The following is a 57,671-nucleotide window of genomic DNA, read 5'->3' as shown; positions in this document are numbered from 1 at the left end:
GCTTACAAGGCGCTAAAAAATAAAAGTGCCAATATGGACGTACTAGTCGTACTCGGAACATCTTCTGCTTATTTTTATAGTGTATACCAAGCGTTCCGACATATCGGAGAGCATCATGCCGCACAGCTTTATTTTGAAACAAGTGCTGTTTTGCTGACGCTTATTATTTTAGGAAAGCTATTTGAGGCAAAAGCTAAAGGTCGCTCATCGGAGGCTATTAAAAAGCTTATGGGCTTGCAGGCAAAAACTGCATTGGTTTTTAGAGATGGAAAAGAATTAGCGATTCCAATAGATGAAGTATTAGTAGGAGATGTGCTTCTAGTAAAACCCGGAGAAAAAATCCCTGTGGACGGAGAAATGCTAGAAGGAAATAGTGCAGTCGATGAATCTATGCTGACTGGTGAAAGTATTCCTGTGGATAAGAAAAAAGGAGATTCCTTATTCGGATCTACCATAAATACGAACGGTTTTATTAGAATGAAAGCCACAAAGGTCGGCCGAGATACAGCACTTGCACAAATTATTAAGGTTGTAGAGGATGCACAAGGCTCGAAGGCGCCGATACAGCGTCAAGCTGATAGAATCTCTGGCATATTTGTCCCAATTGTAGTAGGAATTGCGGTCATTACATTTTTAGTCTGGTTCTTTATTGTCAGCCCTGGAGAATTTACTCCAGCGCTCGAAGCATTAATTTCCGTGCTAGTGATTGCGTGTCCGTGCGCGCTAGGTCTTGCAACGCCAACCTCCATTATGGCTGGCTCGGGTAGAGCAGCAGAGTTCGGAATTTTGTTTAAGGGTGGAGAGCATCTGGAGCAAACGCAGCAAATCCAAACGGTTGTCCTAGATAAGACAGGTACCGTGACTAATGGAAAGCCTATGTTAACAGATATCGTCCCTGCAAGTGGTTGGAGTAATGAGAAATTTCTTGCATATGTGAAAGCTGCTGAGAAGCAATCAGAGCATCCACTAGCACAAGCAATTGTAGCTGGAGCTCCAGATAGCGCATTACAGGCAGAGGAATTCGAAGCAATACCGGGCTATGGAGTGAAGGCGACAATCCAAGGCAAGTCTGTATTAGTGGGTACTAGAAAGCTTATGCTTCAGCATGAAATAGACATACAAGAAGTCATTAGTGATATGGAAGCTCTAGAGAATCAAGGGAAAACAGTTATGCTTGCAAGCGTTGACGGAAAATATGCAGGCATGCTTGCAGTTGCAGATACAATGAAGGAATCGTCCCAACATGCGATTGAACGCCTACTTAATATGGGTATAGAGGTTGTAATGATTACTGGTGATAATAAACGCACAGCTGCAGCTATTGCGAAAGAAGCCGGTATTAAACATTATATAGCCGAGGTATTGCCAGAGGGGAAAGCGGAAGAAATTAAAAAATTGCAAGCTTTAGGCAAAAAGGTTGCAATGGTTGGTGATGGTATTAATGATGCTCCAGCTCTAGCAGTAGCAGACATCGGAATGGCTATTGGAACAGGAACAGATGTTGCAATGGAGGCTGCAGATATTACATTGATTCGAGGCGATTTAAACAGTATTGCAGATGCAATTATGATGAGTCGTAAAACAATGGCTAATATTAAACAGAATCTCTTTTGGGCATTTGCATATAATACGCTTGGAATTCCAATTGCCGCAATAGGATTGTTAGCTCCTTGGGTTGCCGGAGCCGCGATGGCATTTAGCTCTGTGTCCGTTGTTTTAAATGCGTTAAGGCTACAAAGAGTGAAGCTTTAAGGAGGAGATATAATGAAAAAATGGACGTTACTATTACTAATTGGTCTATCCTTATCTATCAGTGCATGCAATGACGAAACACAGGAGTCGGAGGAGAGCACAGATCATCAGGCTCACATGAACCATGAGACGGATGGAGGAGAGGCACCGGAGGGAATGAAGGCTGCTGCTGACCCAGCATTTCCTATAGACAGTGAGGTAATAGTCAATGCGGACCATATGCCGGGCATGGATGGTGCTGAAGGAAGAGTCACTGGAGCCTTTGATACCACAACCTATTCAGTAACTTATACTTCCTCGGATGGCGAGAAGGTAGAAAACCACAAATGGGTTGTTCAAGAAGAGCTGAAAAATGCTGAGCAAGCATATGAGGTTGGAGATACAGTGGAGCTGCTAGCTTCTCATATGGAAGGGATGAAAGGGTCAATAGCCACGATTGACACAGTGGAAAAGGAAACTGTGTACATGATTGACTTGACTACCACAGATGGGCAAAAAATGAAGAATCATAAGTGGGTATTGGAAAGTGAGTTATCAGCCAAATAACAAGATGTTTGAGTCCTCTCTAACAGGGAAAATGGCTAATGGATAGCATTTACGCAAGGAGGAGAGGAACATGAACAACCAATACGAAGCTTGTATTAAAGCATGCCAGGAATGCTTAGAGGCGTGTAATAATTGTTTTGATGCTTGCTTAAGTGAAGAACATGTGAAGATGATGGCGGAATGTATTCGGCTAGACCGGGAATGTGCAGACATTTGCGGCTTTGCTGTGCAAGCCATGACAAGAAACAGTCCATTTGCTAAGGATATTTGTAAGCTATGTGCAGAGATTTGTCAGCGCTGCGGTGACGAATGTGCGAAGCACGACCATGACCATTGTCAAAGATGTGCGGAGGCTTGTTACAAATGTGCCGAGGCTTGCCGTAACATGGCGGCTTAATAACAAAACATATGGAAGACTACTCGTATACTCGGGTAGTCGTTTTTATTTTATCGGTTTGGGGAGAATAGCGAGATGGGTAGGGTATGAGGTTAGATGGAATAAAAAAAGATGGGCTTATTAAAGCCCATCTCATTTCACTTACTAGGAATCTAGTTTTCTATGCTGTTCAAATGTACCGTTATCTAATAAGTCAAAGGCTTCTTGTAATGGTATTTTTAACATTGGTGCTAATGTTTTCATGTAATCGGTTGTAATATGGTTATCGTCTCGATAAACGATAATGTTACCAATTACCGAATAACATTTTTCTTCATCACAGAAGTAGTCCGATAAATCTGCAAAGTACACGTTGTCTGGAATACCAGGTGTATTATCCCACGGTGCAACTTCAGATAATGCATCATCACGTGCTACGGAGCATTCGGATACGTCTACTACACGCTCTAAGCACTCTGGAGTTTTCTCATCCATCCTCGGGTTGTCACGAATTCCGAAAATATGTGTGTATCCATCAAGTGCCTTCCACTGATTAACAAACCCTTGTGGAATCACTTCCTCATCATTCGTCGTACTCGGAGCAAAAACTAAATCTGGTGGATCCTGCTTTAATATCTCAATTAAATTTTCATTCCAAGCCAAACATGCATCTGATGGAAGAAAATTTGAATTTGGATCTGGCGTTGTAAAGCGACAACCATCATGACTGTAAAGGTCAATTTGGAAGTTCATTTCTTCAGCTAAAATCTCCAATGCTGGCATCCAATGCCCTGAATGTGAGCCACCGACAACAGCAACCGTATAATCTGGATTTTCGGTAGCCCCGAAGTGACAAATACGTACTTCCTCTAAATTACGTGATAAGCATTTTCTCATACTATAAAACTCAGGGATGTCTTCTTTTAATGTTAAAAGGGACGGGATTAATTCTACCTCCTCTTCTAACTCTATATCTTCATACAAAACGCGAGCACCCGGATAATCTTTTGACGAGACAGTAGTGCTTGCCTCTTCTTTTTCAGAACTTACATATTGAGAAAAACCAAATGCCATCGCAACAACGAGTAGCAATAACGTTGTCAAAGTTTCATATAACTTAAATTTATTAAGCTTTATATCTAAACTGCGAATTGGGATCTCTATTAAATGTGTAGAAATATAAGATAAGACGAATGTAGCTAATAGGATGAGCGCGCCATGTGTAAGCGGAACATCTTGTGTCTCGAAAGCTGTTTGATAGAAAATTAGTAAAGGCCAATGCCATAGATAGAATCCATAAGTTAGGCCACCTAAAAAGACGAATATCTTACGACCTAAAAATTTATCGATACCAAGACTTGTACTATTTTCGGAGGCTACTATAATTAATAACACGCCAGAAATAGGCACTAATGCTAAGTAGCTTGGAAAAACAGTGGACACCGGTAGAACTATACCTGTTAAACAAATGATGAAAATCCCTATCCATCCTGCTACAGTGCTAATATATCTGTTTATTCGTAAGTATGGTAGCAATAGTGCAAAGATACCGCCAATGCTAAATTCCCATAAACGTGCAAACGTATCAAAGTACGCCCATGGTTGGTTGGTACCAGTTTTATAAATCGAATAACTGATTGATATTACGAATAACACGGATAATACTGTTAAAAGCGTCTTACGAAGTGGTGTCTTCAGAATGACACGAGCTAACATAAATGAAAAGACAACGATAAGTGGACAGATAATATAGAACTGTCCTTGTACCGATAGCGACCAAAAATGTTGCAAGGGACTTGTCGCATTATCACGAGCCAAATAATCAACTGAATCGATTGCTAAACGCCAGTTCTCAAAATAAAATGTGGAAGCAAATATATGGGAAACAAGTGATTCCCATTGGACTTTTGGAATAATAAAGACCGCAGAAATACCTACCACTAGCGTAACGAATAATGCTTGTGGAAATAGTCGTTTTGCTAATCCCACAATAAAATGAACAAAACCTATACTTCCTGTCCTTTCAACTTTCGACAGTAAGGAAGTAGTAATTAAAAATCCAGAAAGTACAAAAAATACATCTATGCCACCAGAAACTCTCCCTAACCAAATATGGTAAATCGCTACAAGTAATGTAGCTACTGTACGCACTCCTTCTATTTCTGGTCTATAGCGTTTTGTGGGAATTTTTAAATCCTTCATATCTTAAACCTTCTTTATCAATTTTTTCCAACATTTTATTATATCAGAATAAAGTTGATTATTCTCCTATAATTATAAAAATTACTAATTAATGACTATCTTATTTCGGTTCGATTCTCTTTATCATAAAAATGTAATATCAATTTTCAAAAGAGAGTTTTTAATTGCTAAAATATAGGGAGACAATATTGGGAAGTAAAAAGAAGTGCGCCTTATGAATAAGGAAATCGGCAGCGACAGAATAATTTCTACCACTGATAGGGACTTTGACCTAGTACATACACTATCACTTCCTGATAAAGGGAAATCTTTTTAGTTGCACGTGTGAAAAGTACTACTCGGTAGTAATTTTGCTGAAGATGAAGATGCACCTAAAGGATTAAAGAAAGCAAGGACAAAAGGTTGTTTGATTATTTTGATAAAATGGTAGAATGTTAGGTATATAACTAGGGCGAATGTGAGGGAAAAGAATGAGTATACTGAGGTACACTGGAAATGGGATGACAAACACCCTAACCAGTCTAGAATCAAGTAAATTACGTAAGAACGCTGGGGAAGCATATAAAAAGCATGCGCAATATTATCAGACGAAGCTACCTTATTTAAGTGATTTAGAGGATCTTTTACTAGGGAATAAAGAAAAGGAAACAGAGAGCACAGATAGAAGCGAAGCCATTAAGGAATTTCAGCAAACAGAAAACAGAGCGCCATATTTATCTATTCAAGCAATTAATGGACATTCAAGCGAGGAGACTATCTCTCTCTTAAAAAAGAAGAGAAGTGCAGTATTATCTCGCACGCCAGTCACTGTTAAAGATCTTCAAGTGGTTGCTACGGCTTCTTCTAGAATTCAGCATGAGCAGTCGCAAATTGTGCTAAATGAACTCGCATCCGCTCAGATTGAGCAAGAATGGAGAGCACGCGAAGTTGGTGAACGTCAATTATCCCAGCTACCCCCATTGGAAAAAGGAATCATACAACAAAAGATGCTTTGGGAAAAAGCAATTGAAAGGTATAGCTATCAGGTAAATCTTAAAAAATTCGGATTTGCTTCCATGGAACCTAGCTTTTTCCGTATAGCGTAGGGAAATACTATGGGAAAAAATAAAAAAACAAATGCTATCCGCTTGTTAGAATCACAAAAAGTACTCTACGAGTTAATAGAGTATAAAGCAGCGGACGGGAAAATAGATGGACTATCTGTGGCAGAGAAAATTGGCTATCCAGCCAAGCGGGTGTTTAAAACCCTTGTAACTACCGCAGGGACAGGTAAGTATGTTGTCTGCATTATTCCAGTGGAACAAGAATTGAACTTGAAGAAGGTCGCAAAAGAGGTTGGAGAAAAAAAGATAGATTTATTGCCTGTGAAGGACCTGCTTGCAATCACTGGGTATATACGAGGAGGCTGCTCTCCAATAGGCATGAAGAAGCTTTTTCCCACCATTTTAGATGAGGAAGCGATTAACTTGCCTTATATTATAGTAAGTGGGGGAAAAATTGGCCTGCAGGTGAAGATGACGGTAGAGCATTTGCTACTAATGACAAAAGGAAAGATTGCGTCCATCTGTTAATATTCCGAAATGGTCTAATTAGATTTTTATCTCATCTTGAAAAGTGTAATCGGAAGTATTCTTGGTTTCCTATTTTTTTAGACACTTATTTTACTGGTGGATTCATATGGAATTTCTTAGCCCTTTTAAACTGGAGTTTATTCAACTAAAATAAAACTAGCGTCCATTCCACTTTTAGTGCGAATGGTATTTTTATTGAATCTATTTCTCCCATAGTAGAAAGAAGGATAGACATGAAAGAACTTGTATGGCGTTGGTTATTTTTTGTTGGCGGGATTACATTGATGGCGTTCGGAATATCGCTAACTATTAAGGGACAAGCAATCGGGATTGGTCCTTGGGATGTGCTGCACGTTGGATTATACAATCACCTGGGTCTCACTATTGGTACATGGGCAATTCTAACAGGAGTCATCATTGTATTGGTGACGATGATCGGAACAAAACGATTACCGCAGTTGGGTACGATAATTAATATTATTTGTATTGGCTCACTTATTGACTTATTTAATTGGCTTCTTCCTGAACCTACTTCTTTTGTTTCCCAACTAATCTGGTTCCTTTTAGGAGTAGTCATTATGAGTATTGGTATCGGTATTTATGTTTCGCCGAATATTGGAGCAGGACCTAGAGATTCATTAATGCTGCTTATCGTGAAGAAAACAGGGTGGAGTATCAAATGGGTACGAACTTTTTTAGAACTAACAGTAGCATTGGTAGGGTGGTTACTAGGCGGTCCTATTGGGCTAGGTACTATTCTGATTGCTCTTTTGCTAGGTCAGATTGTTCATTATACACTCCCTTGGTCACAACGGTTGTTAAAAAAAGTTTGCGAATATAATATTCCTTTTGAAAAAGGTGCAGACAATCACGGATGATGATTGCTGCACTTTTTTTCTGGAGTTTTTCTCATAAGCGATTTGGGACCTGCATATATTATCCAGTGAATCATAGAAAGAAAGGATGACCATTTGAACGGAACAATTACACACTACATGGGGAAATCTTATACGGGGCAAGGAGTTAAAAGCTTTTACAAAGAAATCATCCAAGAAGCAAAAAAAGTATATTTCTTAAAAGGACCGCTATCCTCTCGATTGACTGAGATTTTAAAGGAAGTTTCCTATCAAGCAATTAGAAGAGGAAACGATGTGGAATGGTTTTATGATCCTTTGGATGAAGATACGCTGGAAGCAGTGTATGTAGGGGAAACAAAGACATTATACTTACAAACGGATACGATTGATCCAAGCTATTACGGAGCAGGACACGAGTGGGTGCCCTACTATGAGGCCTATAATACGGATAAACTCCGAGATATAGGGCCAGTACTTAAGGAAAAGCAACTCACCAATAATACGTGGCTTACAAAGGGGATGCAGGCTCTATCCAGGGCAAAGCTTATTCATGATGACTGGGAAAATATCAATCTACCAGCGATGAACTGGGATGGAATAGATGGTTTATTAAAGGAACTTCAAAAAAATTGTATTGGAAATATTCAGCTTCAAAAAAATGGCAAAACGACTCACCGACTAATGGGTTCCTTAACGCCATTTGGAGCAAAAGATACATTTCCTTCCATCTCGAAAAACCTGAAAAGTAGGCTTTTCATTAAAGGGATTCCTGGTAGTGGGAAATCATCATTCCTGAAGAAATTTGCAGACGAAGCAAAAAATCATGGTCTTGATGTGCGAATGATTTGGTGTGGCTTAGACGCAAACAGTGTAGACGGAGTAGTGGTGCCAGAACTGCAGCTGAGTATCATTGACGCGACTCCTCCTCATGTGTATGAACCAGAGCGTGAAGGGGATGTAATCGTAAATTTCTTCTCTTGTATTGATGAAAGCAAAATAGATGAGCAAGGACTATCGGAAATAAAGGCAGCATACTCGAGCGAGATGGAGCTTGCACAGGATTATATTTGCACCTATGCCTCTGAGCAAAAGCTGATCAAAGCCCTCTATGATTCAGCAATTGATGAAGAAAAATGGAGAGAGGTATATGATAAAATGATACAAACAATTGGGTGAGCAGAATATTTCTGCTCGCTTTTTTTATTGTCCAGCTCCAGCGCCATGCCCCTCGAGGTCAAATGTGACCCGGCTGTGGTGGCTGAGGGGCTGCCTCCTCGCCGTTCCCCATTTGCTTGTCGGGGCAGAGATAGGCGCTTGCGCTTTTCTTACGTATTTTTCAAGAAGCATGGTAAAATAAAGAAGACTATTTTTGTTTGAAAGGAAGATGACTTTGTCTAAAGTACTAAATAGCTTTTTAACAGAAAATCTAGAAGAACTAAAAAATCAAGGTTTATATAACGAAATTGATCCAGTTGAGGGAGCCAATGGTCCAATTATCCAAGTTGGTGGTAAGCAGCTGATCAATCTTTCCTCTAACAACTACCTAGGCTTAGCAACAAACGAAGAGCTTAAGGAAATTGCTAAAAAGGCAGTGGACAAGTACGGTGTAGGTGCTGGTGCCGTTCGCACAATTAACGGAACCTTAGATCTACATATTCAATTAGAGGAAAAGCTAGCAGAATTTAAGGGGACAGAGGCCGCAATCTCTTTCCAATCCGGCTTCAATTGTAATATGGCTGCTATTTCTGCTGTCATGGATAAAAATGATGCCATTTTATCTGACCAATTAAACCATGCTTCCATTATTGATGGCTGTCGTTTATCGAAAGCAAAAATAATTGCCTATAAGCATTCAGATATGGAAGACCTTCGTGCAAAAGCAAAGGAAGCAACACAATCTGGTTTATATAATAAAGTAATGGTCATCACAGACGGGGTATTCTCGATGGATGGAGATATTGCAAAGCTTCCAGAAATCGTAGAGATTGCAAAGGAATTTGACCTAATTACGTATGTAGATGATGCTCATGGATCTGGCGTAACTGGTAAAGGGAAGGGTACTGTAAAACATTTTGGCTTGGAGAAGGAAATTGACTTCCAAATCGGAACCTTATCAAAAGCAATTGGGGTAGTAGGTGGCTATGTTGCTGGGAAAAAGGATTTAATTGACTGGTTAAAGGTTCGTTCTCGTCCATTCTTATTCTCTACAGCTTTACCTCCAGGAGATGTGGCGGCAATCACGGCTGCAGTTCAAATGATTATGGATTCTACGGAGCTTCACGACAAGCTGTGGGAAAATGGTGATTATCTGAAAAAAGGCTTATCGAAGCTTGGCTTTAATATAGGTGCGTCCGAAACGCCAATCACGCCATGTATTATTGGAGAAGAAAAATTAACACAGCAATTCTCGAAGCGCCTATTTGAAGAAGGGGTATACGCGAAATCTATCGTATTCCCGACTGTACCAAAGGGCACTGGTCGTGTTCGTAACATGCCAACAGCCGCTCATACAAAGGAAATGCTAGATAATGCCTTAGCAATCTACGAAAAAGTAGGAAAAGAACTTGGGGTAATTAAATAGATGATAGATGGTAATCGAGTGTTATACTCGGTTACCTTTTTTATGGAGAATAATAGTTTCATAGTTAATGGAGGAAAAAGTAAGGGAGGACTGCATGGTGCAATCCTCCCTCATGGTGACTTCCTTAAATCGCAAAAGAATAATATAAGGAATACTTCTGAACCCCTCTTGCGTGAAAGACGCTTTTTTTCGCCTCTTCTTCATATAAAGCGTGATTCCCTTGCTCTTTTGCAATTAATGCCTCAATAGCATGCTGCATCCAAGCACTTTTTAATTGCGAATCCTTAATACTTCTAGCTTCCTCGTAATTTCCTTTTAAAACTTCCACATATGCTATGTAATAAGACCGTAAAGGCTCTTTTTGAATCTGCTTCGCATGGGCTTCAGCTCCAGCCACATTTCTTTCGAAAATTGCTAGCATCGTTTTATAAACCTGCTGCATATAAGGGGACTTATACCTCGCCAAAATTGTTTCAATGGCTTTCCTGATTTCTTCCTTATCCCCATTTTTTAAAGCTAGTGGTAATGCAAAAACAGGATTCTTTCTATTTCTAATTAAATGCTTTTCAATCCTAGTAAGGTTATTAGAGCCATACACGACATAAAGTTGTGGAGCTGTCTGTAGTATGAAGTAGAAAATCATTACTGTAATAAAAATTAACCAGAACGGTAGCTCGTAAAAATGCATGACCATAGTTAATAATACGCCAAGTATAAAAGTGATACCTATTTGTACATATTTCATAAAAAACCTCCTTCTAGTAATTATAACAGATAAAGAGAGGTATATAAGTTGTATTTTACCAATGAACATACTATAATTAGCAACATGAAAAGCTAGTAATACCAATGTTTTATTAAAATAAAGTGTACTTTCTAAAAATACAACTGTTTTTGAAAGGGAGATATCTTTGAAAAAGATCATAGTCACCGGTGCTCTTGGACAAATTGGTTCGGAGCTTACCACGAAGCTAAGAAAAGAATATGGTACAGACAATGTGTTGGCAACCGACATTAGACATATATCCTCTGCCGTTACGGAGGAAGGACCTTTTGAGCTGCTAGATGTGACAGATGGTGAAAAAATGCATCAGCTTGCTAAAGATTTTCAAGCAGATACAATGATTCACATGGCAGCGTTATTGTCTGCTACCGCTGAAGCAAAGCCGTTGCTTGCTTGGAATTTGAACATGGGTGGCTTAGTGAATGCACTAGAAGCATCTCGTGAATTAGGCATGCAATTTTTCACGCCAAGCTCTATCGGTGCGTTCGGTCCGTCCACACCAAAAAAGAATACACCACAAGACACCTTACAGCGTCCGACTACTATGTATGGAGTAAACAAAGTATCCGGAGAGCTTTTATGTGACTACTATTATCATAAGTTTGGAGTGGATACGAGGGGAGTGCGTTTTCCAGGGCTAATATCCAATGAAACACTGCCTGGAGGAGGAACCACCGACTATGCAGTGGATATTTATTATAAGGCACTAGAAAAGGGTGCCTACACCTCCTACATCGCTGCCGGTACTTATATGGACATGATGTATATGCCTGATGCATTGCAGGCAATCGTGGATCTAATGGAAGCAGATCCGACGAAGCTCATTCACCGAAACGCGTTCAACGTAACCGCAATGAGCTTCGAGCCAGAGGAAATTGCTGCGTCTATACGCAAAGTAATTCCTGACTTCACAATGGACTACGATGTGGACCCAGTTCGTCAAGCAATTGCTGATAGCTGGCCAGACAATATCGATGCAACCGCTGCAAAAGAAGAGTGGGGCTTCCATTTTCAATACGACCTAGATGCCATGACGAAGGACATGATTGAAAAACTAAAATTAAAACAAGTAAAAGCTTAACAGCAAAAAGACCATGCCAAGCTAGGCATGGTCTTTTTTTGATACTAGTAATGGTAAGAATAACTTAAGGTGAGAGATATTACTGCTGACCGCAAGTAAACTGTTAAATTCCGCAAGTATCCTCCTGTTAAGCGCAAGTAACTTTGTAGAGACTCAAGTAATACGAAAATAGATACAAGTAAACCAGTAATAACCGTAAGTATTTCCATGTTATTTCCATAAAGAGCTAATATCTTAGGGGTACTTAGTGACAGCGTTAACTTACGATCTGGTTTCTATTTCTAATCCTGACTGTATTAATTCAACAGACAGAGGCTTGCACTAAACCATTTGCTTTCTTGATGGGTTATAACCTTTGAAATGCATTGACCAATTTTAAAATTAGAAGGAAGTATGATTGGTTCGGAGCAGCGTCGGCGACTCCAGCGGGAGCAGGGTGATAGGTAAGACAGCACAACCACGCGCGCAAGCGATGGGTGCTGGCTTACCACGCCCCCGCGGAAAGCGTCCGACGCAGCGGAGAACCATAGGTTCGACCACTATTTCCTGTTTGCTCCATAGAAAGCCTTCGACGATTCTAACCCAATATCCCCAAAAAACAAGAAAACACCTATGATTTTAACAAACCATAAGTGTTTTCTAATCAATACCATTAAAATAGCAAATGTGCTACCCCAGCAATAATTGGGAACGAAATCAGTGTGCGAAGTAGGAAGATTGCAACTAGGTCTTTAAAATTCACTGGAATTTTGGATCCTAATAGTAAGCCGCCGACTTCGGACATATAGATTAATTGCGTTACAGACATGGTTGCGATAAAGAAGCGAGTCATTTCAGAATCGATGGAGCTTCCTAGAATTGAAGGGAGGAACATGTCTGCAAAACCAACAACCATTGTTTGAGCTGCTTCTGCTGCTTCTGGAATACCAAAGAGCATGAGCAATGGTTCAAACGGTTTTCCTAGAATTGTAAAAATAGGAGTGTATTCTGCTAGCATTAAGGCAATTGTTCCAAAGGCTAATACTACTGGAGCTACCCCTATGTACATATCTATTACGTTTTTGAAGCCGTCTTTAAAGAATCGAGATATCGAACGATTCTTGTCTGCTGTTTTTAATGCATTTTCTAATCCGTGAGTAAGTGCATTGTAGTTAGCAGGATATTTTTCTGCTTCTAAATCTAATGGTTTTCCATTTACATAGGTTTCTTCTTTCCCTTTTAACGGATATATGCGAGGCATAATTAGGGCTAAAACGATACCACAAAGAAGTACAGTTAAATAGTATGGTACAAAGTATGCTCCTAAATTCAACTCTTCTAAAACGACAATACAGAATGTGATAGAAACAACGGAGAAGGTCGAACCGATAATAGCTGCTTCCTTTTTCGTATAGTAACCATCCTCATATTGTCTAGCCGTTAAAAGGACACCAATTGTTCCGTCTCCCACCCAAGAAGTTAATGCGTCAACAGCAGAGCGACCTGGAAGCTTGAATATGGGGCGCATCACTTTTTCCATCATTGTTCCGAAAAATTCTAATAAACCGTAATTCAATAACAATGGTAAAAGCAATCCTGCAAAAAGGAAAATCGTGAATAGGAAAGACACTAAGCCACCATCTGGATCTAAGAGTGTCCCACCGGTATTTTCGCTCCAGATTGCCTCTGGTCCGATTTGAAAAATGATTAGCACAGCGAAGATGGCACCAACCACACGGGTGATTGTCCAAAATATAGAGACTTTAAACAGATTATTGATAAACGTTTCTTTTTTCCTCACAAATAAATGCATCAGGGAACCAATAGCTGCTACTAATAGCGTGACTAATACAATCCAATGAATAATAGGAACCAAGGTACCTGCTAATAGATTTGCAAACAAAGCTACTGGAATCTTCAGTTCCCCATTGATTGGGAGTGGAATCATGAATAATAAGACTCCGACAATCGAAGGAAGGAGGAACAATAGCCATGTTGATAAATTAAATTTTTTCAAGCGTAAACCCGCCTTTTTATATTTGTATAGTTATACAATATCAAATGATATTTATACACATCATAAAACACTTAGGATAGTACGTCTATAGCATGCGGGAAAGTCCTATTATTCGAAATCTTTATTAAAATCGTACGTATAGAAACGCTCAAAGTGCAGCCAGTTTTCTGCTTCTGGTTCACCATCGGCTAGCCTTTTTTCCATTTCCTCTAGCATCCAAGCGGTTTGGGAGATATGCGCTCTCATTGCCCCAAGCTTCTCCTCGGAGGACTCTTCAATATTGTGTACGATGTCTGGTTCGCCCAATACTTCCCCTGCATTGTTAGAAAATGCTACAGCATAAATTTTTGGACGTCCCTCTACTTTCATTCGGCGTACTGCACGTATGACTGCTCTTCCTGTTGCGTCATGGTCTGGATGTACAGCAAAATTAGGATAGAATGTAATAATCAAGGAAGGGTTCGTATCTTGAATAAGTGATTCCATCATTTGAACCATTTTTTCATCGTCCTCAAATTCAATTGTCTTATCACGGAGACCCATCATTCGTAAATCTTTTACACCCATTGCCTCAGCAGATGCGATTAGCTCCTTTTTACGGATATGTGGAAGTGTCTCTCGTGTAGCAAAAGGAGGGTTTCCTAAGTTTCTACCCATTTCTCCTAATGTAAGACATGCATAAGTAACTGGAATTCCTTGTTTGACATAGGTTGCGATTGTTCCAGAAACGCCAAAAGCCTCATCATCTGGGTGGGGGAAAATCACTAATACGCTTCGTTCCATTGGTAAGCTCATTGTTTTACCTCCTTAATATGTAAATGGCGTTCTACTAATTTGTAATGCTACTGCAAGTTTGCCACTCTGATCATGTCCAGCCATTAATAATCTTCCGTGTTCATCTAACTCGAAGTGTGTAATTCCTTGCGCATACACCCAACCATGTGGAAGCTTTAAGCCGACTCGATGTGGTGATTCTCCTGCAACCTTTCCTAGCTCATATCGAAGAACAACATTTCGGATAAATGCCCCCGCATTAAAAACGTTCTCATTAAAATGAGTAGCGTAGGCTCCGTTTGTTGTTTCTAAATGGATATATACATCCTCGTTTGCGTAGGAGTTTATTAACTCCTGTAACTGCTCTATATCAACTGGCTTCATACTTTTTGCCTCCTAGTTTAGCTGTCTGTAAATAGTATAATGAAAAAAACTTTGCCTTGCGAATGATTGAAATTATAAGATAAAGTGAAACTTTGATTGGTGGGGGTTTTCTTTCATCCCCCACCAATCATTAGTTGAACCAATCGGGCTTTTAGGGACAGTTGATCTCCCACTTCTTTTGCCATCTTGAAGTGGGAGTCTTACTGTCCCTTAATGCGGGACAAAAAAATCGCAAAGCCGCTGGGACCCTGCGATGAAGGATTAAACAATTGTAGAGGAAACTGGTGGAGCTCCGTATTTTCCTTTTGCTCCATGAAGAACTGGTCCAACATATTGGTTAAGTTTCCAGCCGTGGGCGATTGCTGCTGAAACAAATTTCTTAGCTTCAAACACAGCCTCTGCCACAGGAAGTCCGTTTGCTAAGTTAGCTGTGATAGCAGCGGCGAAGGTACATCCAGCTCCGTGATTATATGTGGTATCTGTCTTTTCTGTTTCTAAAAGTGTATGTGTTTTTCCATCATAGAAAAGGTCAACAGCTTTGTCATGATGTAACTGTTTTCCACCTTTGATCACAACATTTTTAGCGCCAAGAGAATAAATCTTTTCAGCGGCATTTTTCATATCTTCAATAGTTTTTAAAGTACCAATTCCAGAAAGCTGTCCTGCTTCAAATAGATTTGGTGTAACTACTAGGGCACGAGGCAACAGATGCGTAATCATTGCATCAACTGTTCCAGGGTTAAGCACTTCGTCCTCTCCCTTACACACCATCACAGGGTCAATGACGATATTCGTAATCCCTGACTCTTCTATAATATTACCTGCAGTTTCAATAATTTCTTCTGTGCTAAGCATACCTGTCTTGATAGCATCTACGTTTGTAGATAAGGCAGTCTTTGCTTGACGTTTTATTTCCTCTACTGGCAATGAAAATACTCCGTGGCTCCAGTTATTATCTGGATCCATCGTAGCAATAACAGTTAAGACATTCATCCCGTATGTTCCGTGCTCTTGGAATGTTTTAAGGTCTGCTTGGATTCCAGCGCCACCCGATGTATCTGATCCTGCTATCGTTAATGTCTTTTTAATAGTCATAGAAAATATCTCCTTTATTTGTAAAGAGCTAATATTCTTCATTGTATCAGATAGGGTGGAAAATTCAATTCAAGCATGTTGGAAGAAAAGAACACTTGTCGAAACGGGTGAACATGTTGGAAAATGGGGAATAGAGAAAGGGAAAGAATGTTTTTTAGAAACTTTTGCCCTTTTTTGACGTAAGTGAATAATAGAAAGAGAGGAATGGATATGCGAAAAGACGACAAGATCCGAGAGCTGGAAAAACTATTGAAGGAATTAAAGGCACAGGAAGAGGAAACTGCCGTAACATATACAGAAGATACACGAAGAAGGAAGAGTTTTAGCTTTTGGAAATTCCCAACCTTCCTATGGAGATTTGGTTCAAAAACAACGATAATCCTTACTCTGATTGCAATTATTCTAATAGCAGCACTTCCCTTTGCAGCCTTTTGGGCTATTCAGGGCAGTACGTTTACAGAGTCAAAAGGAGCTTTTTTAGAGAGAGTACAGAGCTTGAATGAGCTTGCAACTGCTGAGGCGTTTACTAAGGTTGTCATAGAAAGACAGGATAATGCTTTATTCGGGCAAGAGATTGGAATAGATTTACCCGGTACAAAACGCCAGCTATTATTTGTAGTACCAGGGTCTGTGAAAGCAGGGGTCGATCTTTCCGAAGTAACGGAAGATGACATTAAGGTAAATGAAGAGAAGAAAACGGCGAAGCTTACCTTGCCGGCTGCAGAGTTTCTAAGTGAACCAGAAATACTGTTTGACCATGTGGAGATATACTCTTATGAAGGTCTATTCCGTGACGAAGCTAATATCGCCGAAGGGATTGAGCTTATACAAACAGCGCAAGATATGATGATTGAAGAGACGGCAGGTCAAGGGCTTTTATTAACAGCACAAGAAAATGCAGAGAAGGCTGTTAAAGAGTTGTTTCAATTAGTAGATTATGAGGTGGAAGTCGAATTCAAGGAGTGATTGGGTGAATAACTGGAAGGATATTCTTCAGGAGGAGCTGGACAAGCCATACTTTCAAAGGCTTCAAGCTTTTTTAGATCAGGAGTACGAAGAACACACCATATATCCGGAACGGAAAGATATAGGGAACGCCTTTCGTCTCACGCCATACGAAGAGGTAAAGGTAGTGATACTAGGACAAGACCCATATCATGGACCTGGTCAAGCACATGGTCTAAGCTTTTCTGTCCAACCAGGAGTCAAAATCCCACCTAGCCTAAGAAATATATTTAAAGAGCTAGCGGCGGATATAGGATGTCCGATACCAACGAGCGGTTTTTTAGAGAAGTGGGCAAAGCAAGGAGTTTTATTGTTAAACACGGTACTAACTGTTCGTGCAGGAAAAGCTCACTCTCATAAGGGAAAAGGTTGGGAAACTTTTACTGATACGGTTATCCAAAAATTATCTGAACGTGAAAAGCCGATAATTTTTGTGTTGTGGGGAAAGCCTGCGCAAACAAAAAGTAGATTAATAGACACAAATAAGCATGTGATCATCCAGGCTGCACATCCAAGTCCTTTAAGCGCCAGTAAAGGATTCTTGGGAAGCAAACCCTATTCTCAGATAATTGCTCAGCTAGTTGAATGGGGTGAGAAGCCAATCGATTTCTGTTTGTAACTATGCTAAAATTATTAAATAGAAAGTAGGTTTATAAGTGGCTGTAAATTGCTTTAAGTGCCGAAACTTCTATGTAACCTGGGATGCAAATCATCCAAGAGGATGCAAGGCTTATGGCTTTAAAACAAAGGAACTCCCTTCTAAAGTAGTGAAAAGAACTTCGGGAATAGATTGTTTGAGATTTGAAGCAAAGCCAGGAGAGGGAGGACAGCAATGATCTCAAATCAACAAATATTAGGGCAGATAGAAAAGCAGCTACATGCTGCAAGGCAGAATACCAATGATCAATTGGTTAGAGAAAGTCTAGCAGCAATAAAAGCTCTCTGTGAATTGGCGTTAGATTCCTCACCAAGGGTGGAAGTGTCGCAAGTAATTTCCTCGCCTAAGATGGCTGAGCCTTCGGTGGGTACAAGAGTGCAGGAAGAGGATGCCAACGGGGATTCTATATTTGATTTTTAAATGAGAGAGGGTAGTTAACGTGAAATTTTTTCTAATTGCTGGTGCCGTTAACGGTTTTTTGTCCGTTGCATTAGGCGCATTTGGTGCCCATTTGCTAGAAGGACGAATCGAGGATAAATACTTAGCGACTTGGGAGACAGCTGTGCAATATCAGATGTTTCATGCAGTAGCACTAGTAGCTATCGGTATTTTAATGAGCAGTAAACTTTTAGGCGCAGTATCCTCATTAAATACAGCTGGATATCTAATTTTGGCAGGTATTATCATATTCTCAGGTAGCCTATATGTTCTGAGCTTAACAGGAATCGGTGTTCTAGGTGCAATCACTCCTATTGGTGGAGTAGCATTCCTAGCGGGATGGATTATGCTAATTGTATCTGCAGTTAAATACGCAAGCTAATAAACCAAATCTCCTAAGGGAGGTTTGGTTTATTTTATTTATAGCGAGTATATATACATGCAATCTATTAAAGCTGGTTTGGACAAGTAAGAAAGCACTTACGATCTTGCGAAAGGGTAAGTGCTTCATTGTTTTATCCCGCATTAAGGGACAGTAAGACTCCCACTTCAATGGGGATGAAAGAAAACCCCCACCAATCAAAGTTTCACTTTATTGCTGAAAGTATGCAATCTCCTCATCAAATGTTGCATAGTCAAAGTAAATCATCAGCATTAAGTATCTTTTTCCACTTTGATCGCTAATAATAACATGGTCTCTTCCGGCAGCTTCCACGACACCTGTAATGACAACATTGTTTCGAACAGCATTGTTGTCAAAGGTAAAATAAAACGTACCTAGTTTCCCTCTATTTAATCTTAAAATATTTTCAATAAAGGACTCTTCTGCACCACGTCTAGAAGCAGGGATAGTTATACCAGGCGTGTATGGCTGTTGCTGACCAGGAGTAAATTGTTGCTGCTGAGCAGCTGGTTGTTGAGCATATTGCTGCTGTGGATAGGCAGCAGGGTTCCAATAATATTGAACCATTTATACATCCTTTCTTTTTTAAATCTCCGGACATTCGGATTCTGTTGGAGAGAAGAAACAGTGAGCTTTATAGCGTCCTGAATTCCACTGACCGTACCATTGAGCAGGACAAGGTGCATTTTCACCAGGATCAAAAAACCAAAGTGAACGAGTAGCTGGATCGAAACGTTCCCCATTGATAACGCGTTGAGCTAATGCTCTATCACTGTCTCTTGCTCGCTGATAGAAATAGGACTTGGTCGTGGCCTCAAACCCACCAGGTCTTTGAAACACCATTTCTTCGATAGTTCGGATGTCGGTAAAATCTAAGCAAGCAGTTCTAACTCGATTCACCCCTACATTCCCAACCATTAGCATTCCTAGGTCTCCTTCCCCCTCTGCTTCTGCCCTCATTAGCCTTGCAAGAAGGTCAACATCCTTGGACGTTGCGCGAATCACTGGCAACGTATCACCTCCTAACTTAGCCTATGCAACGATATGACAAAACATGACTAAAATTACCAAGTATCTTCAAAGGTAAATTGTAGTAACCTTATGGAGAAATAAAAAAGTATCCAGAAAAGACACATCTTCTGGATACCAAGTGAACTATTATAATTGGAAGAACTCTTCGCGTTTTTCTCCTTGCAAGATAGTTCCTACGAAGAATGAACCGAACTCCCCGTAACGAGCACTCACTTCGTCAAAACGCATTTCGTATACTAATTTTTTAAATTGCAGTACATCATCGGAGAATAAGGTAACACCCCACTCAAAATCGTCGAATCCTACGGAACCAGAGATGATTTGTTTTACTTTTCCGGCATACTGACGGCCAATCATACCGTGGCTGCGCATTAAACTCTTACGGTCATCCATAGGAAGCATATACCAGTTATCGTTTCCTTGTCGACGCTTGTCCATTGGATAGAAGCAAACGTATTGAGAGCGAGGAAGCTCAGGGTATAGTCTCGCACGCACGTGTGGATTTTGATAAGGATCTTCGTTAGATTCTCCAGCTAGATAGTTTGATAATTCCACGACAGAAACGTAGGAATATGCAGGAATGGTAAAGTCTGCAATCATCAATTTATTGAATTTGGCTTCTAGCTGTTGAAGCTCATCCATTGTTGGGCGCAAAGTCATTAACATGAAGTCTGCCTTTTGACCAACTACTGTATAGAAAGCATGTGCTCCAGTTTTAGCATCGTCTGCTTTTTGAAGCTCATCTAAGAATGATAGGAACTCATCTGTCGCTTGTTTACGCAATTCTGGTGTTAATTGCTTCCAAGATGCCCAGTCCATTTGGCGGAAATCATGTAATACGTACCAGCCGTCTAATGTAATTGCTGCTTCATTCATCGTGTAAGACACTCCCTTTAAAGAAATATTTCGCATTTTTAGTTTATCACAAGGACATTAGGAAATACTATTTGGACGTGATGCATACATGACAAACTGTGACAATCTGGTGTATGCTTAAACATGTAATAACCCATAATCAGGAGGCAACAAATGGCTAATTTATTTGAAGAATTAAAAACAACTTTGGCAGGCACTAATCTAACGATTGTGTTTCCAGAAGGAGAAGATTCACGCATCTTAGAAGCTGCCAAAATCCTACAAAAGGAAGGTATTATCCATCCGATTTTAATAGGGAAAAATCTACCTGAGGATTTACACTCTATTACACCTGAAGATTTCGAGGAAATGGACGAACTAGTCGCAGCATTTGTAGAAAGAAGAAAGGGCAAGGTTTCCACAGAAGAAGCAAAGGAAATTCTAAAAGATCCTAATTATTTCGGCACAATGCTCGTGTACACTGGCCGTGCGCATGGGCTGGTGAGCGGAGCTGCTCATACAACAGCTGACACAGTTAGACCAGCACTACAAATAATTAAAACAAAGCCGGGAGTTTCTAAAACAAGCGGTGCATTTATTATGATAAAAGACGAGTTAAGATACCTGTTCGCAGATTGTGCAATCACCATAGCTCCTTCAAGTGAAGATTTGGCTGAGATTGCTGTAGAAAGCGCGAAAACTGCTGCAGCATTCGGAATTGATCCAAAGGTTGCGATGCTATCCTTCTCTACAAAAGGTTCAGCTAAGTCAGAGGAAACAGAAAAAGTTGCAAAAGCGACGGAGCTTGCGAAGCAAAAGGCACCAGAACTAACGCTTGACGGAGAGATGCAATTCGATGCAAGTATTGTTCCTTCCGTTGCCCAAAAGAAAGCAGCGGGTTCCCCAATACAAGGAGATGCAAACGTGTTTGTATTCCCATCACTTGAAGCTGGAAATATTGGGTACAAAATAGCAGAGCGTCTTGGCGGTTTTGAAGCAATTGGTCCAATTTTACAAGGCTTAAACGCACCAGTGAACGATTTATCAAGAGGATGTAACGCAGATGATGTGTACAAGCTAGCATACATTACTGCTGCTCAGGCATTAAAGTAAGGAGAAACGGTATGTCAGAAATAGATGGTTTATTAAATCGAAAAGAATGGCGCTTTTGGGATCAGTCCATTAGCGGAAGAGATAAATCGGCCCTGGAATCGTTCGCTACAGATGACCTATTATGTCATTTAGTTGGCCAGGGGCTTTCTCCTGCGACCATACGAACTTGGGTACACGATCAAACGGTCGTAATGGGTATTCAAGATCACCGACTCCCATTTGTAGAAGACGCTCAGATGGTGCTACGTCAAAACGGCTATACACCAATTGTACGAAATTCTGGTGGTCTGGCGGTCGTGTTAGACGAAGGTGTGCTGAACATATCCATCATTCTTTCCGAAAAGGACCACTCTATTGATATAAATACTGGCTATGATGTAATGCTTACTTTTATTCGGTTGCTTTTCCCAGAGGCGAAAGATCAAATAGAGGCCTATGAAATCATAGGCTCCTATTGCCCTGGTTCCTACGATTTAAGCATAGGTGGAAAAAAGTTTGCTGGGATATCCCAAAGAAGATTACGTCAAGGGGTAGCCGTTCAAATCTATCTATGTATAGAGGGGAGCGGAAGTGAGCGAGCAGAACTGATTCGCTCCTTCTATGCAGCCGGATTAAAAGGAGAGCAAACAAAATTTCGTTATCCAGAAATAAAACCAGAGGTAATGGCATCCATTAACGAGCTTTTAGGAACAGATTTTACCGTTCCAGATATTGTTCTTCGGATCCAACACCTTCTTCATGAGCTAGCAGGTACCGTTCGTGCTTCCGTTTTACAGGAGGAAGAGCTGGAACTCTATCAATTTTACCTAGAACGGATGATTCAAAGAAATGAGAAGCTGCTAGCAAAATGAGAACAACTGAAGGTAATTACCGTTATTTTACAGTTATTATGTTATAATAGAATGGTAATAGCAATTGGCTTCCTGAGGGTGGTCAGCACATCTTTTTCCGTGTCTTTTGATAAAGGGATGGAAGGGGGTGAGGCTGTTTGACAGTATATGAGGCGATTAGCTTGATGATTGGCTTTGGTTCGTTAATTGTCGCTATACTTGTATTGTCATTTACTTTTTCACAAAAAAAGTAAACCACCCCTCAGCCTGAATGCATTTGGGGTGGTTTACTGACCTAATTTGCTGATCGCTCTTAAGAGCGGTGCTATTACAGAGAGACTACCTGGTGCTCGAACACCGGGTAGTCTTTTATATTATGTTCATTATAGCATAGGATATGAGGAAATCCATTATAGCGAGTTTGCTAGCTTAAAGAGTAGTATTCCAAAAGTGTTATCACAAAGCTACCAATTAGAAACAAGGAGAGACCCCAAATAACAGGGGATCGTATAAATTGAAATGGCTTTAATGCCTGCATGTTCTGGACGAACTTATATTCCACAGTCGGATCATACTGATCGTTTCTTGGCGCTATAACAAAATAAATAAACCAAGCGCCTCCAAGTAACAAAAGACCACCTAAAAACATTGTATCGATGAAATGCAGACCGGTGATAATAGAAAACAACCAAATCACAAATGTTTCTATTGTTAACGTAGCTAGTACAATAACCCCTTTTTTCATTCTATCCATCCTAACCATCTTTTACATATTATACCAAGTCTTAGTGCAATTGCTTGAGCCTTATCCTCGTAAACGGTATGAAAGGTTGAGGCACACATATGTATTACCACTTACGCTAAACTAAGAATTGTTAATGACAGTTAATCGTTTGGAAGTGAGGGATAAATACATTTTCTTAGAGTATAAAAAAGACCATCATGATGAAATCGTGATAGTCTTTCTGCTCAAGTTATGGTATTGTCCCACTCTCCGAAGTGACCAATTAGATAAGTGGTGGCTCTTTCGTAACTAGGTTTCCATTCTTCTCCATTTGGAAAACAGGAACAGCTGGTATTTCCTCGTCGTTTAGCGTAACTAAACGTCTTGCGCGGTTCATGATTTGTACGAATTGCTCGTAATCTTGTTTAATTGCTGCGTTCTCTTTTTCTAGCTTTGCAAGCTCGCTTTCAAGCTTACGAATCTTTTCCGTTGAAATAGTAGCCATATGACGATATCTAGAAATATCTGAATCACTATGCTGTAAGCGAACTAGATAAGCAATGATAATATCGATTGATAGCGCTGAAACTGGGATAGACTGAAGACGTTCTCCTTCTTCTTGCGGCTTTGCAAGGTAGATTCCATTACCTCTTCTGCGATAGTCTTTGCCTAGTATGCGAAGCTTTTCTTTTCTTTCCTTTTTTGCTTCTTTTAATTCTGTTTCATATTGGTGCCTTACAACTGCATTCCAGCGGAAACCACATGCGGCTGCTGTTCTATTAAGCTCGTCTCCTGCCTCTTCAAAAGCATTTAGCTGTGTGCTTCCTTCTCTAACATGTCTAAGCACTAGCTCTGCCAGTAGCTCATCATTTTCTTGCATCCATGCGTCTTGTCTTACCTTTACCATGTTTGTCCTCCTACCATGTTCATAGTTTCGTTGTTCTATTAACATCATGGACAACATATCGCTCTTTTATTCACGTAAAATACACTTGATAGCAATATAAAGTTTAAGATACAATGACGTGTAGGCAAATGACTATCTATAGAAAGGGTTGTGGACAAAATGGCAAACCATTTCAGAGTTTGCGATGAGTGTCAGGCCGTTAATTTAAAGACATTAATTCCTAAGCTAAAAGCAATAGATCCAGAGGCTGAAATTGAAATTAAAGAATGTCAATCGTATTGTGGCCCGGGTAGAAAAAAGACATTTACTTTTGTCAATAATCGCCCTGTTGCTGCACTGACAGAAGAAGAATTAATGGATAAAGTACGCGCTAAACTGGAAATATAAAGTGAAACTTTGATTGGTGGGGGTTTTCTTTCATCCCCCGCCAATCATTAGTTGAACCAATCGCGCTTTTAGGGACAGTTGATCTCCCACTTCGCTGTCTCATGTCTTTTGCCAGCTTGAAGTCGGAGTCTTACTGTCCCTTAATGCGGGATAAAATAGATTAGTGAACGTTTAAGAGCCTGAAAACTCTCATCCAATGATAATAAATAACAGAAAGCCGTCTTTGTCAGAAGCGGCTTTTTTCTTTATACTTAGTTTAGAAAAAGAAGAGATGGAGGTTGAAGTATGAGCTATGCTACGCAAAAGCTAGCAGAAGAAAAAGTGTTTAAGGATCCTGTGCATCGCTATATTCATATACGTGATCAAGTGATATGGGATGTCATTGGAACGAAGGAGTTTCAACGACTGCGCCGAGTTAAACAGCTAGGAACTACATATTTGGTGTTTCATGGAGCTGAGCATAGCCGTTTCAATCACTCTCTAGGGGTATATGAAATCGTTCGCCGTATAGTGGATGATAGCTTCAATGGAAGAGTTGAATGGGATTCCTCTGAAAGATTGGTAGTCTTATGTGCTGCCCTCCTACATGATTTGGGGCATGGACCTTTTTCACATGCCTTTGAAAATGTGTTTGGTCTAGATCATGAAGAGTTTACAAAGGCAATTCTGCTAGGGGAGACGGAAGTAAATGAGGTTCTTTCGCGGGTTAGTAAGGACTTTCCCAAGAAAGTGGCCGATGTAATAGCAAAAACATATCCCAATAAGCAGGTAGTGAGCTTGATTTCTAGCCAAATTGATGCCGACCGAATGGATTATCTTCAACGAGATGCCTATTTTACTGGCGTGAGCTACGGTCATTTTGATATGGAAAGAATTCTACGGGTAATGAGACCGCTTGGTGATCAAATCGTTATAAAATCGAGTGGAATGCATGCGGTAGAAGACTACATCATGAGCCGCTATCAAATGTATTGGCAAGTATATTTTCATCCTGTATCTCGGAGTGCTGAGGTCATTCTCACAAAAATTTTACACCGGGCAAAGGCGCTTAGTGCAGCTGGCTATGATTTTGAACAAATGCCCACTCACTTTCTGGGATTCTTTGACGGTACATTTACACTAAAAGAGTACTTAGCGTTAGATGAAGGGGTTTTATTGACGTACTTCCAGCTGTGGATGAACGAGAAGGACCCGATACTATCTGATCTCTGTGACCGCTTTGTGAATCGTCGTTTATTTCAATACGTAGAATTTGATTTGGCGAAGGACTATATGAAAATGAAAGAGCTAGAGCAGCTGTTTAAACGGGTAGGAATAGACCCAGAATACTATTTGGTGTTTGATTCTTCCTCGGATCTACCATACGATTTCTATCGTCCAGGAGAAGAGGGGGAAAGAATTCCTATCCATCTTCAAATGCCATCAGGAGAAATTCGAGAGCTTTCTAGACAATCAGAAGTAGTAGAAGCGATTTCTGGAAAACGAAGAACGGACCATAAATTATACTTTCCGGAGGATTTCTTGTCCGCAGACGGAAAGAAGAAGGCAATAAGAAAGCAAATTTTAGATTTACTAACGTAAAGGTGGGGCTTGGGTTGCTACAAGAACATGCAAAAATCGTCCAATTTATCGGAGCAGCAGACGGCATAACAGGAAGAAAAAAACTACAGAAGATGATTTACATTGCGAAAAAATTGAGATACCCATACAAAGAAAAGTATGATTTTCATATGTTTGGTCCTTATTCCGAGGAACTAACTCTTCGAATTGAAGAGCTTTGCAATATGGGATTTATTTTAGAAGAAAGACAAGATAAGGGTTCATATGTGCAATATAAATACCAAATGACTAATAATGGCGAGGACTTTATGCAGATGGCCCAGCTGCCAAATCTCAGCGAGGATTTGATTTATTGTATTGATCGAATGAAGGAGAGAAGCTCTCGCTTTCTAGAGCTTGTTTCAACCTTATTATACTTTGATAACCTTCCAAAAGAAGAACAAATAGAAAAGCTATACGTGGTAAAAGGGAAATTAAATTATACGGAGGAAGAGATCGAGGAAGCCTTCGCTTTTGTAATAGATTTAATGAATGGCAAGAAGACAGTTCAATAATAGGACTGTCTTCTTACAGCAATGCTAAGTGATTATTTGTCGCTTAGACGAGTTCCTGCGACAGCATAATGGCTTTTTGGCATTTCTTCAATGAACACAACCACATTTTCCACAGGAGCGTTAGTAGTTTCTGCTACAGCTGCAGTTACTTTTTCAACTAATGCTCTCTTTTGGTCATCGGAGCGGCCTTCAAGCATTTTTACTGTTACATATGGCATAATATTTCCTCCTTTGGTGACATTATCTGTATACTTATATATCATAACAGAACGGAGGGATTTCGCATGACAAACGAGGAAAAACCAAAACAAAAAATTGGCTTCACGATTATAAAGAATGATCCAACGGACGGACATAAGGGATATGGAGTTGGAGCGCTTTCCCTAGAAAACGTGTCTCCAGTTATTATAGATATTGAAGAAGGCACAGCGAAAGTTGAAATCGGTGCCATGCATGCTCGCAGTGATACGGAAAGAGGTATCAAATTTACAACGAATCGCGAGGACTCCTTAGGTGGGAAACCTTATTGGTTAGTATGGGTAACCATTGACCATAAAGAGGATGGACCTTATTATGCCGGAGTAGCTGCTTGTGAGATGGTTATTAACCGTGAAAAGCGAAGAGGCTATAAGATTCTAGCGGAGCATGTAAATAAAATGGATAAGTCAATGAAGCGTCACATTCTGGTCGATTTCATGGATGATCGCTCCAAAGGGATTTTAGCAGAATTTCTTAAAGGGCATAATATCCAAATGTGGGAGAGAAGCAGTGCACAGCTTCATGAAGACTTATCTGTTTAAATTATTTTTTTAAAATATTATTCTGATTAAGTGTCTTAGATGGTTGAATAATCATGAAAAAGACAGTACAATTTAGGTAACGCTTACTTCAGGGTAATGCTAGGACACTTAGTAGAAGCAAGTAAGTAAAGAGCTACAAGCATTGTGAAACCCAATCCAATCATCTAGCTCTATACAGAACGTGATACTAAGAAAAAATGCTTTCTATTGCTTATTAGGCAATAGAAAGCATTTTTTTATGGTAAGCCTATGTTCCAAAGAGCTTAGTCACCGAAGAATGAGAATGGGAAGAAGGACCAAGGATCCTTATCCTCTGTTTTATGGATATCTTCAAAGGTATGCTGCTCTAAGGTTGGATCTGTACACAGTTTTTTGGGTATATCCTTTTCTTTCATATAGATCAACCGCTGCTTTTCACATGCAGAAGTTGCGATTCCTCCAGTTTCCACATCTATAATTACTCCTTTAACTCCCTTGGGTGCTATGAATGGTTCTACTGGTAGCCCTTGATGAGCTAATTCCATGAATTCTACCCATACCTGCTTGGTCACTTGCTTGGCCTGTGCATCACTAACCTGCTTCCCTTGATCATATCCGTTCCATACTCCGGCAGTTAACTGTGGAGAATATCCAATTAGATACTGATCGGTATTAGTCGTACCTGATTTGGCTGCATAAGGTCGAGTTAGCTTTGCCCGAATGCTCACACCTGTTGCAGGGGAGTAGTCATTAAAGGTTGGGTCAAACATCCCGGTCATTAAGTGAGATAAGATAAATGCATCAGATTCTAAGAGAACTTTTTCTTCCTTCTTCTTTTTGTTTTCTTTATTGTAGATTACTTTTCCGTTCTTATCTGTAATCTTTAAGATATAGGTAGGCTCATGAAGAACACCGTTTGCAGAAATCGTGTTATATGCTTTCGTCATCTCTAACAAGGAAATCTCCGAGGTTCCTAGAGCCGTTGCAGGAGTATCCTGGACCTTCATGTTTAGGTGAAAACGATCAACTAGCTGCTGAAATGGCTTATAACCAATTTGCTCTAAGGTTTTTACAGCGTAAATATTGTCAGAGATAGCCATCGCTTGTGCCATCGATATGGGGTGATTAGCAAATTCTCCATTTACGTTTTTAGGCTCATATTCTTGGCGTCCATTATCATACGTGAAAATTGTTTTCTCGCTTGTGAAAAAAGTCAGTGGAGAGAACCCATTTTCTAGAGCTGTCGCAAACAACAATGGCTTGATAGTGGATCCAGGCTGTCGTTTTGCTTGGGTTACTCGATTATATGGACTTTCCGTAAAGTTCCTTCCTCCAACCAGGGCTGTGACGTAACCCGTTTTAGGCTCCATACTGACAAACCCTATTTGTAGCTCTCCCTTAGGCATCCATTTCTCAATCGTAGATTCAGCTACTTTTTGATGATGGGAATTTAGAGTAGTAGTAATGGTCCAGCCGCCTTCTTCGATTCTTCGGCCGTTGGATGTTACAATCTCAGTTGCTTCCTTCCAAGCTTCTTCTAAGAAGTAAGGTGCAGTTTTCTTTGTCAAAGATGAATTTTCCGCTTTCAATACGTATTGCTCTTCTACAGCTCGATCCTTCTGCTCTTTTGTAATATACTGCTGGTCCTCCATCAAATTTAAAATGAGCTGCTGCCTATTTCTTGCCTTGTCTTCATTCACAATGGGCGAATAATAAGTTGGTCCCTTAGGAATTCCCATAAGAAGTGCCGACTCTGCTAGAGTAAGAGATTTAGCATTTTTCCCGAAGTAATATTGGCTAGCTGCCTCAATCCCATACATCCCATGACCAAAGTAAACAGTATTTAAATACCCCTCTAAAAGCTCCTCTTTTTCGTAAAACAGCTCTAATCGATAGGCGTAAAGCGCTTCATTTATCTTACGTGTCCACGTTTTTTCGTGAGTCAGGAATAGATTGCGGGCATATTGCTGGGTAATCGTGCTGGCACCTTCCACTTTTTTTCCTGCCTTTACATCCTTTAAAAGTGCGGAAGCAATTCGTGAATAATCAAAGCCGTTATGCTCATAAAAGTCTTTATCCTCTACAGCGATTGTTGCTTCAGCAACAAAAGGTGAAATGTCATTTAATGTGACCCAATAACGACGTTGGTCTTGAAAACGATCTCCTATCACATTCCCATTGCTATCTAAAAATACGGAGGAGATGGGCACCTGAATAAGAGGTGCACCTTCAATTTGCGCATATATTCGTAAGGTGACAAAGGCGCTAATCACCGCACAGATGGCTGCCACAGATAATAGAAAGAACCGTTTAAAACGTCGTGATCTGGTAGCTTTTTTTCTGTATTCTCTACGTCCCATTACATCTTCCCCGTTCAAATGTGGTATTTCTAGTAGTATGAGAACAATAGATTTAAATTAAACGCAAATTAAAAAACTATTGCACTTTTGGTAAAAAGCACTATACTTTCTTTGTATTGCCTATTTTTGATACAATACATAAAATCAACACGCAAAGGAGATAGATAAATGGCTGGATTTTGGTTTACAGAAAAACAAACCGAGAATTTTGGCATCACGATGAAGGTAAAACGTACACTTCATTCGGAACAAACTGATTTTCAATTACTAGAAATGGCTGAAACAGAAGAGTGGGGGAATATGCTCTTTTTAGATGGAATGGTAATGACGTCTCAAAAAGATGAATTCGTTTACCATGAAATGGTTGCTCATGTTCCGTTATTTACACATCCAAACCCAGAGAACGTATTAGTTGTCGGTGGAGGAGACGGGGGAGTAATTCGTGAAATCATGAAGCACCCAAAAGTAAAGAAAGCAACTCTTGTTGATATAGATGGAAAAGTAATAGAATACTCGAAGAAATACTTACCTGAAATTGCATGTGAATTAGACAATCCACGTGTAGAAGTAAAAATTGGAGACGGCTTCATGCATATTGCAGAGTCAGACAATGAGTATGATGTCATCATGGTAGATTCTACAGAACCTGTAGGACCTGCAGTAAATCTATTTACCAAAGGCTTTTATGCTGGAATCTCCAAAGCTCTGAAGGAAGATGGTATATTCGTAGCGCAGTCGGACAACCCTTGGTTCAAGGCTGACTTGATTCGCCAAGTACAAAAGGATGTGAAGGAAATCTTCCCAATCACAAACATGTACTTAGCTAATATCCCAACTTACCCAAGTGGTCTATGGTGCTTCACCATTGGATCGAAAAAGTATGATCCTTTACAAGTACCGGAAGAGCATTTCTTTGATATTGATACAAAATATTACACAAAAGAATTGCACAAAGCTGCTTTCGTTTTACCAAAATTCGTGAAAGACTTAGTAGGTGAGTAAGCGATGAGATTTGACGAAGCATACTCTGGCAATGTCTTTATTAAAAGCAAACAAAACTATGAAGAAGCAAAAGCCGTAATCTACGGAATGCCAATGGACTGGACGGTAAGCTATCGCCCAGGCTCACGCTTCGGCCCACAGCGTATCCGTGAAGTGTCTATTGGTCTAGAAGAATACAGCCCATATCTTGATAGAGAGCTAGACGACGTAAACTACTTTGACGCCGGGGACATCCCATTGCCATTCGGCAACGCTGCAAAAAGCTTAAATCTAATTGAAGACTATATCCGTCAGCTAATGAAAGACAACAAAGTCCCTGTTGGCATGGGTGGGGAGCATTTAGTATCTTGGCCAGTAATGAAGGCAGTAGCAGAAAAGTACGAGGATTTAGCAATCATCCACATGGACGCGCACACGGACCTACGAGTAGATTACGAGGGAGAGCCACTTTCTCACTCTACGCCAATCCGTAAAATTGCTGAACATATTGGACCGAAAAACGTCTACTCCTTTGGAATTCGTTCTGGAATGAAAGAAGAATTCCAGTGGGCAAAAGAAAACGGCATGCAAATCGCTAAATTCGAAGTACTAGAGCCATTAAAAAAAGTACTACCGACACTAGCAGGTCGCCCAGTATACGTAACCATTGACATAGACGTCCTAGACCCAGCACATGCACCAGGAACCGGAACAGTAGACTGCGGAGGCATCACAAGCCGCGAGCTACTAGCCTCCATCCACGCAATCGCAAACTCAGGCGTAAATGTAGTAGGCTTCGACCTAGTAGAAGTAGCCCCGATTTATGATCAGTCGGAGCAGACAGTAAACACCGCGTCGAAGATTCTACGAGAAATGATCTTAGGTTTCATTAAATAAACGGTATATACTGAATGTCGCTGCGGAGCTGAACGAAGTGAAGCGGAGGCACACAACCATCTCAGCTTAGAAAATTCAAGGGAACTGGTCATAGGCATCCTGAAGTAGAAAATACACGCTGAGTGTGACTGCATAGCTAAACGCAGTTTAGCGGAAGCACACCACCATCTCGGCATAGTAAATTTAATGGAACTGGTCATAGGCTTCCTTAAGTAGAAAATGTACACAGGGTGTGACTGCGGAGCTAAACAAAGTTTAGCGGAAGCACAAAAGCAGAGTAAATTATTATTAAGACCTGTATCCGTGATTACATGGTAATCATAGATGCAGGTTTTGTTTTTCAGCTAGGTTATTTTCGTATATTTTGATACCTTTAAGATATAAGTGAAAATCAACTTGCGATACCATTAAATGGATATAATTTCTTCGTCTACAAAGCGGATTAACTTATAGAATGTATAAAAAAAGTAGAAGGGTAGTAACCGAAGAATACATAGCTAGGATAAAAAGAGGCTTAGCACAAAATGAATAAATCAGGGATAGTGATAAGCCGAGATTAGTTAATAGGAGTGAGACTTTGAATTTAAAGATTTTAGCATCAAATCTATCTAAAGTTTATATGCAGAATAAAAAAAAGAATGGGATTAACTACTTCAACATTCTTTATTTTATATGATATCGGTTTAGGGTTTGGTCCGTATGTTTTAGGCTTACTGGTACCGACAATGGGCTACCGTTCAATCTTCTCTTGGATGGTCGTTGTTATAGTGAGGGTGTTGATCCAAAAAGGATTAATGCTCTTTTTTGTTGAATTCTTTATTGGAGAAACGGCAGGTTAGCGGAAGAAGGATATGAATATAACATATCGAATAATTAATAAATGTTTTTAAAGCGAGTCTCTCATTTAGTAATTATTAACAGCAGTAATATGTAAATTTTTTTTTGAAACAATATTATTATTATAATATAATGAATGTGAAGAGAAAAATTGCAAAAAAGAGGGAATAGATAATGTTTAAAAATACAAGTTTGTGGACAATTGCTACAGCTATTATGACAGTTTTAGTCTATATTGATGGCTTATTTATTACTGGGAATTTTATGTTTACAATTCCTTTAGCTGTTTTAGGAGCTATTATTGCGATTATTGCATCTATACTTGAAAAAAAATATATTTATATATTTGTTAATATAGTACTAGCGTTCATAGCATTTATATCGATTATTGTACTTTGGTAGTAGTGTAAAGAACGCTTTGTAGAGTGAAAATAAAAAAGTGCCTTTTTAGATAAAGACTTACATTTCTCGAATGCCTATATCTTTTAACGAAATAAGATAAAACTTGTGAAGGAATGTACTTGAACTATCTGGTGCGTTAGTTAAATAACAAGGACAGCCACTTCCTAACTGGAGGTGGCTGTTTTTACATATTAGATGAAATAAAGCATATACTCTACAGTCTTGATGGTAGCAGCAGGCGGCGACTCCGGTAGGATGAGTGGGACAGATAAGACATCGCAACGGCACGCGGTAGCGTTCGGTGATGGCTTATCGGGAGGGAAAACTAAGAGCGTCACGTCGTGTGACAACGTTTTCCTGACCAACATCCTGTTGGCCCTACGGAAAGCGTCCGCCTAGAGCGAACATCAACGGGAAGAGAAGAATATCCCTTTGTCAAATATACTTGATTAGAAGAGGTAAATCTTTATTAGCCCAAACATCATTTAACTCATCGATTTCCCTAAACTATCTCCCAATGCCAATCATAACTTGGCACAAACGCTTCGTATAAGCTATAATATGAAGGTTATATATATGATAAATAAATGCTCTAAAAGGATGAACTGTATGTCTCAACCAACCAAAAAAACAGTAAACGTACATCTCTTATCCTCTATCCAGCATCCTGACATTCCAAAGGAAACGATAGAGCTGCATACAACAGGAGAGCTTACCATCAAAGGTGGACAGCCTTATCTAGTGTACGAAGAGTTACAAAATGAAAAAAATGTCCGTACAACTGTCAAACTAAATGAGGAAGCTGCATTAATTCTACGAAGCGGTGGAGTAAAGATGCGACTGCCTTTCCAAATAGGAGAGCAACAAACAGGCAGCTATGACTCTGGATTCGGATCCATGATGATAATGACAAATACAAAACAACTTACCTTCTCAGAAGGACAATTCAAAGTAGAATATGAACTGATTGTCCAAGAGGAAGTAGTAGGAACATACTTAATCCAACTAACATATTCGGAGGCGGAATAATGAACGCGGTAGAACAAGTACAACAAGCAATGAAGGAATCTTTGCATAAAGCGATTGTAAAAGCAGAGCTAGTAGCAGAGGAACAAATTCCTGCAATCCATTTAGAAACACCTAAGGATAAAGCAAATGGAGACTATGCGACAAACATAGCGATGCAGCTGACAAAGCTCGCAAGAAAGAATCCACGTCAAATTGCAGAAGCAATCGTAGAAAACTTAGACATGACAGGAACAATGATGGAGAAAATCGACATCGCTGGTCCAGGATTCATGAATATCACCATTCGCAAGGACTATCTACAAGATGTAGTAAAGGCCGTATTAACAGAAAAAGAAAATTACGGTCGTACTAAAGCAGGTGCAAACGAGAAAGTTCAAGTGGAATTTGTATCAGCTAATCCAACTGGTGACCTTCACCTTGGTCACGCACGTGGAGCAGCTGTAGGAGATTCACTATGTAACGTATTAGACTTCGCTGGTTACGAAGTATCACGTGAATACTATATTAATGATGCGGGTAATCAAATCCACAACCTCGCTGTTTCTTTAGAAGTTCGTTACTTTGAAGCACTAGGCATGGAAAAAGAAATGCCTGAGGATGGATACCGCGGACAGGATATTATTGATATTGCTAACGACCTTGCAAAAGAGCATGGCGATAAGTTTATCCATATGTCTGATGAAGAACGTTATAAAGCATTCCGTGCACATGGTTTAAAGGTAGAGCTTGCGAAGCTTCAAAAGGACTTAGCAGATTTCCGTGTGAACTTCGATAACTGGTTCTCTGAAACTTCTCTTTACGAGGATGGAAAAATTCAGGTGGCGCTAGATAAATTAAAAGCGAATGGTCATATCTTCGAGGAAGAGGGAGCAACTTGGTTCCGCTCTACAACTTTTGGAGATGACAAGGACCGTGTGTTAATTAAAAGCGATGGCTCTTTCACTTATTTATTACCAGATATCGCATACCATGAGGACAAAATTGTTCGTGGCTTTGACCAGTTAATTAATATTTGGGGAGCAGACCACCATGGCTATATCCCACGTATGAAGGCGGCAATCGAAGCGCTTGGATACGAGCGTGAAAAACTAGAGGTTTCCATTATCCAAATGGTTCAGCTATATAAAGACGGCGAAAAAATGAAAATGAGTAAGCGTACAGGAAAAGCGGTAACAATGCGTGAGCTAGTAGAAGAGGTTGGATTAGATGCTGTTCGTTATTTCTTCGGCATGCGTTCCGGTGATTCCCATATGGATTTTGACTTGGACTTAGCAGTATCTCAATCCAATGAAAACCCTGTATACTATGCACAATATGCACATGCTCGTATTTGTTCTATCTTACGTGCTGCAGAAGAAAAAGGTATGGCAGCTTCAACAGCATCTCTTTCTTTATTACAAAGTGAAAAAGAAACAGACCTATTGAAGAAAATCGGGGACTTCCCGAAAGTGGTGGCTGATGCTGCGAAAATGCGTGCACCACACCGAGTGGCAACTTATATTCAAGAGCTTGCTGCAACATTCCACAGCTTCTATAACGCAGACAAAGTGTTAGACCCAGAAAATAAAGAGCTATCAGAAGCGCGTTTGGCTTTAGTAACGTCTGCACGTCAAACAATTGAAAATGCATTAAAATTACTTGGAGTTTCCGCTCCAGAGAAGATGTAACACCTTAAGAGGTTTTGGTTAAATACCAAAGCCTCTTTTTTATATCGACATTGAATCGAATTAGAGTATAATAAAGGCATATTCATATGTTGCATAAAGGTGCCCGAGTGTAAGCGCTTGGGTTAAAAGGGAAGCTGGTTAAAGTCCAGCGCGGTCCCGCCACTGTAAGTGAGAAATCACGAGCCAGGATACCTGCCTTTATGTATGTACACCCATTGCCTACGAGGATAGGTTTGGTGTAGATCGGCTCATGTTAGTCCAAGCGGATTTATACCTATATCTATCTCTCATCATCAGATGGGAGATTTTTTTATTGCACATAGGAGGAATGAAGAATGAAGAAGTTTTGGTTTGTATTGATCGCATCGCTGCTATTATTAGTGGGATGTGGATCGGAGGAAGAAACAAAGGTTGAAAAAGAGGAAGGTACACAAGTAGAGGTATCTGATACCAAGTTCCCACTGACACTAACGGATGCTGTCGGACAAGAGATAACCCTAGAGGAAGCTCCAGAGAAAATCATATCCATGATACCAAGCAACACGGAGATTCTTTTTGCGTTAGGCTTGAATGAAGAAATTGTTGGTGTAAATGAATATGAAAGCTACCCACCAGAGGCATTGGAAAAAGAAAAAGTCGGTGGAATGGAATATAATATCGAAAAAATTCTTTCTCTAACTCCGGATATTGTGTTTGCACACGAATCCATTGTAGGGATGGCTGAATCAGGACTTCAACAGCTACGTGATGCGGGAGTGAAGGTTTATGTAGTTCAAAATGCAGAGGACTTCAATGAAACCTATACAACCATTGAGCAAATTGGTAGAGCTACTGGAAAGTTCCCAGAAGCACAGAAAGTAATCGAAGAGATGAAAGCCAAGGTTCAAGATATAACAGACAAGGTCTCACAGGTTGAGACAAAGAAGACCGTTTTTGTGGAAACATCCGATGCACCTGAAATCTACACGCCGGGTAACAACACGTTTATGCAAGAAATTTTAAATATGGTGAATGCAGAAAATGTGGTAGAGGATCAAGAGGGCTGGTTCCAAATTGACCCTGAAGAAATTATTACAAGAAATCCAGATGTCATTTTGGTTGCATACAGCTATGTGGATGGAGTTCAAGAGAAAATTAAAGCAAGAGCAGGATTTGATACGATAACAGCAGTGAAAAATGATGCGATTGTCCAAATAAATGAAGATACAACTAGCCGACAAGGTCCTCGCTTGGCAGATGGTCTAGAAGAAGTTGCGAGAGCGATTTATCCGGAGGCTTTTAGTGAGTAAATTAAGGCTTGGCTACATCTTGTCAATTGCAGCTCTACTAATTGCAATTTGGCTTGGTGTATCAGTCGGTTCTGTCAAAGTTCCAATTAGTACCCTATGGGATACATCATCCGACGAGGTAGCAGCCAATATTGTATGGCAAATTAGAATGCCGAGGGTACTGCTGGCTGGCCTAGTGGGAGCATCCTTGGCAATCGCCGGAGCAGCATTCCAAAGCCTACTAAAAAATCCACTGGCCGATCCATACACACTTGGTGTATCATCTGGAGCCTCTGTGGGAGCTGTTGCTACATTATTTTTTGGACTTTCTGTTCCCTTTTTAGGTGGGTTCACTCTCCCGATTTTTAGTATCCTAGGAGCTCTTTGTACAATGCTGTTGGTAATGGGGTTTGCAAAGCTTGTCGATCGTTCCATGAAAATGGAGACAATCATATTGACCGGGATTATATTCAGCTCTTTCTTAGGATCCATTATTTCTTTAATGATTGCGTTAACCGGGGAAGAGCTTCGGCAAATTATCGGCTGGTTATTGGGAAGTGTGTCGATGAGAGGCTGGGAATATATAAAGCTAGCCTTGCCTTTTGTGATAGTAGGTTCCTTACTGCTTTGGTTCAATAGAAGAGAGTTAAATGCCATGCTATTTGGAGAAGAACGAGCATTACACCTAGGTGTGGATGTGAAAAAGAGGAAGCTGATGGTGTTAATTGGTGGTTCTATGCTAACTGGTGGAGCGGTTGCTGTTTCAGGCACGATTGGATTTGTGGGATTGGTTGTTCCACACATAACTCGGCAGCTGTTTGGCTCTGATAATAGACATGTGTTACCACTGAGCTTTTTGAATGGAGCTACGCTGTTAATCATTTGTGACCTAGTTTCACGTACTATCATTTCACCAGCAGAGCTACCAATTGGAGTAATCACAGCCTTTATCGGTGCTCCGGTCTTTGCTTTTATTTTCTTCCGACAACGAAAGAGAGGGAGCATCTGATATGCTGAAAATAAGTAATCTATCTGGTGGCTATGATCAGAAAATAGTCGTGCACAATGTTTCCTTTCAGGTGGAAAAAGGAGAAATGGTAGGCATTCTAGGTCCTAATGGCAGCGGGAAATCAACGCTTCTCAAGCTTATGAGTAGAATATTGCCTGCAAAGGAAGGAGAGGTAATCGTTGACAACAAATCCTTACTCTCTTATTCATCCAAGGAGCTTGCCAAAAAACTAGCGGTGCTTCCACAGCTGCACAACCAGTCTTTTTCACATAAAGTGAGGGAAACCGTTGCTTTGGGTCGCTATCCGCACCAAAGCAGCTGGTTTTCTACCTGGTCAGAAGAGGATGAGCAGGCGGTAAAGAAGGCAATGCGACTAACTGGCATTGAGGAATATGAGCACCAGCTCTTAGAATTAATGTCGGGTGGAGAGCAGCAAAGAGTATTTGTAGCCCAGGCCTTAGCTCAACAAGCCCCTATTTTATTATTAGACGAGCCTACAAACCATCTAGATATTGCACATCAAAAACAGCTGTTGGATACGATCAAAACACAAGCAATTGAAAATGAACTGACAGTTGTCAGCATCTTTCACGATATCAATCTTGCCTCCTTATATTGTGATCGACTGATTTTAATGGACCGAGGGGAAATAAAGGTAATTGGACACCCACAAGAGGTAATAAAGAAAGCGATTGTAGAGGATGTCTATAAAGCGAGAATTAGTACCACTCCTCATCCGGAAAAGCCTAAGCCTCAAATTACACTTTTACCTGATGTGAAAGAGGAATCAAAGCAACGTTTTATTTCGAAGGAGCATATTAAAATATTTCCAGAATATGTTTTATTTCAATCTGAAAAGAAGCTTAAAACGTGGTCCTCTGCTGTTGTGAATGCAGGAAGCGGTTGGTACAGCCATTTTCTAAATAGAAGAGTTAGCCCGCACTATGCATGTGACAATGTACAAGCAGAAATGGAACAATACCTCCAAACGCATGGCTTCCAGCCAACAGATACAGTAGCCATGATGACAGCGGTAAATATAGAGGATGCAGTTATCAAGGAATATGAAACAAACTTTGGCAGTATTATCGTAATGGTTACAGCTGGGGTAGGTAATGCCGTAGATGTAGCAAGAACGCATGAAATAGAAACCTTTCCTACAGTGGGGACGATTAATACCTGGGTAATTATTAACGGAGAAATGACCGAAGAAGCTTTTATCCAAGCCGTAATGACGGCAACCGAGGCAAAAACAAAGGCATTGGTTTCAGAGGGAATAAATGATAAGCGAACGAATACACCAGCTACTGGTACTCCTACGGATAGCATCTTAATCGCCTCCACTCAAGAAGGGGAAACTATCCCTTATGCTGGTCCAGTAACAGCACTTGGCAAAAAAATAGGCCAAGGCGTTTTTGAATGTACAGTGGAAGCAATCCAAATTTATAAGCAAACAAAAGGGTTGTAAGAGAAGGGAGCGGGACGAATGAAAATCTATACAAAGACAGGCGACAAAGGGCAAACAGGCTTAATAGGTGGCAGAACGGATAAGGATGATATACGAGTGGAGGCTTATGGCACCATTGATGAGGTAAGTTCATTTATTGGCAAAGCAATAACAGAGCTTGATCCAACCAAGTTTGCAGATATTTTAGAAGACCTGGAGACAATCCAGCACGAGCTATTTGATTGCGGTGGAGACTTGGCGAACGTCTCCAATCGCCGTGTGTATAAGATGACAGATGAAGCAATTGAAGCGATGGAACAAAGAATCGATGTGCTCGTAGAAGAAGGTCCGGTTTTAGAAAGATTTATATTGCCGGGTGGCACGCCTGCTGCAGCAACGCTTCATATAGCGCGTACCATAACGAGGAGAGCAGAAAGGCTAACGGTTACCTTAATGAAAACACAAGAGGATGTACCAAGCGTCGTTCAAAGATATTTGAACCGTTTATCAGATTACTTATTTGCTGCAGCTAGAGTGGCCAATGTACGAGAAAACGTTCCCGATGTGGAGTATGTACGCAGCGCAAAGGTATTTAAAAATGTAGGTAGTGATAAAAAAACGGATTCATAAAATTTGTATCTGTTGATAAGTTAAGAAACTGTACTTCATTATTAGCCCTGTCTAATAATGTGGTGCAGTTTTTTTATATATTCGAGCGGAAATTTATATTTCTTATTCGAATCCAGTGTATGAGTGAATGACCAATCTATAGGGATTTGGGAAATGGCATTGCCGTGATGCTTTAGGGGATAGATAGGAGAAAGATTGAAATGTAGTACATCCTGGTATGATTTGTGATCCGCTTGGATGTAGTTTAATAAGATAAATTGTTGGAAAGGCATGGCCGAAGTCCGCTTTGAGAGTAGGTAATATTTTCTATCAGGTAGCAGGGAATATAAGTAGGAGTCGGTGTGGATTACTCGAAGCAGTTTACTCTCATTCAGCAGCTTTACTCTCGTTCGAAGTCCAATTACTCTCGGATGGCTGGGGAATACTCTCGTTCGAGAAAGGCTAACTCTCGAATAGGTCTCCGCTTCTCGGTAGTTGAGCTTTACTCTCACTCGCAATCTATTTACTCTCTGTTAGCGAGGTAATACTCTCGTTCGTTAGAGGTTTATTCTCGGATAGAGGCAGTTTATTCTCATTCGGCAGCTTTACTCTCGTTCGAAGGTCAATTACTCTCGGATGACGAGGCAATACTCTCGTTCAGCGAAAGCTTACTCTAAAATAGAAGCAACTTTATCAAAGTCAGCATCCAGGCAATCGTCATTATTTGAATATAATTTAAAAATTTCTGTCCACATTGTATAAATAACTATTGACTGAATGCTCATTCAGTTCTAATATGGTATTAATTCTTATAATTCTATTATTATGGTAAATTGGTAGTATTAGTCACATCTTAGAGGGGGAGAAAGAAATGGATCCGTTGTTAATTGCTAACTGGGTATTGTTCCTCGGCGTTACAGCGTATGCGTTCTACTTGTTTGCATACTTATTGAGAACGAGATATGCATATATCAAACTGGGGAAAAAAGTAGAGTTTGAAGACAATGTGAAAGAGCGTCTTCGCAAAATTTGGGTGTATGTTTTTGGTCAAAAGAAGCTATTGAAGGATAAGAAAAGTGGAGCAATCCATCTTATGTTCTTCTATGGCTTTATATTAGTACAGTTTGGAGCAATTGATTTTATTTGGAAGGGCTTAGCACCGGGGTCACATATGCCACTTGGACCGTTGTACCCTGCGTTTACTTTCTTCCAAGAAATCGTGACATTAACGATTTTGGTAGCAGTTATTTGGGCGTTTTACCGTCGTTATGTAGAGAAGCTAGTTCGTTTGAAGCGTGGATGGAAAAATGGTCTTGTTCTGATATTCATCGGTGGACTAATGGTATCTGTATTAGTAGGGAATGGAATGAACATGATTTGGCATGGTCACGAGGCAACTTGGACTGAGCCAGTTGCATCCGCTATAGCGACAGCGTTTGCTTGGCTGCCTGAAGCTGCTGTAGTAACCGTTTTCTTTGCTATGTGGTGGGTACACTTGCTATTGCTACTCACATTCCTTGTATATATCCCACAATCCAAGCATTTCCACCTCATCACAGGACCTGCTAACGTATATTTCCACCGTCTGGACAAGGTTGGAAGATTACGTCCGATTAACTTTGAAGAGGCGGAAGAGGACGAAGAGGATGAAGAAGAGATGCCTACATTTGGTGTAGGTCGCGTACAAGATTTCACACAAGCACAGATGATTGACTTCTATGCATGTGTAGAATGTGGTCGCTGTACAAATATGTGTCCGGCAACTGGCACAGGAAAAATGCTGTCACCGATGGACCTAATTGTAAAACTTCGTGATCACTTAACTTTCACTGGAGCGGTGGAGACGAAAAGAAAGCCTTGGGTACCAGCGCTTGCTTTCCAAGGAACGAAAGGAAACCAGCTTGCGATGGCTGCTGGAGCAGAGGGCGCAGTAATTGAGGATATTTACAGCCCTTCAATGATTGGGGAAGTAATCACGGAAGAAGAAATTTGGGCATGTACTACTTGCCGTAACTGTGAAGATCAATGTCCAGTTATGAACGAGCATGTAGATAAAATTATTGACCTTCGTCGTTACCTTGTCATGTCTGAAGGAAAGGTTCAGCCTGATGCGCAGCGTGCTATGACGAACATCGAGCGTCAAGGAAATCCATGGGGACTTAACCGTAAGGAGAAAGAAAACTGGAGAGATGCACGTCCAGATCTTCATATCCCTACTGTGAAAGAAGCTTCTAAAGCTGGAGAAGAATTTGAATTCTTATTCTGGGTTGGATCAATGGGTTCATTTGATAACAGATCTCAAAAAATCGCATTATCCTTTGCTCATCTAATGAATGAAGCTGGAGTGAAGTTTGCAATCCTTGGTAATAAAGAAAAGAACTCTGGAGATACACCTCGTCGTCTAGGAAACGAGTTCATGTTCCAAGAGCTTGCAGCTGCAAATATTAAAGAATTTGAAAAAGCTGGCGTAACAAAAATCGTTACAATCGACCCGCATGCATATAATATCTTTAAAAACGAATACGGTGATTTTGGCTGGAACGGGGAAGTTCTTCATCATACAGAACTGTTATTTGAACTAGTGCAAGCAGGTCGCTTGAAGCCACAGTATGCAGTAAATGAAACAATTACTTTCCACGATTCTTGTTACTTAGGTCGTTATAATGACGTCTATGATGCGCCTCGTGAGATTTTAAAATCAATTCCAGGCGTGAAGCTAGTGGAAATGAAGCGTAACCGTCAAGATGGTATGTGCTGTGGAGCAGGTGGAGGTCTCATGTGGATGGAAGAGCACGTTGGAAATCGTATTAACGTTGCTCGTACGGAACAAGCGCTAGAAGTGAATCCAACAATCATTTCTTCCGGATGTCCATATTGCTTAACGATGCTATCAGACGGTACGAAGGCAAAAGAAGTAGAAGATACCGTAGGAACTTATGATATTGCTGAGCTTCTAGAGAAGTCGATTTTTGGAGAAACAGCAGTACCAACAGAGGAAAATGAAGAACAAATTGTGCAATAGTGTTTACAAGGTATCAATTTATTCAGTAAACTAATAGTAATATAGAAAGGGAGTGGAAGCACTCCCTTTTATTAGAAATAAACATCGAGCGAGCGTTCAGTCAACACCTAAGCGAAAAATAGTAGGTAGAAGGAGCGCTCGTTTATTAACTGGATTTGTAAGCGCATTCAAAACAAGGGGTGACTATATTGGGTAAAACAGTAATTTTGGATGGAGCACGTACAGCTTTTGGGAAGTTTGGAGGAGCACTGAGTAGCTTGTCAGCATCAGACCTTGGAGGTATAGCAATAAAAGCAGCGTTACAAAAAGCAGGAGTGCAGCCTGAGCAAGTGGATGAAGTAATTATGGGGACGGTGCTTCAGGCTGGTCAAGGGCAGATTCCATCACGACAAGCTGCAAACAAGGCAGGTATTCCTTGGGCAGTCCAAACGGAAACAATCAATAAAGTCTGTGCGTCAGGCATGCGAAGTGTAACTTTAGCCGATCAATTGATACGACTTGGGGACGAGGAAATGTTCGTAGCAGGTGGAATGGAATCCATGTCTAATGCTCCTTACTACTTACCAAAAGCAAGAACAGGTCTCCGTATGGGCGATGGGAAAGTAGTAGATGGGATGATATATGATGGTTTATCCTGCTCCTTCCATCCGAAGCAAGTGCATATGGGCACTTATGGAAACTCTACTGCCGAGTCCTTTGGCTTAACACGAGAAAGGCAGGACGAATGGTCATACAGAAGCCATGCGCGTGCAATCCAAGCTATAGAAAAAGGTATCTTTACAGAGGAGATTGTGCCGGTAGAAATTCCTCAGCGAAAAGGAGACCCGATGATTGTCCAGGAGGATGAAGCTCCACGTAAGGACACATCTATGGAAACGTTGGCAAAGCTTAAACCAGCTTTCGGTGTTGACGGAACAATCACTGCAGGCAATGCACCGGGTGTCAATGATGGAGCATGTGCGCTCGTATTAACAAATGAACAAAAAGCACAGGAACTTGGGAAAGATCCTCTCGCTTATGTGATTGGCCATACAACCATTGCAGTAGAACCGGAAAACTTCCCACAAACGCCTGGTTTAGTAATAAATAAGCTGCTCGAAAAAACAGGAAAATTACTAGAAGAAATTGATTTGTTTGAGATAAATGAAGCATTTGCTGCAGTCGCATTAGTAAGCAGCCAGCTAGCAAACCTCGATGAAGAAAAAGTAAATGTCAATGGTGGAGCGGTTGCATTAGGTCATCCAATTGGTGCTTCCGGTGCAAGAGTAATACTGACACTTGCGTATGAATTAAAGCGTCGCGGTGGCGGAATAGGGATTGCTGCAATTTGCTCTGGCGGTGGTCAGGGAGATGCAATCATGATTGAAGTTCCAAAAACAGGGGGAGAAATCAGATGACAATACAAAAGGTAATGGTTATTGGAGCAGGACAAATGGGGTCGGGAATTGCGCAGGTTTGTGCACAGGCTGGCTTTGAAGTGAAGCTAAATGACCGTGAGGAGCAGTTCTATGAAAGGGGCATCCAAACAATCACCAAAAATCTTTCACGCAACGTGGAAAAGGGGCGTATGACGGAGGAAGAGAAAGAAGCTGTTTTAAATAGAATTACTAAATCATTAGCTATTGAGGATGCAAGTGATGTCGACCTAGTGATAGAAGCTGCTGTTGAAAACATGGAAATCAAGCAATCTATTTTTAAACAGCTAGATGAAATTACATCAAAGCATACCATTCTAGCAACGAATACATCCTCACTACCAATTACAGAAATTGCAGCAGTGACAAACAGAGCAGACCAAGTAATTGGCATGCATTTTATGAACCCGGTCCCAGTTATGAAGCTTGTAGAGATTATTCGTGGTCTGGCAACTTCAGACGAAGTATACACGGAAATTGAGGAAATGACGAAGAAGCTTGGCAAGGTCCCAGTAGAGGTCAATGATTTTCCAGGATTCGTTTCTAATCGTATCTTAATGCCGATGATTAACGAAGCAATCTATACAATTTATGAAGGGGTAGCAACAAAAGAAGCGATTGATGAGGTAATGAAGCTTGGGATGAATCACCCAATGGGACCACTACAGCTAGCAGATTTTATTGGCTTAGATACATGCCTGTATATCATGGAAATTCTGCACGACGGGTTTGGTGACAGCAAATATCGTCCATGTCCGCTATTGCGTAAATATGTGAAGGCTGGATACTTAGGAAAGAAAACTGGTAGAGGCTTCTACGTTTACGAATAAGAGAAGGGGAAAAGGGGCGCCATTCAGATGGAATTAACATTTACAGAAGAACAGCAAATGATGCGCGATATGGTGAGGAGCTTCGCAAAGACGGAGATTGAGCCTTTTATTGAGCGAATGGAGCAAGGGGAGTTTCCTAGGGAGATCCTTTCCAAAATGGGAGAGCTTGGCTTGATGGGAATTACTGTGCCAGAGGAATATGGTGGCTCAGGAATGGACTTTACAAGCTATATTATCGCTATTAACGAGTTGTCCAAGGTGAGTGCAGTAGTAGGGGTTATTCTATCTGTTCACACATCCGTTGGGACTAACCCAATTCTCTATTTTGGTACAGAGGAGCAAAAGAAACAGTATGTACCGAAGCTAGCATCAGGAGAATTTTTAGGGGCATTTTGTTTAACAGAGCCTTCTGCTGGTTCGGATGCAGCAGCCTTAAAAACAAAAGCAGTAAAAGACGGAGACCATTATGTTCTCAATGGCTCCAAGGTTTTTATTACAAATGGGGGCGAAGCAGATGTATATATCGTATTTGCTTCTACAGATGCTTCTCAGGGCTCTAGAGGAATCTCTGCCTTTATAGTCGATAAGGGGACCCCAGGATTTATCATTGGGAAAGATGAGCATAAGATGGGTCTTCACGGATCAAGAACCGTACAAATTACATTCGAGGATATGCGTATTCCAGCTGCTAATTTGTTAGGAGAAGAAGGAGAAGGCTTTAAAATTGCAATGGCAAACCTAAATACCGGACGGATTGGGATTGCGACACAGGCTCTAGGTATAGCGGAGGCTGCCCTAGAAGCAGCGGTTAATTACTCTAAGGAACGAATCCAATTTGGAAAGCCGATTGCTGCAAACCAAGGGGTAGGCTTTAAGCTAGCTGATATGGCCACAGCAGTAGAAGCAGCAAGATTATTGGTTTACCGAGTTGCAAACTTACGTGATCAAGGACTTCCTTGTGGAAAAGAAGCATCCATGGCGAAGCTATTTGCCTCCAGAACAGCAGTAGATGTAGCTATTGAAGCAGTCCAAGTTTTCGGAGGGTATGGCTATACAGAGGACTATCCAGTAGAAAGATACTTCCGTGACGCGAAAATTACGGAAATCTACGAAGGTACTAGTGAGATACAGCGAATTGTAGTAAGCAAGCATTTGATGAACTAACAAACAGACAAAGGCGGGAAGAAAAATGAACTTTCAATTAACAGAAGAGCATGAAATGATTCGTAAAATGGTAAGAGATTTTGCTGAAAATGAAGTAGCACCAACTGCTGCAGAGCGTGATGAGGAAGAACGCTTTGACAGAGAAATCTTCGATAAAATGGCGGAGCTAGGCTTAACAGGTATCCCGTGGCCAGAGGAATACGGCGGAATTGGCTCTGACTACCTTGCTTACTGTATCGCAGTTGAAGAGCTTTCAAGAGTATGTGCTTCTACAGGGGTTACGTTATCAGCGCATACATCACTTGCCGGCTGGCCAATTTTCAAATATGGAAATGAAGAGCAAAAGCAAAAATATCTTCGTCCAATGGCAGAAGGAAAGAAAATAGGTGGATATGGCTTAACAGAACCAGGGTCTGGGTCTGACGCAGGTGGAATGAGAACAACAGCCAAGCTAGACGGAGATCACTATGTACTAAATGGCTCTAAGATTTTTATTACAAATGGAGGCATTGCAGATATCTATGTAGTATTTGCAGTAACAGATCCAGAATCGAAGCATAAAGGAACAAGTGCTTTTATCGTAGAGTCTGACTTCGAAGGCTTCTCGGTAGGGAAAAAAGAGAAAAAGCTTGGAATTCGTTCATCACCTACAACGGAAATTATTTTTGATAACTGCCGTGTGCCAAAAGAAAACTTACTTGGCGAAGAAGGAGAAGGCTTTATTATTGCAATGAAAACATTAGATGGCGGGCGTAACGGTATTGCTGCGCAAGCTGTTGGAATTGCACAAGGTGCTCTAGACGCGGCAGTTGGCTATGCAAAAGAGCGTGTTCAATTCGGTAAGCCTATAGTGGCAAATCAAGGCGTTTCCTTTAAGTTAGCAGATATGGCTACAGCTACAGAGGCATCTCGTCTATTAACCTATCAAGCAGCATGGCTAGAGTCTAACGGACTTCCATACGGTAAAGAGTCTGCGATGGCAAAGCTGATGGCTGGAGATACAGCAATGAAAGTAACAACAGAAGCGGTGCAGGTTTTCGGCGGCTATGGTTATACAAAAGATTACCCTGTAGAGCGTTTTATGCGTGATGCAAAAATAACTCAAATTTATGAGGGAACACAAGAAATTCAACGTCTTGTTATCTCTCGTATGCTTACAAAGTAACAGATGGATAAGAAGCACGAAATCCTTACCACGGTGAAGGATGGAACACTCATAGAAAAAAGGCGTCAGCAGATGGTCCAGGCGGCAGTGGCTCTCTTTAAGCAGAAGGGCTTTCACCGAACGACGACAAGGGAAATAGCCAAGGAAGCTGGATTTAGCATCGGAACCCTGTACGAGTATATTCGTACCAAGGAGGATGTGCTCTACTTAGTCTGCGACAGCATTTATCATGAGGTTCATGGCCGTCTTTCCGAATTTACAGCGGAGGCTGGTACACTGGATGAATTGAAAAATGCGATCCGTCACTATTATGGGGTGATAGATGACATGTCGGATGAATTCGTCGTGATGTACCAGGAAACTAAATCACTGCCGAAAAACGCATTGGAGTACGTATTAAAAAAGGAATTAGAAATGGTCAGTATTTTCCACAAGATGCTTCAAAGCTGTATCGAGGCTGGGGAGCTGAAGATCAGTGAGGAGCAGGCGCAGCTCTATGCTCATACGCTCGTTGTCCAAGGACAAATGTGGGCCTTTAGAAGATGGGCATTAAAGAAAGAACATACACTGTATGACTTCACCGAAATGCAGATCAATTTATTATTCAATGGGATGAAGAAATGAACAACGTGCATATGGCAAAGTAAGTGCTCCAGGGGTGGGAGGCACAGCTATTCACGTTAAAAGGTACCAACTGAAAAATTCTCAGCTGGTATCTTCTATCACGTAAACAAACAAGGGGGACCAACATGTCAAAGGTGGAAGTATATCGTCCAAAAAATCATGTTCGTTTTGTTACAGCATCAAGCCTTTTTGACGGCCATGATGCATCGATTAACATTATGCGCCGGATTCTACAGTCTAGCGGAGCCGAGGTAATACACCTAGGTCATAATCGCTCTGTAGAGGAGGTAGTAAACGCTGCCATACAAGAGGACGTACAAGGGATCGCCATTTCTTCCTATCAAGGAGGGCATGTGGAGTATTTTAAATATATGAAGGACCTGCTTGCAGAGCGGGGAGCACCTCATATCCGTATATACGGCGGAGGTGGTGGTGTAATCATTCCGAAGGAAATCAAAGAGCTTCATGAATACGGTATTAACGGTATTTTTTCTCCAGAGGATGGGAGAAAATTAGGACTCCAAGGTATGATTAATAAAATGCTAGAAGAGTGTGACTATCCAAGCAAATCGGATGGAGCTAGCAAAACGATAGGAGAGGTTACAACAGATCATCCTGAAAAGCTGGCTCATTTAATTACGGTCGCAGAGGAAGCGCATCAATCACAGGATGAGGAAGCACTTAAGATGCTAGAGCTGGCAAAGGGCCTTTCAAAATCTACCCCTGTGCTAGGAATCACAGGGACTGGGGGAGCAGGGAAAAGCTCTTTGACAGATGAGCTGATCAGACGTTTCTTGCAAGAGCTGCCAGATAAAAAGGTTGCTGTGTTATCCATTGACCCGACGAAGCAAAAAACTGGCGGAGCACTTTTAGGTGACCGTATTCGAATGAATGCCATCTTTAACAAACGAGTGTTCATGCGAAGTCTTGCAACACGTGGTTCTCGTACAGAGCTTTCTGGTGCTACCCAGAATGTATTAGATGTGGTGAAGACTGCTGGCTATGACTTGATCATTGTAGAGACGAGTGGAATTGGGCAAGGGGATGCGGAAATTACCAATGTCTCAGATGTTTCTATGTATGTCATGACCAGTGAGTTTGGTGCACCATCTCAATTAGAAAAAATTGATATGATCGATTATGCTGATTTGATTGTGATTAATAAGTTTGAACGAAAGGGCTCAGAGGATGCCTTACGTCAGGTACAAAAGCAGTACCAACGAAGCCATGAGCTTTGGAATGAAGCGCTTGATAATATGCCGGTTTACGGAACGATTGCAAGCCAGTTTAATGACAAGGGAACGAACTCGCTTTTCGCTGCTCTAGTAGATGTTTTAAACAAAAAGGTAGGAACGAATTGGGAAACTTCCTATGAGCAATTTGTTAAAACACAAAAACAAAACGTCATCATTCCAAATGATCGCCGCTATTATTTGCGTGAAATCACGGAAACAGTACGTGGATACCACCAAAATACAGAGGAGCAGGTAGGCTTTGCTAGAAGGTTGTTTCAGCTGGAGGGGGCTATCCAAACGGTAAAGGAAAAGGCGCCAGACGATGCGCTTGTTTACTCCTTGGAGTCACTTGCGGCAGGAGTAAGAGATGAGTTGACTGCAGAATCAAAACGCATCTTAGATAACTGGCAGTCCTTAAAAGAAGCATATGCTGGAGATGAATTTATTACAAAAATACGAGACAAAGAGATTCGTACAGTTCTGCGTACAGAAAGCTTATCAGGTCTGAAAATACCTAAAATTTCTCTGCCGAAATTTGAAGACTACGGAGAAATTCTAAAATGGGTGTATAAAGAAAATGTACCAGGCTCTTTCCCTTACACGGCCGGCGTATTTCCGTTCAAACGAGAGGGCGAAGATCCGAAGCGTCAGTTTGCAGGTGAGGGAACTCCTGAAAGAACAAATCGTCGTTTTCATTATCTGTCAAAGGATGATGACGCAAAGCGCTTATCTACCGCATTTGACTCGGTCACATTATATGGGGAAGACCCAGATTATCGACCAGATATTTATGGGAAGGTTGGGGAGTCTGGCGTAAGCATCTGTACATTAGATGACATGAAAAAGCTCTATGACGGCTTTGACTTATGTGCACCTTCGACGTCGGTTTCGATGACGATTAACGGACCTGCTCCGATTATTCTTGCGATGTTCATGAACACTGCGATAGATCAGCAGGTACGTGTGCAGGAGGAAAAGCTAGGTCGTCCATTAACTCTAGAAGAGTTTACAGAGGTAAAAGAGGCAACCCTTCAAGTCGTAAGGGGAACCGTGCAGGCGGATATTCTGAAAGAGGATCAAGGGCAAAATACGTGTATCTTCTCAACAGAATTTGCGCTTCGAATGATGGGAGATATCCAGCAGTATTTCATTGACCATAAGGTTCGAAACTATTATTCTGTATCCATTTCGGGCTATCATATAGCGGAAGCTGGAGCAAATCCTATTTCGCAGCTAGCTTTCACACTTGCAAATGGATTTACGTATGTAGAGTATTATTTGAGTCGTGGAATGAATATCGATGATTTTGCTCCAAATCTTTCCTTCTTCTTCTCAAATGGGTTGGATCCAGAGTACACAGTGATTGGACGGGTGGCTCGTCGAATTTGGGCGATTGTTATGCGAGAGAAATACGGAGCGAACGAAAGAAGTCAAAAATTGAAATATCATGTCCAAACATCAGGTCGAAGCCTGCATGCCCAAGAGATTGACTTCAATGATATCCGGACGACCCTACAAGCACTGATGGCTCTTCAGGATAACTGTAATTCGCTTCATACCAATGCCTATGATGAAGCAATTACTACTCCTACAGAGGAATCGGTAAGACGGGCAATGGCGATTCAAATGATTATTACAAAAGAACACGGATTGTCGAAAAACGAAAACCCTCTCCAAGGAGCATTTATCGTGGAGGAGCTGACAGACCTAGTAGAAGAAGCTGTACTGAAGGAATTTGATTCAATCAATGACCGAGGTGGAGTGCTAGGGGCAATGGAAACGCAGTATCAACGTGGAAAGATTCAAGAGGAATCTATGTATTATGAAATGAAGAAGCATACAGGAGAGCTTCCGATTATTGGGGTAAATACTTACTTGAATCCAAATCCACCTTCTGCGGAAGAGATAGATAATATGGAGCTTGCTCGTGCTTCCACGGAAGAAAAGGAAACACAGATTCAAAATCTTCTTGCGTTTCAAGAAAAACATACAGACGAAGTAAAGGAAGCTTTAGAAAATCTTAAAAAGGTTGCCATGACTGGTGGTAATATCTTTGAAGAGCTAATGACAACCGTTCAGAAGGCTAGCTTGGGTCAAATCACCAATGCGCTTTATGAGGTTGGCGGTCAATACAGAAGAAATATGTAAAAATATAGTTCGTCTTTATTAGCGAAGGATGAGTAAAATAGAAATAGAGAGGGGTGTCCAAAAAGTTATTATATTTGGGCACCTTTTTTCGGATATTTTTGTATAATAAGATTACTAAGAGTAGAGGGGCAAGTGGAATGAAAAACTCCATACGAATGTTGATTGTCATTATTCTCCTTTTACTTGCTATAATTCTGTATAATAGTAAATTGGCCTCTATCCCATTACTATTGCTCTCTTTCTACTTGTTCATCCTAGTAGGTAAGAAAATTTCTCTTTTCAAAAAGAATAATTGATTGTAGCATATAACATAATTGTTTGTATATAATGGGAAGTATGTTAAAGGACAAGAAAGGACGTGCACGATTTGAATTTTCGTGAGATGACAACAGAACAATTACAAGAAGAATCACTAATCGATATTGGTTTTGCAATATTAGAAGATAGAAAAAATGCGATGACTTTACCTGATTTATTTGAGGAAATTCAAAAGCTAGTAGGATACAGCGATGAAGAGATGGCTGCACGCAAACCTCAATTCTATACGGATATGAATATTGATGGTCGTTTTTTAGCTATTGCGGAAAACCAATGGGGATTAAGAGAATGGTACCCAGTAGAACAAATTGAAGAGGAAACAGCACCAACTGTGAAGGTTCGTAAGAAAAAAGCTAAGATTGTGGATGACGAACTGGATGATTTAGAAGAAATAGATGAAGATGAGATTATCTTTGATGAGGACTTCGAAGAATTCGTCGATGATGAAGAAGATGAGGACGAAGATGAAGATGCTGTCGTAATCGACTTCGAGGAAGAAGAAATTGACGATGTAGATGTCATCGAAGAAGACTTAATAGACGAGGAAGATGAAGATTTTGATATCATCGATGAGGAAGAATTAGATGTAGACGAAATTGAGGAAGAAGAATAATCCTTGACTTCTATATCTAAACGCTATAAGATTTTATTGGGCTCTTTTTAAGAGACATACTCGTGTGTATATGCGCTCCCTCTGCTAGGAAAACTAGTAGAAGGAGCGCTTTTATTATTGTAGTAACAAATTAGGAGGAACAAGCAATGACAAAATTTATATTTGTAACTGGTGGGGTTGTTTCGTCCCTGGGTAAGGGAATAACTGCAGCTTCTCTTGGGCGTTTATTAAAAAATAGAGGATTAAAGATTACCATTCAAAAGTTTGATCCTTATATCAACTTAGACCCTGGTACGATGAGTCCTTATCAGCATGGAGAAGTATTCGTGACAGATGATGGAGCAGAGACTGACCTAGATTTAGGACATTACGAGCGTTTTATCGACATCAATCTAAACAAATATTCCAATATCACCACTGGTAAGGTATATTCCTCCGTTTTACGTAAAGAGCGCCGTGGAGATTATAATGGAGGAACTGTACAAGTTATTCCTCACATTACGAATGAAATCAAAGAAAGATTATTTTTAGCTGCAAAAGAAACAAAGGCTGATATCGTCATCACAGAAATTGGTGGAACTGTAGGGGATATTGAATCACTACCTTTCTTAGAGACAATTCGCCAAATGAAACGTGACGTTGGAAGCGAAAATGTCATGTATGTACACTGTACGCTTGTTCCATTTATTAAGGCTGCTGGAGAAATGAAAACAAAGCCAACGCAACATAGCGTAAAAGAATTACGCAGCTTAGGTATCCAGCCAAATGTCATTGTTGTCCGTTCTGAAATGCCAGTACCTCAGGACATGAAGGATAAAATTGCGTTATTCTGTGACATTAAACCAGAAGAAGTAATCGAGTGTATAGATGCAGATTCTTTATATGAAATTCCATTAATGCTGCAACAGCAACATCTTGATCAAATTGTGGTAGATCATTTCGGTCTAAATACTCCGGAAGCTGATATGACAGAATGGTTAGAGCTAGTGAACCAAGTGAAATCTCTATCCAAGAAAGTGAAGATTGGCTTAGTTGGAAAGTATGTAGAGCTTCAAGATGCTTATATCTCTGTAGTGGAAGCGATGAAGCATGCTGGTTATACATTTGATGCAGACGTTGAGATTAAATGGGTTAATGCAGAAGAAGTAAATGACACGAATGTAGCTGACATACTGGGAGATGTAGACGGCGTGTTAGTGCCTGGCGGTTTTGGGGATCGTGGAGTAGAAGGAAAAATCTCCGCTATCAAATTTGCGCGTGAAAACAACGTTCCTTTCCTTGGAATCTGCTTAGGTATGCAGCTTGCGACTGTTGAATTTGCGCGTTCTATTCTTAATATGGAAAATGCACATTCTACGGAGTTAAATCCAAAAACACCTTATGCAATTATTGATCTATTACCAGAGCAAAAGGATGTAGAGGATCTTGGTGGAACTTTACGTCTTGGATTATATCCATGTAAGCTAACTCCTGGCTCTAAAGCGCATCAAGCTTACGGTGAAGAGCTTGTATATGAGCGTCACCGTCATCGTTATGAGTTTAATAATGAATTCCGAGAGCAATTTGAAGCAGCTGGCTTTGTGTTCTCTGGAACTAGCCCGAATGGTCGTTTGATTGAAATTGTGGAAATACCAGACCATAAATTCTTTGTGGCATCTCAGTTCCATCCAGAGTTCGTTTCACGTCCACAGCGTCCACAACCGTTGTTCCGTGAGTTCATTAAGGCATCTGTTGGAGAATAATAAATGATAAAGAAGCACTTATGATTCTATCGTATGATAGGACTCATAAGTGCTTTCTTGTTTAGGAGAGCATAGGTTCTCCGTTGCGTCAGACGCTTCGAGTGGGGGCGACAGGATGTTGGTGAGGAAATATATTCTTGGAACCTCTGGTTCTCCGCATCGTCGGACGCTTTCCCGGAGGCCAACAGGATGTTGGTCAGGAAAACGTTGTCACACGATGTGACGTTCTTAGTTTTCCCTCCCCTTGGTAAGCCAGCACTCATCGCTTACGCGCGTGGCTGTGCTGTCTTACCTACCACCTTGCTCCCGCCGGAGTCGCCGCCGCTGCTCCGAACCAATGGTGATCCTACTAATGCTAAGTTTTGATCAATAAATTTTAAAAAGAACATATGAAGAAAGGACTAGTTTTGTTAAGCCTTTCTATGGAAGCCTTTTAAAGAACGAATAAAACAGATAAGATGCATTATTTTCTTATAGTGTGATATGAATGCATTGTAAGCAGTCTGGGCTATCTGCATCGTCGCATGCTTTCCGAGGGCCAACAGGATGTTGGTCAGGAAAAAGTTCAGGATGTGACGTTCTTAGTTTCTCTCTCCACAAGGCAAGCCAACACCCAACGCTTGCGCTGTCTTGCCTGACACATTGCTCCCGTTGGAGTCGCCGACGTTGCTCCGAACCAATAGTGTTGATGGGGAGAAAATAATAAAAAACAGGTTAGTGAAAAAAGGTATAATCAATTAATCAAGAATATGAGTAACACGGGGTGAAAAGTAATGTATCAATTCCAACACGAGGTACAAAGAAAAGAAAAGATATATAAGGTATATGTCATTTTATTTATTATATCCGTATTAATAAATGTAGTTTTATTCTTTGTAGATGGTAGTATCCTTCGTGGGATAGTCAGTCTCTTATTTTTTTCTATTGTCCTTCACTATGGTTTACGAAAAAAAGTCTGGGCGGGATTAATCGTAAAATCTATGGTATGGATACATATAGTTTTATTGGTTATTATGTTTCTAACTATGATAATTAAAGTTATACAGTAAGTACCTTTCTCAACTAACGGGTGCATTGATCCAAGAAGAGATTAACGCTCTTTTTGTTGAATTCCTTATTATAGAAACGGGGCAGGTTAGTGCAACAAGGACTATCGTCAGATTTACAACGCTAAGTAAATAAGTTTCCAAACGACGCTTTGGGGGCTTTTTTCTTTTTATTAAATGTTATATTAAAGCTAAAGATTATAAAGCAATATTTGTTTAAAGAGATAAGAGGTGAATAAATGTACGCTGCATTTCCAAAAGATTTGAAAGAAGCCGTTTCTAAAGTTTTTAATTTGATTTTGAATGATACATACAATAAAGCCATAGATGGGGAATCCCCAGATAGCGTGGAATATTTATTAGGTAATTCTATTATTCAAATTCCGTATCGCATTTACTACAATGATAATTCGAATTCTTTTATAAATGAATTAAATTCAAGGGAAAAAATGATTTTACATTGTATTTTTTCAAGAAGTGATAACGGTTTTATTCGTCAAAAACATTTAAAGTCATTGCTTTCAATGGAGTATGAGGATTGGGCTATTCCGTATATTGTAAAAATATGTGATGAGTATATCGTAGAAATATTGGAAATGACTTATTTAATTTTGCAAGAACAAGACACTGAACGAATTAAGAGATTTTGTTATCAGAATAGCGTATCTTTTTGTAAAAGTTATAGTAGAATGATTAACTATTGGAATGAATTTTATAGAAATGAACATAAAAATTTTAAACACTATGTCGGAAGAAAGCTATTCAGAGAATGTTTTGGCTACTCTAGAACGATGGAAAATAAATGTTAACGAAGACTTGGTCAATAACTCGTATTAAGTCGTTTTAGAACTCTTATACAGGCATATACTTAAATTAAAAAGGAAGTGTACTAACTGAAAAAGAGTAAAATCACTTTAATTGGGACTATTGTAATTTTATTTGTTACCTTTTTATTTATCAATAGTGCCTCGTCAAAAGGAGATACATCTGAAGTGCCACCTATGTTAAGTCCCGAGGAACAAGCAGAAAAAACGGCTGAGATTGAAAATTTCATCTACGGGGATAATGGAATTATTAAACAAGTAAATGATGAATTAGTGAAAAAAGGTTATCAATTTCAGACGATGGTTATGGCAAATTCCGTGGATGATGTTCATGTGAAATATATCTTAGACACCAAAGATCCTACTGAATCAGAACAAGAAGAGGTAAAATCAATTTTTTTTGAGATAGTTAAAAAGAATAATTTAGATTCTAATGCATTTAATCTTAAAGTAGCTGGTAATGATGATGGACCAGATTGGTAATGAAGTTCTTATTTCACTAACGGGAGCGTTGATCCAAGAAGGGATTAACGCTCTTTTTGTTGAATTTCTTAACGTACAAAAGGGGCAGTTTTATTTAAGAAGAAATGTTATTATAGATACTACTAAAAGTACCAAGAAGGTGGTTATTCAATGGAAAATTGGTTTGAACTATCAGAGGCAGAAAATAAAAAAATATGGACTAAAATATATCAAGAATTAAATTTTAAACCAAGCATTTCCCATTTTCCATCTTTTGAAGTGCCAACTCCATTTAAAACCTACGACATTTCTAATTACTTTATCGAATGTGAAGATTCAGAAGCGTATAATGACTTGGAAGAAAAAGCATTGCTTGTTTTTCGGGAAATTACATCAAAAAATGAATATATTTATGCACTGGATTGGCAACATGAATGTTATTGGATAAATCCCCATTTAGAATTTGAAAAAGATGAATTCGAAGAATGGAAAGTGCCGATTTTTCCTAACGGAGATTATTACTTCTTTATCCATAAGGATTTTAAGTGGGGATATTTAGGACACCCTTGGGAGAAAACCATAACTGTTTTTGGGAAAGAATTATTAAAGAGTTTTGAAGAGCATAAACCAAGAATGTTCCAGAAAATATTACGTCAAGGATAAAAGCTTATTCAACTAACAGGGGCTTTACTTCAAGAAGGAGTAAAGAAGGTCAGTTTAGTTGTACAGTGTTGTTTAACTGAACAATCGAACCAGATTGTAAAATAACAAAGGTGCAATTATAATGCAATTTAATTGGATAACTTAAATTATTCCTTCAGCTAACCAATTAGCAAGTGTTTTATCACCAGAAGTAACAAGAATACTTAAATTTGGGAGTTGATACAAATTCCTATGCCACTTGTAGTACCGATGCATCAAAGTGAGAGAGGGACAGAAGTGAATTCTTAAATGAAAAAGAATAGTTTTTTATGATTTGTTACAGATTCTTTTTCCAAGATTCTTATCAAGATTTATTTATTAGAAGTTAACGCTAGTGGTTCGGAACAGCGTCGGTGACTCCTGCGGGAATAGCAAATTTATTTGCGACGAAAGCGGAGTGACAAAGGAACAAAGGCAAAAACGTCACATCGTGTGACAATGCCTTTGTGACCAACATCCTGTTGGCCTCCGACGCAGTGAAGAACCACACATTTTTAAAGTAAGAAAGCACTTACGATTTTGAACTGCACCCCGTTGTTAGACACATCTAACAATTGGAGGTGCAGTTTTTTATGACCAAGTATACGATGAATAAAAAAATAGAAGTTGTC

At 40.3% G+C, this 57,671-nt stretch carries 56 protein-coding genes and 1 riboswitch (1 of these 57 running past the window's edge); of the genes, 43 read left to right on the top strand and 13 right to left on the bottom strand.

Features of this window, described 5'->3' with window-relative positions:
• The 3 genes from AC1ECF_RS12135 to AC1ECF_RS12125 all read left to right on the top strand — a co-directional run.
• On the top strand, nucleotides 1-1,752 hold the 3' portion of the coding sequence (locus AC1ECF_RS12135; protein WP_480389687.1) for a heavy metal translocating P-type ATPase. It extends 651 nt beyond the left edge of the window; the window shows 1,752 of its 2,403 coding nt (coding positions 652-2,403); its start codon lies beyond the left edge, outside the window; the stop codon is at nucleotides 1,750-1,752.
• Between the two features lie 12 nt (nucleotides 1,753-1,764).
• Nucleotides 1,765-2,298: a YdhK family protein gene (locus tag AC1ECF_RS12130; RefSeq protein ID WP_480389686.1), complete on the top strand. Its 534-nt coding sequence runs from the start codon at nucleotides 1,765-1,767 to the stop codon at nucleotides 2,296-2,298.
• Between the two features lie 70 nt (nucleotides 2,299-2,368).
• Entirely contained in the window at nucleotides 2,369-2,695 is a 327-nt protein-coding gene (locus AC1ECF_RS12125; RefSeq protein WP_480389685.1) for a four-helix bundle copper-binding protein, read from the top strand.
• A 144-nt stretch (nucleotides 2,696-2,839) separates the two neighbouring features.
• Here the strand turns inward: AC1ECF_RS12125 and AC1ECF_RS12120 are convergent, their stop codons facing one another.
• On the bottom strand, nucleotides 2,840-4,876 hold the full coding sequence (locus AC1ECF_RS12120) for an acyltransferase family protein (RefSeq protein WP_480389684.1): 2,037 nt from the start codon (nucleotides 4,874-4,876) through the stop codon (nucleotides 2,840-2,842).
• A 470-nt stretch (nucleotides 4,877-5,346) separates the two neighbouring features.
• On the opposite strand from AC1ECF_RS12120, the gene AC1ECF_RS12115 reads away from it, so the two are divergent.
• The 5 genes from AC1ECF_RS12115 to AC1ECF_RS12095 all read left to right on the top strand — a co-directional run bounded on the left by AC1ECF_RS12115 (nucleotide 5,347) and on the right by AC1ECF_RS12095 (nucleotide 9,885).
• Entirely contained in the window at nucleotides 5,347-5,961 is a 615-nt protein-coding gene (locus AC1ECF_RS12115; protein WP_480389683.1) for a hypothetical protein, read from the top strand.
• Nucleotides 5,962-5,970: 9 nt separating this feature from the next.
• Nucleotides 5,971-6,447 (top strand): Cys-tRNA(Pro) deacylase, encoded by a 477-nt coding sequence (ybaK, locus tag AC1ECF_RS12110; RefSeq protein WP_480389682.1) that lies wholly within the window; start codon nucleotides 5,971-5,973, stop codon nucleotides 6,445-6,447.
• 233 nt (nucleotides 6,448-6,680) lie between these two features.
• Nucleotides 6,681-7,325, top strand: coding sequence for a YczE/YyaS/YitT family protein (locus tag AC1ECF_RS12105; protein ID WP_480389681.1), 645 nt, complete (start codon nucleotides 6,681-6,683; stop codon nucleotides 7,323-7,325).
• 93 nt (nucleotides 7,326-7,418) lie between these two features.
• Nucleotides 7,419-8,480, top strand: coding sequence for a hypothetical protein (locus tag AC1ECF_RS12100; RefSeq protein ID WP_480389680.1), 1,062 nt, complete (start codon nucleotides 7,419-7,421; stop codon nucleotides 8,478-8,480).
• 214 nt (nucleotides 8,481-8,694) lie between these two features.
• A complete protein-coding gene (locus tag AC1ECF_RS12095) occupies nucleotides 8,695-9,885 on the top strand; it encodes a glycine C-acetyltransferase (protein WP_480389679.1) in 1,191 nt (396 codons plus the stop codon).
• Nucleotides 9,886-10,009: 124 nt separating this feature from the next.
• On the opposite strand, the gene AC1ECF_RS12090 is transcribed toward AC1ECF_RS12095, so the two are convergent.
• Nucleotides 10,010-10,630, bottom strand: a complete 621-nt coding sequence (locus AC1ECF_RS12090) for a hypothetical protein (RefSeq protein WP_480389678.1) — start codon at nucleotides 10,628-10,630, stop codon at nucleotides 10,010-10,012.
• Nucleotides 10,631-10,796: 166 nt separating this feature from the next.
• On the opposite strand from AC1ECF_RS12090, the gene AC1ECF_RS12085 reads away from it, so the two are divergent.
• Nucleotides 10,797-11,750: an L-threonine 3-dehydrogenase gene (locus AC1ECF_RS12085; RefSeq protein ID WP_480389677.1), complete on the top strand. Its 954-nt coding sequence runs from the start codon at nucleotides 10,797-10,799 to the stop codon at nucleotides 11,748-11,750.
• Between the two features lie 652 nt (nucleotides 11,751-12,402).
• Here the strand turns inward: AC1ECF_RS12085 and AC1ECF_RS12080 are convergent.
• From AC1ECF_RS12080 to thiD, 4 genes are all read right to left on the bottom strand, one after another.
• Nucleotides 12,403-13,746 (bottom strand): YjiH family protein, encoded by a 1,344-nt coding sequence (locus tag AC1ECF_RS12080; RefSeq protein WP_480389676.1) that lies wholly within the window; start codon nucleotides 13,744-13,746, stop codon nucleotides 12,403-12,405.
• 108 nt (nucleotides 13,747-13,854) lie between these two features.
• Nucleotides 13,855-14,541: a bacillithiol biosynthesis deacetylase BshB2 gene (bshB2, locus tag AC1ECF_RS12075; RefSeq protein ID WP_480389675.1), complete on the bottom strand. Its 687-nt coding sequence runs from the start codon at nucleotides 14,539-14,541 to the stop codon at nucleotides 13,855-13,857.
• 12 nt (nucleotides 14,542-14,553) lie between these two features.
• Nucleotides 14,554-14,904, bottom strand: coding sequence for a YojF family protein (locus tag AC1ECF_RS12070; protein ID WP_480389674.1), 351 nt, complete (start codon nucleotides 14,902-14,904; stop codon nucleotides 14,554-14,556).
• A gap of 261 nt (nucleotides 14,905-15,165) precedes the next feature.
• Nucleotides 15,166-15,999, bottom strand: a complete 834-nt coding sequence (gene thiD / locus AC1ECF_RS12065) for a bifunctional hydroxymethylpyrimidine kinase/phosphomethylpyrimidine kinase (protein ID WP_480389673.1) — start codon at nucleotides 15,997-15,999, stop codon at nucleotides 15,166-15,168.
• 210 nt (nucleotides 16,000-16,209) lie between these two features.
• On the opposite strand from thiD, the gene AC1ECF_RS12060 reads away from it, so the two are divergent.
• From AC1ECF_RS12060 to AC1ECF_RS12045, 4 genes are all read left to right on the top strand, one after another.
• Nucleotides 16,210-16,965 carry a DUF4230 domain-containing protein gene (locus tag AC1ECF_RS12060; RefSeq protein ID WP_480389672.1) on the top strand — a complete coding sequence of 252 codons (756 nt, stop codon included), beginning with the start codon at nucleotides 16,210-16,212 and terminating at the stop codon, nucleotides 16,963-16,965.
• Nucleotides 16,966-16,969: 4 nt separating this feature from the next.
• Entirely contained in the window at nucleotides 16,970-17,623 is a 654-nt protein-coding gene (locus AC1ECF_RS12055) for a uracil-DNA glycosylase (RefSeq protein WP_480389671.1), read from the top strand.
• Between the two features lie 213 nt (nucleotides 17,624-17,836).
• Nucleotides 17,837-18,082 carry a YwdI family protein gene (locus tag AC1ECF_RS12050; RefSeq protein ID WP_480389670.1) on the top strand — a complete coding sequence of 82 codons (246 nt, stop codon included), beginning with the start codon at nucleotides 17,837-17,839 and terminating at the stop codon, nucleotides 18,080-18,082.
• A 19-nt stretch (nucleotides 18,083-18,101) separates the two neighbouring features.
• Entirely contained in the window at nucleotides 18,102-18,482 is a 381-nt protein-coding gene (locus tag AC1ECF_RS12045) for a DUF423 domain-containing protein (protein ID WP_480389669.1), read from the top strand.
• Between the two features lie 210 nt (nucleotides 18,483-18,692).
• Here the strand turns inward: AC1ECF_RS12045 and gerQ are convergent, their stop codons facing one another.
• The 3 genes from gerQ to hemQ form a co-directional block, all read right to left on the bottom strand.
• Complete coding sequence (gerQ, locus tag AC1ECF_RS12040) at nucleotides 18,693-19,070, bottom strand: spore coat protein GerQ (RefSeq protein ID WP_480389668.1); 378 nt, start codon at nucleotides 19,068-19,070, stop codon at nucleotides 18,693-18,695.
• A gap of 18 nt (nucleotides 19,071-19,088) precedes the next feature.
• Nucleotides 19,089-19,514: a cell wall hydrolase gene (locus AC1ECF_RS12035; protein WP_480389667.1), complete on the bottom strand. Its 426-nt coding sequence runs from the start codon at nucleotides 19,512-19,514 to the stop codon at nucleotides 19,089-19,091.
• A 147-nt stretch (nucleotides 19,515-19,661) separates the two neighbouring features.
• Nucleotides 19,662-20,411, bottom strand: coding sequence for a hydrogen peroxide-dependent heme synthase (hemQ, locus tag AC1ECF_RS12030; protein WP_480389666.1), 750 nt, complete (start codon nucleotides 20,409-20,411; stop codon nucleotides 19,662-19,664).
• Between the two features lie 153 nt (nucleotides 20,412-20,564).
• Between hemQ and pta the strand changes: the two genes are divergently transcribed.
• The 3 genes from pta (at nucleotide 20,565) to AC1ECF_RS12015 (ending at nucleotide 22,587) form a co-directional block, all read left to right on the top strand.
• The gene (gene pta / locus AC1ECF_RS12025) at nucleotides 20,565-21,503 is read left to right on the top strand and encodes a phosphate acetyltransferase (protein ID WP_480389665.1); all 939 of its coding nucleotides are present in this window, start codon (nucleotides 20,565-20,567) and stop codon (nucleotides 21,501-21,503) included.
• 11 nt (nucleotides 21,504-21,514) lie between these two features.
• Nucleotides 21,515-22,354: an octanoyl-[GcvH]:protein N-octanoyltransferase gene (gene lipL, locus AC1ECF_RS12020; RefSeq protein ID WP_480389664.1), complete on the top strand. Its 840-nt coding sequence runs from the start codon at nucleotides 21,515-21,517 to the stop codon at nucleotides 22,352-22,354.
• Nucleotides 22,355-22,491: 137 nt separating this feature from the next.
• Nucleotides 22,492-22,587: a putative holin-like toxin gene (locus AC1ECF_RS12015; RefSeq protein ID WP_480389663.1), complete on the top strand. Its 96-nt coding sequence runs from the start codon at nucleotides 22,492-22,494 to the stop codon at nucleotides 22,585-22,587.
• Between the two features lie 170 nt (nucleotides 22,588-22,757).
• Here the strand turns inward: AC1ECF_RS12015 and AC1ECF_RS12010 are convergent, their stop codons facing one another.
• Both AC1ECF_RS12010 and AC1ECF_RS12005 read right to left on the bottom strand, forming a co-directional pair.
• Nucleotides 22,758-23,078 (bottom strand): hypothetical protein, encoded by a 321-nt coding sequence (locus AC1ECF_RS12010; protein WP_480389662.1) that lies wholly within the window; start codon nucleotides 23,076-23,078, stop codon nucleotides 22,758-22,760.
• Nucleotides 23,079-23,340: 262 nt separating this feature from the next.
• The gene (locus AC1ECF_RS12005; RefSeq protein WP_480389661.1) at nucleotides 23,341-23,964 is read right to left on the bottom strand and encodes an RsfA family transcriptional regulator; all 624 of its coding nucleotides are present in this window, start codon (nucleotides 23,962-23,964) and stop codon (nucleotides 23,341-23,343) included.
• A gap of 159 nt (nucleotides 23,965-24,123) precedes the next feature.
• Here AC1ECF_RS12005 and AC1ECF_RS12000 point away from each other — a divergent pair, with 159 nt between their 5' ends.
• From AC1ECF_RS12000 to AC1ECF_RS11990, 3 genes are all read left to right on the top strand, one after another.
• Complete coding sequence (locus AC1ECF_RS12000) at nucleotides 24,124-24,351, top strand: YuzB family protein (protein ID WP_480389660.1); 228 nt, start codon at nucleotides 24,124-24,126, stop codon at nucleotides 24,349-24,351.
• A 285-nt stretch (nucleotides 24,352-24,636) separates the two neighbouring features.
• Nucleotides 24,637-25,932 (top strand): HD domain-containing protein, encoded by a 1,296-nt coding sequence (locus AC1ECF_RS11995; protein WP_480389659.1) that lies wholly within the window; start codon nucleotides 24,637-24,639, stop codon nucleotides 25,930-25,932.
• Nucleotides 25,933-25,946: 14 nt separating this feature from the next.
• Complete coding sequence (locus tag AC1ECF_RS11990; protein ID WP_480389658.1) at nucleotides 25,947-26,465, top strand: YwgA family protein; 519 nt, start codon at nucleotides 25,947-25,949, stop codon at nucleotides 26,463-26,465.
• 32 nt (nucleotides 26,466-26,497) lie between these two features.
• On the opposite strand, the gene AC1ECF_RS11985 is transcribed toward AC1ECF_RS11990, so the two are convergent.
• Nucleotides 26,498-26,683 (bottom strand): 2-hydroxymuconate tautomerase, encoded by a 186-nt coding sequence (locus tag AC1ECF_RS11985; protein WP_480389657.1) that lies wholly within the window; start codon nucleotides 26,681-26,683, stop codon nucleotides 26,498-26,500.
• A gap of 66 nt (nucleotides 26,684-26,749) precedes the next feature.
• Between AC1ECF_RS11985 and AC1ECF_RS11980 the strand changes: the two genes are divergently transcribed.
• Entirely contained in the window at nucleotides 26,750-27,265 is a 516-nt protein-coding gene (locus tag AC1ECF_RS11980; RefSeq protein WP_480389656.1) for a YwhD family protein, read from the top strand.
• A gap of 263 nt (nucleotides 27,266-27,528) precedes the next feature.
• On the opposite strand, the gene AC1ECF_RS11975 is transcribed toward AC1ECF_RS11980, so the two are convergent.
• Complete coding sequence (locus AC1ECF_RS11975; protein ID WP_480389655.1) at nucleotides 27,529-29,604, bottom strand: transglycosylase domain-containing protein; 2,076 nt, start codon at nucleotides 29,602-29,604, stop codon at nucleotides 27,529-27,531.
• Nucleotides 29,605-29,772: 168 nt separating this feature from the next.
• Between AC1ECF_RS11975 and speE the strand changes: the two genes are divergently transcribed.
• The 23 genes from speE (at nucleotide 29,773) to AC1ECF_RS11860 (ending at nucleotide 57,021) form a co-directional block, all read left to right on the top strand.
• Nucleotides 29,773-30,606: a spermidine synthase gene (gene speE / locus AC1ECF_RS11970; RefSeq protein ID WP_480389654.1), complete on the top strand. Its 834-nt coding sequence runs from the start codon at nucleotides 29,773-29,775 to the stop codon at nucleotides 30,604-30,606.
• Nucleotides 30,607-30,609: 3 nt separating this feature from the next.
• Nucleotides 30,610-31,482, top strand: coding sequence for an agmatinase (gene speB, locus AC1ECF_RS11965; protein ID WP_480389653.1), 873 nt, complete (start codon nucleotides 30,610-30,612; stop codon nucleotides 31,480-31,482).
• Nucleotides 31,483-32,120: 638 nt separating this feature from the next.
• Nucleotides 32,121-32,321: a hypothetical protein gene (locus AC1ECF_RS11960; RefSeq protein ID WP_480389652.1), complete on the top strand. Its 201-nt coding sequence runs from the start codon at nucleotides 32,121-32,123 to the stop codon at nucleotides 32,319-32,321.
• A 172-nt stretch (nucleotides 32,322-32,493) separates the two neighbouring features.
• A complete protein-coding gene (locus AC1ECF_RS11955) occupies nucleotides 32,494-32,721 on the top strand; it encodes a hypothetical protein (protein ID WP_480389651.1) in 228 nt (75 codons plus the stop codon).
• A gap of 609 nt (nucleotides 32,722-33,330) precedes the next feature.
• Nucleotides 33,331-33,750: a YwiB family protein gene (locus AC1ECF_RS11950; RefSeq protein ID WP_480389650.1), complete on the top strand. Its 420-nt coding sequence runs from the start codon at nucleotides 33,331-33,333 to the stop codon at nucleotides 33,748-33,750.
• On the top strand, nucleotides 33,750-35,417 hold the full coding sequence (argS, locus tag AC1ECF_RS11945; protein ID WP_480389649.1) for an arginine--tRNA ligase: 1,668 nt from the start codon (nucleotides 33,750-33,752) through the stop codon (nucleotides 35,415-35,417). The genes AC1ECF_RS11950 and argS overlap by 1 nt, the downstream gene beginning before the upstream one ends.
• Before the next feature lie 80 nt (nucleotides 35,418-35,497).
• Nucleotides 35,498-35,631: riboswitch (cobalamin riboswitch) on the top strand.
• Between the two features lie 121 nt (nucleotides 35,632-35,752).
• Complete coding sequence (locus AC1ECF_RS11940; protein WP_480389648.1) at nucleotides 35,753-36,706, top strand: ABC transporter substrate-binding protein; 954 nt, start codon at nucleotides 35,753-35,755, stop codon at nucleotides 36,704-36,706.
• Nucleotides 36,707-36,722: 16 nt separating this feature from the next.
• Nucleotides 36,723-37,694, top strand: a complete 972-nt coding sequence (locus AC1ECF_RS11935) for a FecCD family ABC transporter permease (RefSeq protein WP_480389753.1) — start codon at nucleotides 36,723-36,725, stop codon at nucleotides 37,692-37,694.
• A gap of 1 nt (nucleotide 37,695) precedes the next feature.
• Nucleotides 37,696-39,162 carry an adenosylcobinamide amidohydrolase gene (locus AC1ECF_RS11930; protein ID WP_480389647.1) on the top strand — a complete coding sequence of 489 codons (1,467 nt, stop codon included), beginning with the start codon at nucleotides 37,696-37,698 and terminating at the stop codon, nucleotides 39,160-39,162.
• A gap of 18 nt (nucleotides 39,163-39,180) precedes the next feature.
• A complete protein-coding gene (locus tag AC1ECF_RS11925) occupies nucleotides 39,181-39,771 on the top strand; it encodes a cob(I)yrinic acid a,c-diamide adenosyltransferase (RefSeq protein WP_480389646.1) in 591 nt (196 codons plus the stop codon).
• Nucleotides 39,772-40,621: 850 nt separating this feature from the next.
• The gene (locus tag AC1ECF_RS11920) at nucleotides 40,622-42,772 is read left to right on the top strand and encodes a (Fe-S)-binding protein (RefSeq protein WP_480389645.1); all 2,151 of its coding nucleotides are present in this window, start codon (nucleotides 40,622-40,624) and stop codon (nucleotides 42,770-42,772) included.
• Between the two features lie 188 nt (nucleotides 42,773-42,960).
• On the top strand, nucleotides 42,961-44,169 hold the full coding sequence (locus AC1ECF_RS11915) for an acetyl-CoA C-acetyltransferase (protein WP_480389644.1): 1,209 nt from the start codon (nucleotides 42,961-42,963) through the stop codon (nucleotides 44,167-44,169).
• A complete protein-coding gene (locus AC1ECF_RS11910; protein ID WP_480389643.1) occupies nucleotides 44,166-45,017 on the top strand; it encodes a 3-hydroxybutyryl-CoA dehydrogenase in 852 nt (283 codons plus the stop codon). Before AC1ECF_RS11915 ends, AC1ECF_RS11910 begins: the two co-directional genes overlap by 4 nt.
• Before the next feature lie 27 nt (nucleotides 45,018-45,044).
• On the top strand, nucleotides 45,045-46,181 hold the full coding sequence (locus tag AC1ECF_RS11905; RefSeq protein ID WP_480389642.1) for an acyl-CoA dehydrogenase: 1,137 nt from the start codon (nucleotides 45,045-45,047) through the stop codon (nucleotides 46,179-46,181).
• 25 nt (nucleotides 46,182-46,206) lie between these two features.
• On the top strand, nucleotides 46,207-47,346 hold the full coding sequence (locus AC1ECF_RS11900) for an acyl-CoA dehydrogenase (protein ID WP_480389641.1): 1,140 nt from the start codon (nucleotides 46,207-46,209) through the stop codon (nucleotides 47,344-47,346).
• A 3-nt stretch (nucleotides 47,347-47,349) separates the two neighbouring features.
• Nucleotides 47,350-47,970 (top strand): TetR/AcrR family transcriptional regulator, encoded by a 621-nt coding sequence (locus AC1ECF_RS11895; RefSeq protein WP_480389640.1) that lies wholly within the window; start codon nucleotides 47,350-47,352, stop codon nucleotides 47,968-47,970.
• Nucleotides 47,971-48,095: 125 nt separating this feature from the next.
• Nucleotides 48,096-51,353 carry a fused isobutyryl-CoA mutase/GTPase IcmF gene (gene icmF / locus AC1ECF_RS11890; RefSeq protein ID WP_480389639.1) on the top strand — a complete coding sequence of 1,086 codons (3,258 nt, stop codon included), beginning with the start codon at nucleotides 48,096-48,098 and terminating at the stop codon, nucleotides 51,351-51,353.
• A 367-nt stretch (nucleotides 51,354-51,720) separates the two neighbouring features.
• Nucleotides 51,721-52,284 carry a DNA-directed RNA polymerase subunit delta gene (rpoE, locus tag AC1ECF_RS11885; RefSeq protein WP_480389638.1) on the top strand — a complete coding sequence of 188 codons (564 nt, stop codon included), beginning with the start codon at nucleotides 51,721-51,723 and terminating at the stop codon, nucleotides 52,282-52,284.
• Between the two features lie 146 nt (nucleotides 52,285-52,430).
• Nucleotides 52,431-54,026 (top strand): CTP synthase, encoded by a 1,596-nt coding sequence (locus tag AC1ECF_RS11880; RefSeq protein WP_480389637.1) that lies wholly within the window; start codon nucleotides 52,431-52,433, stop codon nucleotides 54,024-54,026.
• Nucleotides 54,027-54,799: 773 nt separating this feature from the next.
• On the top strand, nucleotides 54,800-55,075 hold the full coding sequence (locus AC1ECF_RS11875; RefSeq protein ID WP_480389636.1) for a hypothetical protein: 276 nt from the start codon (nucleotides 54,800-54,802) through the stop codon (nucleotides 55,073-55,075).
• Between the two features lie 236 nt (nucleotides 55,076-55,311).
• Entirely contained in the window at nucleotides 55,312-55,881 is a 570-nt protein-coding gene (locus AC1ECF_RS11870) for a hypothetical protein (RefSeq protein WP_480389635.1), read from the top strand.
• Nucleotides 55,882-56,064: 183 nt separating this feature from the next.
• Nucleotides 56,065-56,379: a hypothetical protein gene (locus tag AC1ECF_RS11865; RefSeq protein WP_480389634.1), complete on the top strand. Its 315-nt coding sequence runs from the start codon at nucleotides 56,065-56,067 to the stop codon at nucleotides 56,377-56,379.
• Between the two features lie 150 nt (nucleotides 56,380-56,529).
• Complete coding sequence (locus AC1ECF_RS11860; protein ID WP_480389633.1) at nucleotides 56,530-57,021, top strand: DUF2716 domain-containing protein; 492 nt, start codon at nucleotides 56,530-56,532, stop codon at nucleotides 57,019-57,021.
• Nucleotides 57,022-57,671 lie beyond the last annotated feature (650 nt).

It is taken from the genome of Psychrobacillus sp. Z3-81 (genome assembly GCF_056620325.1).
The sequence above is the reverse complement of the archived record's forward strand: the minus strand, read 5'-3'. Positions and strand labels throughout refer to the sequence as shown.

Excerpts from the sequence above, each read along its gene's own strand:
- AC1ECF_RS11980 (WP_480389656.1), top strand. The coding sequence starts at position 26,750 with ATGACAAACGAGGAAAAACCAAAACAAAAAATTGGCTTCACGATTATA.
- AC1ECF_RS12070 (WP_480389674.1), bottom strand. The coding sequence starts at position 14,904 with ATGAAGCCAGTTGATATAGAGCAGTTACAGGAGTTAATAAACTCCTAC.
- AC1ECF_RS11905 (WP_480389642.1), top strand. The coding sequence starts at position 45,045 with ATGGAATTAACATTTACAGAAGAACAGCAAATGATGCGCGATATGGTG.
- pta (WP_480389665.1), top strand. The coding sequence starts at position 20,565 with ATGGCTAATTTATTTGAAGAATTAAAAACAACTTTGGCAGGCACTAAT.
- AC1ECF_RS12050 (WP_480389670.1), top strand. The coding sequence starts at position 17,837 with ATGATCTCAAATCAACAAATATTAGGGCAGATAGAAAAGCAGCTACAT.
- bshB2 (WP_480389675.1), bottom strand. The coding sequence starts at position 14,541 with ATGAGCTTACCAATGGAACGAAGCGTATTAGTGATTTTCCCCCACCCA.
- AC1ECF_RS12090 (WP_480389678.1), bottom strand. The coding sequence starts at position 10,630 with ATGAAATATGTACAAATAGGTATCACTTTTATACTTGGCGTATTATTA.
- AC1ECF_RS11875 (WP_480389636.1), top strand. The coding sequence starts at position 54,800 with ATGTATCAATTCCAACACGAGGTACAAAGAAAAGAAAAGATATATAAG.
- AC1ECF_RS12060 (WP_480389672.1), top strand. The coding sequence starts at position 16,210 with ATGCGAAAAGACGACAAGATCCGAGAGCTGGAAAAACTATTGAAGGAA.
- AC1ECF_RS11880 (WP_480389637.1), top strand. The coding sequence starts at position 52,431 with ATGACAAAATTTATATTTGTAACTGGTGGGGTTGTTTCGTCCCTGGGT.
- AC1ECF_RS11955 (WP_480389651.1), top strand. The coding sequence starts at position 32,494 with ATGTTTAAAAATACAAGTTTGTGGACAATTGCTACAGCTATTATGACA.
- AC1ECF_RS12000 (WP_480389660.1), top strand. The coding sequence starts at position 24,124 with ATGGCAAACCATTTCAGAGTTTGCGATGAGTGTCAGGCCGTTAATTTA.
- ybaK (WP_480389682.1), top strand. The coding sequence starts at position 5,971 with ATGGGAAAAAATAAAAAAACAAATGCTATCCGCTTGTTAGAATCACAA.
- AC1ECF_RS11995 (WP_480389659.1), top strand. The coding sequence starts at position 24,637 with ATGAGCTATGCTACGCAAAAGCTAGCAGAAGAAAAAGTGTTTAAGGAT.
- AC1ECF_RS11895 (WP_480389640.1), top strand. The coding sequence starts at position 47,350 with ATGGATAAGAAGCACGAAATCCTTACCACGGTGAAGGATGGAACACTC.
- AC1ECF_RS11860 (WP_480389633.1), top strand. The coding sequence starts at position 56,530 with ATGGAAAATTGGTTTGAACTATCAGAGGCAGAAAATAAAAAAATATGG.
- AC1ECF_RS11900 (WP_480389641.1), top strand. The coding sequence starts at position 46,207 with ATGAACTTTCAATTAACAGAAGAGCATGAAATGATTCGTAAAATGGTA.
- thiD (WP_480389673.1), bottom strand. The coding sequence starts at position 15,999 with ATGACTATTAAAAAGACATTAACGATAGCAGGATCAGATACATCGGGT.
- AC1ECF_RS11985 (WP_480389657.1), bottom strand. The coding sequence starts at position 26,683 with ATGCCATATGTAACAGTAAAAATGCTTGAAGGCCGCTCCGATGACCAA.
- AC1ECF_RS11950 (WP_480389650.1), top strand. The coding sequence starts at position 33,331 with ATGTCTCAACCAACCAAAAAAACAGTAAACGTACATCTCTTATCCTCT.
- AC1ECF_RS12130 (WP_480389686.1), top strand. The coding sequence starts at position 1,765 with ATGAAAAAATGGACGTTACTATTACTAATTGGTCTATCCTTATCTATC.
- AC1ECF_RS12125 (WP_480389685.1), top strand. The coding sequence starts at position 2,369 with ATGAACAACCAATACGAAGCTTGTATTAAAGCATGCCAGGAATGCTTA.
- AC1ECF_RS12105 (WP_480389681.1), top strand. The coding sequence starts at position 6,681 with ATGAAAGAACTTGTATGGCGTTGGTTATTTTTTGTTGGCGGGATTACA.
- argS (WP_480389649.1), top strand. The coding sequence starts at position 33,750 with ATGAACGCGGTAGAACAAGTACAACAAGCAATGAAGGAATCTTTGCAT.
- AC1ECF_RS11925 (WP_480389646.1), top strand. The coding sequence starts at position 39,181 with ATGAAAATCTATACAAAGACAGGCGACAAAGGGCAAACAGGCTTAATA.
- lipL (WP_480389664.1), top strand. The coding sequence starts at position 21,515 with ATGTCAGAAATAGATGGTTTATTAAATCGAAAAGAATGGCGCTTTTGG.
- AC1ECF_RS12005 (WP_480389661.1), bottom strand. The coding sequence starts at position 23,964 with ATGGTAAAGGTAAGACAAGACGCATGGATGCAAGAAAATGATGAGCTA.
- AC1ECF_RS11960 (WP_480389652.1), top strand. The coding sequence starts at position 32,121 with ATGGGATTAACTACTTCAACATTCTTTATTTTATATGATATCGGTTTA.
- icmF (WP_480389639.1), top strand. The coding sequence starts at position 48,096 with ATGTCAAAGGTGGAAGTATATCGTCCAAAAAATCATGTTCGTTTTGTT.
- AC1ECF_RS11870 (WP_480389635.1), top strand. The coding sequence starts at position 55,312 with ATGTACGCTGCATTTCCAAAAGATTTGAAAGAAGCCGTTTCTAAAGTT.
- speE (WP_480389654.1), top strand. The coding sequence starts at position 29,773 with ATGGCTGGATTTTGGTTTACAGAAAAACAAACCGAGAATTTTGGCATC.
- speB (WP_480389653.1), top strand. The coding sequence starts at position 30,610 with ATGAGATTTGACGAAGCATACTCTGGCAATGTCTTTATTAAAAGCAAA.
- AC1ECF_RS12010 (WP_480389662.1), bottom strand. The coding sequence starts at position 23,078 with ATGAAAAAAGGGGTTATTGTACTAGCTACGTTAACAATAGAAACATTT.
- AC1ECF_RS11910 (WP_480389643.1), top strand. The coding sequence starts at position 44,166 with ATGACAATACAAAAGGTAATGGTTATTGGAGCAGGACAAATGGGGTCG.
- AC1ECF_RS11940 (WP_480389648.1), top strand. The coding sequence starts at position 35,753 with ATGAAGAAGTTTTGGTTTGTATTGATCGCATCGCTGCTATTATTAGTG.
- AC1ECF_RS12120 (WP_480389684.1), bottom strand. The coding sequence starts at position 4,876 with ATGAAGGATTTAAAAATTCCCACAAAACGCTATAGACCAGAAATAGAA.
- AC1ECF_RS12115 (WP_480389683.1), top strand. The coding sequence starts at position 5,347 with ATGAGTATACTGAGGTACACTGGAAATGGGATGACAAACACCCTAACC.
- AC1ECF_RS11975 (WP_480389655.1), bottom strand. The coding sequence starts at position 29,604 with ATGGGACGTAGAGAATACAGAAAAAAAGCTACCAGATCACGACGTTTT.
- AC1ECF_RS11930 (WP_480389647.1), top strand. The coding sequence starts at position 37,696 with ATGCTGAAAATAAGTAATCTATCTGGTGGCTATGATCAGAAAATAGTC.
- hemQ (WP_480389666.1), bottom strand. The coding sequence starts at position 20,411 with ATGAATGAAGCAGCAATTACATTAGACGGCTGGTACGTATTACATGAT.
- gerQ (WP_480389668.1), bottom strand. The coding sequence starts at position 19,070 with ATGGTTCAATATTATTGGAACCCTGCTGCCTATCCACAGCAGCAATAT.
- AC1ECF_RS11920 (WP_480389645.1), top strand. The coding sequence starts at position 40,622 with ATGGATCCGTTGTTAATTGCTAACTGGGTATTGTTCCTCGGCGTTACA.